Raw genomic sequence first — 57671 nt, 5'->3', positions numbered from 1 at the left:
TGAATTCTTTACTCGTTCTTTGAAATCTTCATCCGTCATTTGTCCTCTTCCTAAACCAATAATGGAGAATGACTCAGGCAATTTTCCTTCGATGAACAGATTGTATAGCGCCGGGTATATTTTCCGCTTTGCTAAATCCCCTGTTCCCCCAAATAGCACGAAGGTCATCTTATCCATATTATTCCCCCCTAAATTTATCAAAAGCTGAAACCCTATATTCAAATTAAAACTCTAATAAAGAGACGATAAGATTAGTTTTAATTCATATATCTCTAATTAGAGACATATTGACAAAAAAACTCCTTTTAGCATTCTTCCTCAAATCTTAATTATGAAAGTTCCCACCTTCCATCTATTCATTAGCTCCATATTGTCACTAATTTAAGTATCCTTAATTCACTATAAATGTTAGACCTTGTTCACCAATTTGTCAATATATTAAACTCGGAATAGAATCACACTTACCTCGCTGGGGTGAGAGTAGGAATTTAGCTTGTTCCTACTCCTTGAGTTTGTCTATCCCCGATACCTCATACCTAATCCTTTCAAAAAATTCCTTGCATACCGATCACCGCATTTTCGGTAATTACTATGTCCTTCTTTCCTTAATAGTGCGCTTAATTCTCCTTTAGCGATAATAACTCCGGCATCTTTTAGGATGCTCATCATATCTTCGCTTGTTAACGCCAGTGCAATTTTTAACTTTTTCAGCAATACATTATTGACACTGGCATTACTTTTTATCATCATCGGTTGGTTTTCGTTTTGTCCTGGCTTTGGTTCCTGTTTCCCTCTTTTATAGATAATCAGGCCATTCAGATAGGATTCTAGCATGAAATTATCACAAGGTATATGGTCATGATCGATAGCATCCATCGTTCCAAAGCCTTCCTCATAACTGTCTTTTGTTTTAGTGAGAATCTTTTGCACTTCTTCCCTTGTTACGTCAATGCCACCTAGTTTAAAAATTTCTACCATCTCTATATCTTTTAGATCAAGAGCATATCGTAATCGAATTAAAATATCATTATTATTCATATCCATTTTTTTGCCTCCTATTATGAATTATTGCACGGTAGTATAGCGAACACTATTAGTAATCGCTGTAATATATTTCACTATTATAAGATAATGAGGGTTAATCTCACCTTTTGCAAATTATTCCAACTCCCATGTATTGATTATACTTTTTATCTCACATTTGCACTATCCGTTAGATAATACATTATCAAGTGAATTCAAAGTAAATGATTTTCCGCTGTATTGTATATGGAATAAATAAAATCTCGGCACAAGGAAATGATGATAAAGGAAGCGTACACCTACCAATCAATACTTTCGCGATTCGCTTCACGAATCTTAGGAAAGGAGTGGCTCAATTGGCCAATCAGATTCTCACAGTACTCCGTGGTGGCTGGACTTTACTACGTTCTATCGCAGTTATCTTTTCAAGTATTGCAACGATTATTTCAAGTCTTCTCCCTTTATTTATAGATGCTACTATGACATTAGGGGACTTGCTTATGCTATTTGCTCTCCTTGCGATCGCTGCATTTATCATTCACGGAATACTGACACATGCTTTAAATGATTATACAGACTTCCAAACAGGTACAGATGCACATAGTCCAGCTATTTTATCAGGTGGAAGCAGGGTTGTTCAAAAGGGAATGATTTCCTTAAAAGGCCTTCGCCAATTGGGTAAATGGCTAACTATTTTTCTGCTGATCATTGCTGTATTACTCACATTATTCTCTCAGTACAAACTTGCCATACTATTGTTGATTGGCATTTGGTCTGCCACATCTTATTCGCTTCCCCCTTTACGATTAAGCTACCATCCGTTTTTGGGGGAGTGGCTCAGTTTATTTCCTGCTATTCTCTTTCTTGGTTTTGCTGGTCCGTGGATTGTCTTAGATTCCATTCCTTTATGGGCTTTACAAAATGCTGTCATTAACGCCCTCTTTTGTATGGCGTGGGTGATGGTCCATCATATCCCTGATTTGGAGGCAGATAAACGGGCTATACCGATGAAACGAACAAGTGTAGTATGGTTCGTTGATACATTTGGTCTTTATTATGCACGATTTCCTGCGTTAATTTACCTTTTAGTAACTGGACTTTGGGGGCTATGGATAGGATTTGATCGCTTCTGGGCTGCTGCATGCTTATTCCTGACTATCTCAATCGGGGGATTTTTTGTGATGAAAATGAATGTCACGAATTACGAGCAAGTCACCGTTTGTGAAAAAATCTTACTTTTTCTCGCTATGATTACTGCAATCTGCTTGGGGATTTTTGTATGAGACGAAGGGACAGGCATGAAGTGCACCCCAAAATTTAGAGTCAAAAACTAACTTTTGGGGGTCACATCACTTCAGAAATGTTATTTTTTATTACTGCACGGCTTCTAGTACATGCAATAATCGTATAATCCAAACTTATTTCCTCAAGCACACGGATTATTTCCAGCCCTAATTTATTGCTTAGCAGCGATTCATAAACAAATTCCCCATTATGCTTGATTCTTGTTGCACTATCACCCAAAATCCATAAATCCTCAGAGTCAGCACCAAATAGTTCTTCCACACGTTCACACTGCTTCCCTGTAACAGGAGCAAAAACAACATCATTTTCCTTCATTAGCTTTTTTACATCTTAATACTGTTCCCTGTTAAAATCGCCCCTATTATTTAAGAATGTTCCATCCATATCTGTTAACACTAATTTAATCATTTCAATTCCTCCTAAGCTTCTATTTTTTAATTCTAGTAAATACAATCCTTACATTACTGTCGAATTTGACTTCAGCGAAACTTTCTTTTTCAATAAATCATTTAATTTCTCTGAGCTAAGGAGCATTGCAGCTACAAAAACTACAATACAAACTGGGAAAATACCTAACGTTAAATGGGACGCCATAAACCCAAGAAGAGGCGGTATAAACGTAGTGCCAGTGTAAGCAATCGCCATTTGGTAGCCCATGATTGTCTGTGAATGTGTCTTTCCAAAACGTGCTGGTGTTTCATGCAACATACAAGGGAATATTGGTGCTAATCCTAATCCAACAATAATAAAACCTGCGAGTGAGAAAGCCGATGGTAATGGCAAAAATAAAATAACAGCACCCGTTAATGCGATGATTTGCCCTGCCCGGATGAGCGTTTGATTAGTAGTTTTAAAGGTAATAAAGCCGGTTATTAACCTACCAACTGTGATACCGACATAATAAAATGAAACCCAGCCGGCAGCAGTTGCTGCACTTATCCCTTTGACATTAACCAAGAAGCTGCTTCCCCAGAGCCCCACTGTTGCTTCAACACCGCAATAAAATAGGAAAGCCACAAGCGCAAGTTTGACTCCTCTAATTTTTAAAGGCTTGATATCTTTTATATCTTCATCTGGAGTGACTCCTTCTGAATCAGCAATACCTTCACTTACAGACAAATTGCTGTTATTCTTTACTCTCCCCCATAAAGGCAATGTGAGCAGAAGGATAATTACTAACGCAAACTGAATGCATGAAATAACAAGATATCCATTTCTCCACGTATTTTCTCCAGAAATAAAGGAAGCCATAATAATCGGACCAAGACTAGCTCCAACACCCCAAAAACAATGGAGCCAGCTCATATGATGTGCCTTATAATTTGTAGCAACATAATTATTTAATCCGGCATCAACCGCACCCGCCCCTAAACCAAGTGGAATCGCACATACAACTAACCAAAAAATCGATGGGGCAAAATAAAATCCTAATAAAGCACAAGCAGTCATGAGAACGCTAACAAATGTAACATTACCAGTTCCAAACCGTTTAAGTAACCGACCGCTAAGTAAACTGGAGACGATCGTACCGCCAGCAATTGTCATAAACAGGAATCCAGCAGTCTCAAGTGGTGCACCATAGTCTAATTGCATCACTGGCCACGCTGCCCCCAGCAATGAATCAGGTAAACCTAAACTGATAAAAGCTAAATAAATGATAACTAAAAGGAATATTGTCATAGTTTATTAACCTCACCCTACATTTTTTCTATATAATTTTTATATCTACTTATACACCATCATTCATAATCATGAGATCTAGACAGAGCCTTTGTAATCCATACAAATAATCTTGCTTCCATTCACTTACTGTAAGCTCCGGCAGATGTTCTGCTGGAATATATTTTGAACTTTCTATTGCAACTTTACTTAACATCTCTGTTTCTATTTCATCGTTACTAAAAATGACGGTATGAGGATTAATTATTGCTGTACAAGTGGCAACAAACCTGCTAATTGAGTCGATTTGATATTCCACGGACCCTTCCTTAGTACTACTTCTGTTTTCTAATGCCTGCCCAAAATTCTGCTCCTTATATTGAGGGACGAACGAAACCTCTCCAGCGAAAAATGTCTTTCCCCGCACAACATCTCCATTGATCATTAATCCTGCACCAGGTCCATTTTGACCAAAATACATATATATCAGTGATTGATTATCCTTCATTCTATTATGATGGCTAAACCCAAGAACAGCAGCATTGATATCATTTTCTACTACGACAGGGATAGAAAAATAATCCTCATAATACCCTTCTAAATCCAAATCATGAAAATCTTCATATCCAGGTACATAGAAAATTTTACCGTTATCAACCGAACCCGGGACGCCAATTGCGATAGAACAGATTTTTGAAGGAGTCTCAGCCACTATTTCCTCAATAAACTTTGTTAGTAAATTTACTCCACCATCTACTAGTACACTTGGTGTCTCCCCTTGTTCCTTCACTTCTCCTACACAGTTAAAAATTGTATAATTGGTTTCTGTTTTCTCTAAGAAAACAGCAAGACCAAGCATATACTCAGGATTATAGGCATATCTTTTTGCTCTTCTCCCGCCGCTGGATTCATCTAAGCCAACAGAAAAAATTTCTCCCCCCTTCTCCATCTGTGACAGAAACTTACTTATTGTTGGAAAGCTAATGTCTAATTTCTCACTTAGCTCCGCTTTTGTTGCACTTCCAAGTTCCAAAAGAGATTTACGAATGCTGGAAATAATCGCCTTATGCAATGTTTTTGGAGTAGTATCCACAAAGATTATCTCCTTTCAACTAACTTATTAAAGATCTTTAATAAGTTATTACATTGGTAATATACCATACAAAATTACTGAAAACAATTTAGAGGATAAAGTGTTTTCTCTTATTTTGATTAGCCTCGAAAGGAAATCATTAGAAAACTTGGTTGTCACTTATGTAGGTAAGAAAGTCGTGGATTTTAGTTCAGAGGTTCTAGTGAGGGGTATATATTCAGAACTGGTTGTTGTTCTTATTGAACCGGGGCAAAAGGTGAAAAATGATGACCGTTTAGGATAATCTAAGTTCTAGAATTAATTAAAGGACACAAATGCCATCATCCATTTGTGTCCTTGTTGTTCTTATTAACATGTGTTTTTTACTTTATCTTTGCAAAGTTTAAACCCTTAGCGAACCACGGAATCCTCTTGCACCATAGTAAGAGTCCGCACCGTTGTGATACAGGAATACCTGCCCATAGCGATAATCGCAAAAAACAGCTCCGCCGAGTTTTCGAATATTTGCGGGTGTTTGCACCCAGCTCGACGATTTCATATCGAAATCCCCAAGTTTCTGCAGTGCTCGATATTGTTCTTCCGTTAAAAGTTCAATGCCCATGTCAGTTGCCATATCAATCACATTATTATCCGGTTTATGCTTTTTCCTTGACTCGAGCGCTTCCCAATCGTAGCAAACACTTCTGCGGCCTTTAGGGCTTTCCGCTGAGCAATCATAAAAGATGTACTCATCCTTCTCTTTATCATAACCTACAACATCCGGTTCGCCGGCCGTTCTTTCCATTTCATGGAGCGACCACAGCTTTTCAGTATTAATCTCTAGCTTCGCCTGGACTTTAGCCCATTCAAGGTCCTCATGACGGTTCATGTTTATCTCAAAACGGGTTTTCAACGCTTCGAATAATTCTTCTCGTTGATCTAGTGTCAACTCCTTTTTATTGCCCTTTGTCATGTTAATTTCCTCCTTACTGTTTTACTCATCATGGTTTTAGTATGTATAAATATATATTTATTACTATTCATTTAATGGAATGCTCCAGCCAACAATTCAATAGCCTTTTTGCGAATTCCGAGACCTGGCATAAGGAGTACTAACAGGACTTCATCAGCCTTAAATTGATTGATCAACGCATTTAATTGTTCTGTGACACTTTCAATATCGCCTACTATCATTCGAGATCGATTCGCTTCGATGATCTCCTTCTCTGCTTTCGTATATGGATATTGCCTAGCAGTTTCCACTGATGGAAACTCCCTCAAATCGCTGAAATTATTCTTCGCGCCGAGTAGCCACAGGTCTAATGCTTCAGCGTAAGCTTCTGCCTGCTCATTCGTTTCAGCAGCAACAACAAACGGGGCAATTGACACTTTAGGCGCTGCCATGAAAGGTGAAGGCTGAAATTCATTACGATACGTCTTTGCAGCCTGGATGCCAATGGTTAATTTATCAGCTCCTGCATGCGGGAATAATCCAAATGTATAGCCAATCCCAAATTTAGCAGCCATTTTAGCATTTCTGACACTCGTTGATAACACCCACATCTGTGGGAAGGTTGAAATAACGGGGTTAGCAGTTATCCCGGAGAAACGATGGGTTTCATCTGCCTGGTCGCTCAAATACCTTGTTAAATCATCAATACTCTGCTCGTAATTGATTTTACCCTTTTTCAATTCATTCAGCGTCCGATTCACAATCGCCGTTCCTACTGTATTGCCTATTCCTAAATCAATTCGATTTGGATGAAATGCTTCGAGAATCCGGAAATTTTCAGCTACTTTATACGGACTGTAATGTGGAAGCATCACCCCACCAGAACCGAGGCGAATCCGCTCCGTTGCATCTGCTAAACGCATCATAATCAGTTCTGGTGAACTGCTCGCAAAAGCAGGCACGTTATGGTGTTCAGTCATCCAAAACCGTTCATAGCCTAATGCTTCTGCTAATTGCGCCAGCTGAACTGTATTCTGCAAAGCTTGCTGAGCACTTCCGCCTTCATCAATTTGGGCGTAATCTAATATCCCTAATTTAACCAATCTAATCCTTCTTTCTACATCTCTCGGTGCTTATGCCTTTTCGCTTAAAATAAAGCGAATGAATTCTTCTTTCGTCAGATTTCCGAAATAGTTCGTTAAATCGAGCAGCTCTAATGCGTTTATCAGATCTGATTTTCTTAATCGCACTCCGACTAAAGCTTTTTCAATATCTTTTACATCTTTTGTTCCGAAGAAGTCACCAGTAATCTGGATGACAGCAATCTTAGCATGCTCAATCGATAAGCCGACACTGACCGTTCCAATTGGGAAGCGTTCTGTTAAATGGTATTCGAACTGATGAAAACGACCATAGTTCCAGTCCCAATTATTGTATTTTTCAGTGGCAATTTTATCTACGCCTGCCCAATCTTCTGGCGTCAATTCATAATGCTTCGCTTCACGACTGTCTTCAATTTCAAGTAACTGGCAAATCATATAATCCGAAAATTCCCAGACTGTCATGTCTTGGTATTTTGGCGCTAAATGTGGACGGATGGCTCCTACTCGACTGCGGACAGACCTGATCCCATGTGATTTAATTTTCTTCTGATTTGGATTCAAAACGGCCACCATTGCTTCATAATTTGGATCTAATAATAACGAATACCCAGCATAAACGCGACCCTTCTGTAAAGTCATCGCTGCACCGGAAACTTTCTTTCCATCTAAAACTAGATCATTCCGCCCTTTTTGTTCCAGGTTTTTTACACCTAATTTTTCAAGTGCTTTGATGGCTGGTTCATACAAACGTGCATAATTCCCATAGATGTCATTATTGCCATCGAATAAGAAGCAGAAACTCATATTGCGATCATCGAGATAGATTGCACCGCCACCTGTTTCCCTGCGAATGATTTTAATATCATGTTCATCCATATACGGCTGATTGACTTCCTCATATGCATTTTGGAATTTTCCAATTTGAACAGCCGGCTGCATCATGTACGCGAATAAGACATCGTCATCTAAAAAGATATTGTCTTTCACATATACTTGTAAAGCCATCGCCATTCCTGGATCATAAATCCATTCTCCATCACGCTTCGATTCAATTAAATACAATTTGCAACCCCCATTATTTACTTGGTAGTCAAGAAAGTATAAAATATTTCTTACTACATAAGTGCAACTAAGGCTGTCACCGAAAGGCTTAGGATTTACCTTAGTTTTCTAATTACTTGCATCATGTAATACTTCAGCAATATCCTCATCAATCCTTACTGTTTGCGGACGAACGGCATGTGGGATGAAGTAATCTTTTTGATTCATCGTTACATACAACGCTTTCTCGTTTCCATCCGTCATTTGCTGGAATGGCTGTTTAATAAATTGTGGGGTTGTATGTCCCACACCTATTTCCAGAAACAGCACTTTTTTATCTTTATTATCTTTTAGGAAGCTTTCATAACGGTCTTTCTGTTCATGGAAATGACCATCCTCGACCATTCCTTTTTCTTCATTACGTTTGTTGACTTCCAAACTGGCTCCACATTTCGGACAATGAGGAACTAAACTTGCAGGTACCTTCATATCCGATTGTTCATTGACCATTTGGCGAATTAAGGCTTCATCATGATATGTCTGTTGGTGACAGTGCTCGGAGCATTGCCATAACCCGTATTCTCCTTGGATGCGGAACACTTTATCCATATCGAACTCCGCTGCATAAAACGCATTATCGGCATTTGTTGTAATAACATGATAATTTTTACCTATCACCAGACGTCGCAAATCAACATATGCCTCTCCTACTGGCTGGTCAAAGAAATTCAGCAAACTGAATCGACTTTGAAAAGCCCAATATTCTTGCTCATCTTCAAAATCAAATAGACTTGCTTGTAACATATCAAATAAACGATACTTCGCAACAAAATCAGGAAAGGCGTCCGTAAATCGTTTTCCTACATATGTAAAGCCAGTTGCTGCAGACATCCCTGCACCAATACCGATAACAATTGCCTCAGCTTCCTCTATTAGTTGGTTTAATAAATCGGCTTGTGACAAGGATGCTCCGACTGTTAGTGTTTTCCAATGATTTTCAAGCTGCTGCATAATAATCTCCTATTCTTTCCCCGCTAATAAGGGCTGATAAATTTGTAAATCCTCATCCTTAAACACATTAAAGATAACTTGAAGCGTCGACCCAGTATCTCTTATATATTTTTTCACCGTTTGAATCGCAATCTCAGCTGCACGTTGATTAGGAAAATTAAATTCGCCTGTTGAAATGCAGCAAAAAGCAATCGTGTTTAATTGATATTGATTCGCCAAGGCTAGACAAGAATTATAGGACGAAGCAAGCATTTGCTCTTTTAAAGGTGAGACACCACGTTCCTCGATAAATGGTCCAACCGTATGTATTACATAATTTGCCGGTAAATTATATGCATTGGTAATTTTCGCTTTCCCAACCGGCTCCTTGCGACCTTGAGCTTTTATTAGCGCATCACATTCTAAGCGCAACTGTACACCTGCACGGGTATGAATAATATTGTCGATACATTGATGATTTGCCAGCGTGCAGCCCAGCATCTTGCTATTGGCCGCATTAACTATTGCATCCACTGCCAGACTTGTAATATCACCTTGCCATAAATATAGCTGAGGATGAACAGCTTCTAATTCCTGTAAGGTGGTTATATGTCGTTCATTATTCCACTGTGTTAAGAAGGCATCTTGAACCTTAATAAACTGTTCTGAGACAGGTTCAGGCTGCCGGATATTACATAGTCCTCGAAACAGCGCTATTTTACCTTCCGCGGTATTTGTTTTATCCAGCCTTATTTCTTTGTTAGCATGTGGATTCTCGCTCAATAAATATTCAATTAGATAATCCAATTTAGCTTCTTGATCCATATGCTGCTCCTTCAAAATTATTTTTTAGAAAAGACCAGTCGCACTTATGTATTAAGAAATAGACCTATTATTACTGCTAATCAGCACACTGATTATAATAAAGAATAGGTCTATCAAGGGATTTATCCCAAATCAACTGGCTGTAAGACCCTTAGCGAAAAGAATTCGAGAAAAAGCAAGAATTGTAAGTGTGGGATTAACAGAAAGTCAAAATCCCGATTCTGTTCAACTAACATTAAGCTTCTTCGAGTTGATTAAATGCTGCTTCATCGACGTCCGTTAATTTAACTACCCAATTTTCTTCAGCTTTAGCTGAGTTTAGCAATGTTGGTTCACTTACTGCTGCTGTGTTGCGCTCAACAATTTTACCAGCTAATGGAGAATCCAGTTCAAAAACAGTTTTTGATGCTTCTAAGCTTAAAATCGCATCATCCGCTTTAAGTGTTTCTCCATCTGTGTATTCTACAAATCCAACTGTACCAATATCATCTTGCAATTCTGGTGTCATACTTAGCGTATAAACATCATCATTTTTTTCTATAAATAAGAAATTCGCTCTTTTTTTCATTATTATTCCTTCTTTCCAATATAAATTTCATCATATGATATACTTAGTATATCATGTATTAGCAAGCCCTCAAGTAGAGTGCCTTAAATTTTAAAAAATTATTTGAATAATGATGCTATTTAAATGAGCAAACTATTGGTACAGGGAGAAAAACTGTACTTATTTGATACTCCATGTTCGAGGTGACAGTTTTATTCATTTGCAAATATTACGCGACGGAGGGAATTGAAAACAACACATATGAATATAACAAAGCAATATAAACCGATGTTTGAGACAATCACTCTTCCAAATGGAACTGAATTGGATAATCGCTTTGTCCTGTCCCCTATGATTACCAATTCTTCAACAAGTGAAGGGTATGTTACTGGGGAAGATTTGGCCTATGCAGCACGACGCGCTTGTTCTGCACCGCTGCAAATTACAGGCGCTGCCTATATTGAGGAATATGGGCAACTGTTTGAATATGGCTTTAGTATCGATGATGATCGCAGCATTGAAGGACTCAAACAGCTTGCACAAGCGATGAAAAAAGATGGTGCCAAAGCAATTATTCAATTAACGCACGCAGGTCGTTTCTCCAAAATATCACTCAAGGATTTTGGTGTCGTGTATGGTCCGAGTAAAATGAACTTGAAAACTCCGGTTGAACATACCGTATTACCGATGTCTAAGCGTAAAATTCAGCATGTCATCACACAATATGCTGATGCAACTCGCCGGGCGATTAAAGCCGGCTTTGATGGGGTTGAAATTTCAAGTGCCCAGCGCTTATTAATTCAAACATTCTTATCCACCTTTTCAAACGAACGTAACGATGAATATGGCGCCGGGAATATTGAAAATCGCTCACGCTTCGGTATTGAAGTAATGGAAGCTGTCCAGAAAGTGATTGATGAAGAAGCACCAGACGACTTTATCCTAGGGTTTAGGGGTACACCCGAAGAAACCCGCGGTGAGAAAATCGGCTACAGTGCAGAAGACTTCTTTTATTTCATGGACCGGATCATAGAAGTAGCAAATATCCAATATTTAGCTACTGCTAGTTGGGGAAAGAATATATACAAACAAACGATTCGCCAAGGTAAATATAAAGGTGAATTCATGAACCAAGTCGTATACGAACATATCGCTGGCCGTATTCCCGTAATGGCTACTGGCGGCATCAACTCGCCAGAAAAAGTACTGGAAGCTTTCCAATTCTCTGATATGGTCGGCATGTCAACACCGTTTGTTACGGAACCTGACTTTGTTATCAAATTAAAAGACGGCCGGGAAGATGAGATTAACTTGGGCTTCTCTTCAGAGGAGCTAGCCGATTTAGCAATTCCCGAAAGAGCTTTTAAAGACATTGTTGAATTAATGGATATCGGCGGTTCGCTTTCAGACGAATCCCGTCGTGAATTTCGTAAATTATATAAATAGTGTTTGATGATCATTGGAAAACACTAATCCTTAGTAAAAGTAGGGATTAGTGTTTTTTCAATATGTTACGGAGTCAACCCAGCGGAATTTATAATTGGTATATTCCTATGAAAACTATTAGATCTCTTCCCTTATCCGTTCTTAGGCATTGATTTTTCCAAGGATAATTTTAGAAAATCAATAAATACGAGAAGTTCTTCAGGTAAAAATACATCGTTCCGCTTCACCAATCCCAATTGAATCTGATCACTTTCTTCCAATAGAACAGCGATAATACTGGATATTCATGTAATTTTCACGATACAGCCTGTCCCCAGATTATATCTATTTGTATTAGATGGAAGATTATTCATAGTTTAATTTTACGTTTTGGATAAATCGTTCTAAAATAAGTAGAGTAAGCAACTGATGATGAGAGGAAGAACAACATGATAAGGGAAGCAACACCGAAAGACTTAATGGACATTTTGAAAATATATAATGATGCGATTATCAATACAACTGCTGTTTATTCATATAAACCGCAAACACTTGAAAATAGACAATCATGGTATGAACAAAAGATGGCGGAAGATAATCCAATATTAGTATGTGAACTTGATAATAAAGTCGTTGGATTTGCTACATACGGTCCATTTAGACCATGGCCGGCTTATAAATATTCAATTGAACATTCTGTTTATGTAGATAGGGAGTACAGAAAAAGAGGAATTGCGTCCTCTTTAATAAAAGAATTGATTACTGTTGCTAAGGAAAGAGAGTATAAGACCTTTATTGCTGGAATTGATGCAGCAAACGAAAAAAGCATTGCCCTGCATAAAAGTTTGGGTTTTGTTCATGCAGGCACAATAGAGAAGGCTGGTTTTAAGTTCAACCGATGGCTGGACTTAGCATTTTATCAATTAGAGCTTAATGGGCCGAAGAACCCTACGGAAGAATAGAAATCATCGTAAGGTTAGTGAAAGAAGCTAAGATAATCGAAAATAAGAGCAGCCCCACTGCTCTTACCACTATTCTGTTATTAAGTTATTTCCTAAAATCTCCGCTTTCCCCTCATTGTTACGTTCAGAATCGTATCAAGTTTGCTTTAAAACACAAACCTGACAGCAGCCATACTCACTATTCCTACAATCACCGTAATGGACAAGCTTCTTGTAAATAAAGCTATAATCAGTGTTGGTATAATTGCAATAAGAACGCGCCAATCAATGGATAACAATGATTCATCCTGGATAATAAAACTATCAACGATAAGCGCAGTAAAAATGCAAATTGGGATAAATGAGAGCCATTTGATCACAATAGCTGGGAGTTTAATATTTCTTATAACGATAAATGGGATAACCCTCGGAATAAACGTGACAAGAGCACAGCCTGAAATGATAAATAACATTGATAAATTAAGACTCATTTGTCTTTCACAACCCCAATCGTTGCAACTATCATGGTTGATAATAGAATTGCTATGTAAGAAGGCAGAAACATACAAAGGATTAACATCAAAATAACTACATAAACAATCAATGTTAGATAAAATTTTAATTTACTATGCGCTATATTCTCTAATTGCAACACAAGCAATGCCAAAAACATTGCGGTTAAAGAAAAATCTAGTCCAAGTACTTCCGGGTTTGAAATCCATTTGCCAAAGATTGCACCCAATATACAAGATAAATTCCAAAAAATATATGCTGTTACATTCAACCCATTCATCCAACTGGCATTAAATGTTTCCTTTTTGGCAATTTTATTTGCAGTAACACCAAATGACTCATCTGTTACAAGCGCCCCTATCCCAATATTTTTCATTAAAGGATATTTTGTGAAGTACGGAGCCAATGTCATGCTTAATAAAAAATTCCGTAAATTTACAATAAAAGTTGTAAATATAATAACGGAAATAGGACTTCCGGCTACCAGCAATGCACAAATAATAAATTGAGCCGCACCAGCATAGACTAATGCCGATAATAGCGCAATTTCTAATATGCTTAGATTGGATGATGCCCCAACAATCCCCATGGCAATTCCAATACTGATGTAGCCAATTAAAGTAGGTACACAATCTTTTGCTCCTTGAGAGAATGTCGTAAGATCTTCTTCCCTATTTATTTCTTTTGCTAATCCATACATAATTGCACCACCTTCTGTATGTTATATTGTATAAACATATGTTATAATGAACACAAAAAAGAGTCAAGGAGATTTATTATGGAATTTATTCAAGAAGTAATCGCGAATAATCTTGCCAAAATGAGAAAAAACCGAGGATTGAGTCTAGATAGCGTTTCAGAGCTGACAGGGGTTAGTAAAGCAATGCTGGCACAAATTGAAAATGGCAAATCAAATCCAACAGTCACCACTCTTTGGAAAATCGCAAATGGGCTGCAAGTATCTTTTTCGGCTTTTTTAAGGGAACCGGAGAGGCCAAAAATTAAAAAGATCAAGATGAATGAGCTTAACCCAGTAGTTGATAATGATGGAAATTATCTTGTATATTCGCTCTTCCCGTTTCATCCCGAAAAAAAGTTTGAAGTTTTTACTGTAGATCTAAAGCCAGGTTTTAATCATATATCCGAAAAGCATACCGGTGTGGAATATGTACTAATGAAACAAGGCACACTTACCCTTTTTATCCAAGAGGAAAAGTTTGAATTAAATACTGACGAAACGATTAAATTCCATGCAAATACGGAACATATTTATATAAACGATTCAAACGAACTTGTTAGATTTTATATTATTATCTTTTATCCTGATGAAAAATAAGGCAAAACTTGATACAAATAATTAAGATTCCTTTACTAATTATGGCATAATTAAAAACGTAATAAAAAACTACGATCACAAGATGGAGTGAAATAATTGCTAGCAGCTCTTTTAGGTATTGGAATCGGGTTCGGATTAGCTGTACAAACAGCTATCAATTCACAACTGAGAAAATTCGTTGTTTCACCTTTTTTAGCTTCAATGGTTTCATTTTTAGTTGGAACAATCTTTTTAGCTATTATCATTATTACTAGTGGTTCCTCATTTGCAGTTCCCGTAAGCCTGTTCACTAGTCAACCGATTTGGATATGGTTTGGTGGTTTTTGTGGTGTGATTGCGCTAACCACTAATATATTGCTTTTTCCTAAAATCGGAAGTGTACAGACAACGGTTATGCCAATTTTGGGAATGATTGTAATGGGGATGCTAATTGATAACTTTGGCTGGTTTAACTCGATAAAGCAAACTTTCGGAATATACCGGATGATCGGAGTATTGCTGGTCTTAATCGGTGTCTTATTAGCTGTCGTAGTACAGGAAATCATATCTAAACGCAAGCTCCCCTCAGTACCAAGGGAAAATCAATCAATTCAATGGGTATGGCGTTTAATCGGGATTGGTGCTGGAATGTTAATGTCCATTCAAGCAGCTGTCAATGGGCAATTAGGGGTCGTCCTTCATTCCCCATTCCAAGCGGCCTTCGTCTCGTTCTTTATTGGCTCTGTGACACTAATTATTGTAGTCGGTCTAAAGGATCGAAATTATACTAATATCAAGGAGCCTATTAAGCAATCAGCTCCTTGGTGGGTGTGGCTTGGAGGTATAATAGGCGGACTATATGTGCTAATTAATGTTTTCCTTGTTGGACAAATTGGAACCGGACAAACAATAATTCTTGCCCTATTCGGTCAGATTGTCGGCAGTCTCCTAGTAGAACAGTTCGGGCTGTTAAAATCAGTGAAGAATCGAATTACGCCAATTCAAATATTAGGTCTCGTATTAATGTTCGTCGGTGTGATTTTAATTAAGATAATTTAAAAGGCACTTATAATATTAAAAAATGAAATTAGGCAATTCCTCCTTTGGATTAAGGTAACCACAGGGGGAATTGCCTAAACATCTTTCTAGCACAAATTAAGTTAGTATTTTACTTCTCTTCAATCGGAGATAGTTTTGCTTCAATTTCTGCTCGTCTATCCTCTAAAAATGGCGGCAAATCAAGTTTTTCTCCTAAATGTTCCACATCCCCATCAACTATAAATCCTGGTCCATCTGTTGCAATTTCAAAAAGTATCCCGTTTGATTCTCGGAAATATATACTCTTAAAGTAGAAACGATCGACAATACCCGAAGATTGGAAGCCTCTTTTTTTCACTTGTTCATCCCAAAACCTAAGTTCTTCATCATCTTTTACACGAATCGCTAAATGATGAATACTGCCGCGTCCTGGTTTCTCAGAAGGGCTGTCCAAATATTTCACTACAATTTCTCCAAAGGCCTCTCCATTGACAGACTGATAAATCGCTTCTCTATCATTTCTGCTTACCTCTGTATACCCAAACAGTTCTGTAAGAGTGTTCGCCATTTTCTCAAGTCTCTTCACCGTCATTTCCACAGAACCCATTCCTTGAATCTGATGTTCGGCGGGTACCTCAGATTTCTCCCATGTTTCCCAGTGCTCTATCTTTTCTCCGTTTGAAACGAGCAGCACTAAACGAAGTCCGTCTGGATCCTCAAATTTCAAGGCAGATCGATTTGCATAGGTAGTGATTTCCCCATGGTACACACCATGTTCCTCAAATCGTGCTTTCCAATACCCGAGACTATCCTCAGAAGGAACGAGTAACCCGATTCTAGTGATCGCATTTGTACCATGATATGTGGTTCCTACTAAAGGAATTTCAAAAAAGGTTAGTTCTGTACCTGGGCTACCTGTTTTGTCGCCATAAAATAAGTGATACATCGACGGATCGTCCTGGTTCACTGTTACTTTTACACGACGTAAACCAAGTACTTGTTTGTAAAAATGATTATTTTGACTTGCGTTTTTTGTAATCATCGAAATGTGATGATGTCCTGGAATTTTATACATAGTATGCTCTCCCTTTTTCAGTTTACTAGTCAAGTGATAATGAAAAAATAATATACCATTTACACTAGGATAGCTATTCTTCTAATTTATATTCGGTATGTTTTTGTAGTTTTGTCATGAGTTTATATAAGGTTTTCTGCTCATTTTCTGTTAAGCATTCATTTAGAATAGACGTTTGAAAGGCAAGCTGGTGTTCAAATACTTCTTGGATTTTTCTTTCCCCTTTTGACGTTAGGCTAATCCATTTGGTTTTCCAATCTTGCTTCCGCTGTATATACCCCTCTTGCTCAAGTCGAGTGAGCATACGCGATATTCCACCCTCTGAGACGGTCGCTTTTGCAGCAAGTTCACTTTGCATTACCGGCTGATAAATAGAAACCTGATTTAATATATCAAATTGAGCTGTTGTAATACCAAATTGCTTTAAGAATTCATTCGATAATAGATTACTTTGATGCGTAAATCGAGCAATACGCAACCAGATTAGTGAACCAAGTGTACTTTTTCTCAATACGCCTCACTTCCCTTCGTTACTATCACTTTACTACTCAATTGATAAAAATATAAGGATATTATCTTGAATTCAGTATATTTTTGCATATACATATCCTAATCATCTTCTTTTTCCTTATTGCTCCTGCAATTCTCTCTATTTTTCCTTTTCCATCAGACAGGCCCTGGAACAAAACTATTGGAGATCGCAAGTAAATAAAATAAAGAATGAAAAACGAGAAGCAAAATCCCATTAAAAAACCTGACGCTTAATAATTTACGTCAGGTTTTAGTCTTAGGATATTTTTCTTTCTTTTCCGCATCTAACACATTTATCTGTATAGTAGTTATATTTATGTTTCTTAAGTATTTTACAAAGGATTGCTTTTATATTCATTTGGTAGCCCCTTAGATGTTTTAATGCACAGCTTCAAGATTAACATCTACTGATTACAACCAGATTACTAATCAATTAATATAATATGTGTATTTCATTACAGAAAGGCTAGAAAGTAGAATTACAATAGAATCGGCTTTGAAAAATTATTCAAAGCGGATTCTTCATCTCTTTATTTATTTTCTTGTATTCTGCTGAACCGCATTTCACTAACAAAAGTGGAACCTAATAATAGTATTCCGCCTATAGTTTGTAACAGTGTGGATTGCTCTTCTAAAATTAATCCAGAGATTATCTGGATGGTTGTTAGTCCAATTGCACTGCCTGTCTTCTGGTTGACCCAGTCCAGTTTATTGATAAGTGCTATATTATTTGGAGCAACTTTTATTAAAATTTGATTAAATCATGATATTGCTTGCCTGCTCTTCTTTCTCCATGCTCTTTCCTCAAATATACCAACTATTTAGCATAGGGAAGTGGAAGGTAACAGCTAGGAAACCTTACTTTTATTCTTTTATTTTTAACAAACGTAAGCTGTTTAATGTCACAAGCAACGTTGCCCCCATATCAGCAAATATCGCTATCCACAGCGTTAACCAACCAGGGATCACTAACAATAATGCAACTAATTTAATTGCTAAAGAGAAGGTAATGTTTTGTTTGATAATGACTAACGCCTTCTGACTTAATTTGATGGTATATGGCAACTTGCTTAAATCATCAGACATTAAGGCAATATCAGCCGTTTCTAAGGCTGTATCAGTTCCAGCACCACCCATTGCTACACCAACATTCGAAGCCGCAAGTGCTGGTGCATCGTTCACGCCATCCCCAACCATCGCTACAATTTGATGTTTTTCACGAAGTTCTTTAATGAAGTTCAGCTTATCTTCTGGAAGTAAGTCAGCTTTAATATTAGAAACCCTTACTTGTTTTCCAATGGCAGTTGCGGTTCTTTGATTATCACCTGTAAGCATGACTGTTTCGATGCCAATATTGTTCAATTTACTAATGACCTCTTTGGATGATTCCCTCATTTCATCAGCTACGGCAATAATCGCAAGCATCTCTTTTTCCGTTCCCAACAGCATAACGGTTTTTCCTTGAGTCTGCATCTCTGCAATCGTTTGTTTTTTATCACTTTCAATGCTTCCGTGCAATTCTTCAAAAAGATTTGGGCTCCCAACATAATACATTTGGTTATTTACTTTCGCTTTAACGCCTTTACCCGTAATCGATTGGAAATCCTCAACTGAAACATCATTGGATTTTAATCCAGTTTCTTCTGCTTTTCGCATAATCGCTGAAGCAAGTGGATGCTGTGATCCCTTTTCAATAGCTGCTGTGATTAGCAACAACTCATTTTGATTTCTGCCAATAGCTAGGATGTCGGTTACAGCAGAAACACCTTTTGTTAATGTTCCTGTTTTATCAAAGGCAATCGCCTTCAAGTGTCCTGTTTCTTCTAAATAGATACCACCTTTAATTAAAACGCCATTTTTCGCAGCATTTCCTATAGCTGTAACAACCGCAACAGGTGTTGAAACAACCAAGGCACAAGGACAACCAACCACTAATACAGCTAATCCTTGATAAATCCATTCACTCCAAGCACCGCCAAATAGTGATGGAATAACAGCAATTAAAAGAGCTAAAATCACAATCGCTGGTGTATAGTATTTTACAAATTTATCGACAAACGCTTGAGAAGGAGCACGTTCTGCTTGCGCTTCTTCGACTAAATGAATAATTTTCGAAAGAGTTGTATCCTCCATTCTTTTTGTTACTTTAACTTCAAGCAATCCTTCTTCATTCAAGGTTCCTGCAAACACCTCATCATCAAATGTCTTTGCTACTGGAACACTTTCACCTGTAATGGCAGCCTGATTTAGCGTAGAAGTCCCTTTAATGACCATTCCATCCATCGCTAATTTTTGACCAGGCTTTACGATCATAATATCGCCAACTTGAATATCTTCAACTTGGATCATCATTTCTTCATTTTCACGACGAATGAATGCTTCTTTTGGGGCTATATCCATCAATGATTCAATGGTACTGCGAGCTTTATCCATTGAATAACGTTCTAATGCTTCACTGATTGCAAAAAGGATAACAACGGTTGCTCCTTCACCCCATTCACCAATCAGTGCGGCACCAATAATAGCAATAGTCATTAGGGTATTCATATCAAACTTTAATCTACTTAGATTTTTAAATCCTTTAATAAATAACGAATATCCGCCAATTAAAATGGAAGCTGCATAACCAATTGTCGGAAGAATATGCTCTTTCCCATATTGCTCCCCTAAAAACCAGCTAATAACAAGTAAAATGGCCGATATATATACCTTAATATTCTCTTTTTGCTTCCAGAAAGGTTCATGTTCTGCTCTATGTTCTTTTTCATTTCGAATCTTTAAATTCTCAAAAGCTCCGGCCTTCTCTAATTCTTCAATCGTTGTGGAACCTGTCACATAAATTTTAGCTGCTCCAAAATTTACTTTCGCATCCTGAACACCAGGTAACTCCTTCACATTATTTTCAAAAATACCTGCACAATTCGTGCAAGTAAATCCTTGAACACGGTAGGTTTTCAATTCTTGATCAGATAGCTTAGCTTGTTGATCAGACATTGGCGTTCGCCTCTTTTTTTGGCGCTAACGCAACCATCATTATCTGCTTGATATGTTCATCATTTAACGAATAAAAGGCGAGTTTTCCCTCTTTTCTAAACTTCACAACACCTTGCTTATGTAGTGTTCGCAAGTGATGAGAAGTATTGGCAACCGTAATACCAACGATATTTGCAATATCACACACACATAGTTCCACATCTTGACATAAAGCATAAGTAATTTTCGCCCTATTTTCATCAGCCATAGCTTTTAGCATTTGAGCAACACTAGAAATATCTACAGTCTGTAAATCCCTTTGTATTCGATTGACCTTTTCTTCGTCATAACAATAAATTTCACAGGTATCTTTATTCTTCATATTATCACTCCATCCTCATTCAAGTATTCGCTTGAATATATAATAACCTTATTCCACTACCTCATTCAAGTGATTATTTGAATGGAAAAATAAAAAGACCCTGCCAGTATGAATTACCGACAGGAGTCATTAGCCAAATCGCGTTTAAAGGCGAACCTATTCACCTATTATTAGCTATTACTATTTGTTACTTTTCCAATGTTTCCTTAAAAGAAGAATTATTAAAAATCAATGTATTGGCTCGATATCTATTTTCCTCAGTAATCTAAATATTTCCAGAAAAAGAATATTTAAACCCAACCAGACTCCCCCGAAGACGTAGCCAGCAGCTATATCACTTGGAAGTTCAACTTCAAAAAACAATCGACTGATGGCAATAAGCATCAACACCAATAATCCCGCAATTGGAATAATGGTATGGATCCAAGCCTTTCTTATAAAGCGTACCCCAATAAATACCGTATAACCATAAATGATGAAATTCATTAACGATTGCTCACTTGGAAAGTGGTAGAAAAAATGATCTTTAAACGAATAAGAATCAGGAGAAAGAAAATGAAAAAATCTCCTTAAACCTTCTTCAAAGAATTCTCCACCTACAATCACGATTGCAAAAGAGAATAATACAATTAACTTATTTTCACCTTTCAATAGAATCCAAATAAGGGTAAAGCTGAGAAGAATAAATTGGACTTGCTTTGAACCTAGAAATGAGAGTGTTCCCATCGTGTCTGTCCAGTTGTTATTAAAGATGGAAGAGATCAGTAAACTCACGATATAATTGAAATTCGTAAATTCGTTTCTGAGAAAATCCTCTATCATTCCAAACATTAGAATCATAAGACCCAGCGTTAGAATAAAAGTTATTGCTATTAGAAAACCAACTCGTCTTCTTGTATGAAAAATAGTCAAAGTTTGATTCAACATTCTTATTACGGTATCTTTTATCTCTTCATTGAATTTTTTATAAATGAAGACAGCAATTGAAATGACTAAAGCTACTATCCCTCCAATAATAAGGTACTTTTTTATGGAACTGTGAAATGCCTCCCACTGAGGACCTAATAGTTTGCCGAGTGTAATAAATATTGTCACCCAAATGAACGCTCCGCTGTATGCAAAAATGGCGTATATTCGAAACGGAAGTCGGGTAGTTCCAGAAAAGTACCCAGTAAAATGTCTAATTCCCGGGATAAAATATGCAATAAGCAACAACTTATTCCCATACTTACTAAACCAAAGGGAGAATTTTTCCAATCGTTCGGGACCCATATGAAAGCGAGAACCGTATTTTTCGAAGAATGGTTTTCCTAACCTAAAACCTATCCAGTAAGAAATAGTCATTCCTATACAAGCTCCGATACCAGCAATCAAAATGCTAACTATCCAATTTAAACGTCCTTGGAAAACAAGAAATCCCGTATAGCTCATTAAAACTTCACCTGGCAATGGAAAAGCAATCAATTCCAGTAAAAGTGAAACAAATAGCACAATATATCCAAATTTATCAATAAATACAGTAATATCACCCATTGAAATCATCCTTTATTATCCTTTAAAATTGTAAGGAAAGATGATAAACATCTTTATCCAGGTTCATATTCTTTCCTTACTATTAAACCTCTCCCTTTTGTTGTATTATTATCCTTTATGCTGACCTCTATAGCTCATCATTTGAATGTATAATGAAAACTCAGCTTAAAGTCATCCCCCGTTATCCTCAATTATCCCTTCATTTTTATATACTTTTATTACTCATATCCTGACTCTTAATGAAGAAGGCTTCTAAGGTATATAATAAGCAAAAACAATCCACCCTTTGGTTTTCATTCGTTTTCTAGTTCTTTACATTTTTTGTTTATATCATAAAAATAGCAACGAAACAGATGTTGTTTTTCAATAACACGTTTGTTACTTTATTAATATGAAATAATTTATGATTAGTGGAGGAAAAAATGGGGGAAATACTTACTGATATAAAGACCAGAGCAAAAAATATAAAAAGAGATATTTTCATTCTAATTGAAGCATATAAACATCCTAATACGCCTCTATATGTAAAATTGTTAGCACTCATATTTGTAGCATATGCATTTAGTCCCATTGATTTAATTCCAGATTTTATTCCTATATTAGGATACTTAGATGATATAATCCTTATCCCGTTAGGAATTCTTTTAGTGCTGAAACTAATACCAAAAGACGTACTTAAAGTATGTCGTGAAAAAGCAGAGAGATCGGAAAAGGTAAAGCGGAAAAATTGGATTGCTGGAGCAGTTATCGTACTTCTTTGGGTTGGAGTTTTAATTTGGGTTGTATCCTTATTTTTGTAATTAAGGCTGTGAAAAATGGAATTCATTTTAATATTAAGGCTGTTCTCGTAAATTTCGTTGCTTTTGGGCAGTTTTTTCAGAAAGGAAAACGCTAATTTGGTAAATTCATTTACCTATCCGCGTTTTCCTTTCTGAAAATGTCACGCTAATGCGTGACAAGGCAAGCATCCGCTTGCCTAACTGCCCGAAAGCAAAGAGCAACAATCCTTAAGAAAAGAGCCAATATTAATGAGCTTTTAGCTTCATTTCATATTATCGGTTGACATACCAAACTTCATTTATGAGTCGTTTATTCAGCCATATACGATTAAAAATCTAACATTAAAAAATCGGATTGTAATGGCTCCGATGTGTCAGTATTCAGTCACTAAAGAAGACGGCACTCCATACGAATGGCATTTTGTTCACCATGTCTCAAGAGCCGTTGGAGGAACCGGTCTAATTATTATGGAAATGACTAGTGTTACTCCTGAAGGACGTATTACAAACGGCGACCTCGGTCTATGGTCAGATGAACAAGTTGCCCATTACCAACGAATTATTAATCAAATTAAAAAATATGACGCCAAGGTTGGAATTCAAATTGCCCATGCAGGTAGAAAAGCAGAAGATGCCAACCAACCTGTAGGGGCTTCTGATATTCCTGTAGAAGTGCTATCAGAGGAAACAATAAATGGCGAACTTAAACCCCCAAGAGCTTTAACAAACCAAGAAGTGGAAGAAACCATTCAGCAATTTAAAAAAGCTGGTGCAGCTGTTTTCCATGTTTCAAGTGGCGGGGAAGGTCCTCCAGGAGAACATAAACCAAAAAACACAGTTGGATAACAAGTACCCTTTGCACGTGAGTTTAAAAGGCAATTAGACGTACCCGTTATCGCTGTTGGCAAATTAAGCAGTCCAGAACTAGCTGAAGCAACCATTTCAAATGGAGATGCAGAACTAGTAGCCGTTGCAAGAGGGATGCTTAATGATCCTTATTGGAGTTTACACTTAGAAAAGAAATTGACGCATAAAGTAAACCCGCCAGTTCAATATTCAAGAGTGATAAGATAAGAAATAAGAAGGTTCCTTATAGGGAGCCTTCTCCAACATATCCCCTACACTGACAGAGATCCAGCCTTAATTTGAAAGTTATATTTAGTTAAAACAAACGTTTGTTTTACTCTGGAAAATTATTGACATATATAGTATGAGTGCCCCGTTTGCTTCGTTTTTTTCCCGCATTCTTTTATCCAATGCATCAGCTATTTAGCATTTAGTTCGTACTCTTAAGTATGGAACTGTAATTGTTCAAGCGAAATCGATTATAATAAAAAGGAATCCAGTAACCTAAAATGGAGAGAATGCATGAATCTGACTTCAGAGCAAAGAGCCGTGTTGCTAGCATTAACTACTGATTGGTGGAAGCCATTACAGATTGTTAATCAGATTACAGACAAATCAGATAATTAATCCGACATACAACAAGAACTCAAAGACCTTTTACTAAAAGGGTTGGTGCAGATTAATCCAGTTGTTTAGGGCCTATATCGACTAACCTCAGATGGCGTAAAGATAAAGGAGCTTGAATTGGATACTAACAAATAATTTAGTTAAACAGTTAGAAAAAGAAGACAGTTTTTAAAAAGCGATACTGTCTTCCTTCATCTTTTTTCCACTTATCCTTCTTATCAAACCAGAGTATTTCCAAACTCTGCTAAGTCTGTCTCCCAACTATAATTTAAACAGTCTTACCAGTTCATTTAATTCTTCTGCTAACTTCGCAAGCTGTTCAGAACTTCCCGTTACTTCTTCCATTGAGCTGCTGGCCTGTTGTGCTGATGCCGCTGTTTGTTCTACTCCTGCTGCAGATTCCTCAGAAACAGATGCTATTTCTTCGATAGAACTACTCATTTCTTGACTACCCGCCATAATTTCAGATAGATTCTCAGATACTAAACGAATGCTTTGTACCATCTCTGTAACTGCTGAACTAATTTCATTAAACGTTTCACTTGTGGTCTCAATTTGTACAGTTCCTTGTTCCACTTCGGAGTATCCATCTCTTAATGAGTTAGCTACAACACTAGATTCAGTTTGTATGATCGTTACGAATCCAGTAATATCATTAACGGACAATGCTACTTGCTCTGCCAGCTTCCTTACTTCATCCGCTACAACCGCAAAGCCTTTACCATGTTCTCCTGCTCTTGCAGCTTCAATAGCAGCATTCAAAGCCAGAAGATTGGTTTGATCAGCAACATCTTTTATTACAGAAACAAGTTTGGAAATTTCCTGTGATTGTTTATCCAGATTTTCCATCTTCTCAACTGCATCTTTAACAATATGATCAATTTTTACCATTTGTTCGGTTGACGAATTCATAAGTTTGCTTCCATTAGTTGTCATCTCTAAAACTTTACTTGAATTTCCTTGAATAAGTTCTCCATTTTCATTTGCCTTTTCAATTCTATTCGTAAATGTCCCCATTATATCTGCCAAATCACTGGCACTATTAGCCTGTGTTTCAGATCCTGAAGCCAATTCTTCCATTGTCGTTGCAATCTGCTCTGTACCAGTTTTTACTTCGCCAGCCGTCTGTGTTAATTCTTCACTCTGACTCGATACCGTCTCAGATACTGCGTTAATTTGATTTAGCAGATCACGCATATTTTGATTCATATCATTTGTTGCATTTATGAGTTGTCCTACTTCATCTCTCGCTTTTGTTACTAATTTCTCCTTACTAAAATCGCCACTTGCTATTAATTTCATTCTTTCCATTACATTTTTAATAGGTTTAGAAATCGAGTTAGCTGTAAATAAGGCTACAATCACACTGAATAACAAAGATGCTATAGCAATAATAACAACAAATATTAGTGTTGATGAACCACTTTTAATAATACTTTTTCCCTGTTCATTGACATTCATTTCCTTTTCTTGCGCTAACTCCGTATAACCAGCTCGAAGGTCATCAGCTTCTTGATTCAATTCCTGTAAATTTTGTTTCGCAAGCTCTACATTTCCTCTTTTATACTCATCAAATACCTTTTCCCCAATATTTGCCCTCCATTCAACTGTTTTTTTAATCAGTTCATCAAACCTTTCGGAGCCTCCTATGCTCCTGACTTTCTCTTCATAACTAATACCATCTTCTGTATATTGATTAAATTTATCGATAAATTCTTCATCACCAGATAAAACAAATGCTCGCGCAGTTGAAACTCTATCTGAAATAGAAGTGACTAATTGTTCATCAGCAATTAACATCTGAACTTGTTTATTAACAATATCGTCTGTAAGTTTATTGATCGAGCTAATTGCAAAGAAGCTATATATTCCTAGTATGAATATAAGAGCAACAACGATCATAAATCCAAATAATATCTTTGATTTAATACTTTTAAAATTTAATAGTTTATTCATATTGATTAATCTCCTGTTAGTTAATTTCATATAATGACATCATTTACTTCGCCGGTCTCATCGATGTCCAAAATAGATTCCTAATCTAGTTGAATTAGATCCCCCTTTACAAACTTTGCAATTACCTCTCTATTCAATCCTTCCTATATTACATTCGCCGCTACACAATACAATAATCCGTTTATATAATCATAGTGAACCGGATATAAAGACCTATATAATTTAATATCGGCGTCAGAAATAATTAATTAAGAGGAGATATAATATCAGCAATATTAAATGTTATTGATATAAATGAAATAGCATGAATTTTGATGGCTAGAGGTAATTTGTTAAGAGAATTGGTTGAATATTCGTTATGTAATAGTTACCTTGATTTTATTGAATTGGAAACAAAAGATACTGCAATACTTTACTTGGAGCCATACTTGGTAAAGGGCAAGCAATTAGATATCATGAAAACTCGCATTTTTTGATAAATAAAAAGAAACCAACCTATATGCTATACTAAAAAGAAAATAGGGTGATAAAGTATATGGTGCAAAAAAGGCTATCTGATAGTGTTGCAGACGATATCATGTCAATGATTGCGATAGAGAAAAGATTTCTTCCCGGTGATAAGCTGCCAAATGAAATTGAATTATCAGAGGAGCTAAATATTAGTAGAACAACACTTCGGGAAGCGATTCGGATATTGGTTACGAATGGCGTTTTAGAGATTAGACGAGGAAAGGGTACATATGTAAAAGAAGACATTGATGTAAATAATATAGAATCTTTAGGTTTTCTTGCAGATGCTAAAGTAAATGCGAAAGATATGTATGAAATACGCTTAATCATTGAACCGGAAGCAGCCTTTTATGCGACGATTCGAGCAAGTGATACTGAATTACAGCGCATTTTAGACTATGGAATACAAATAGAACAAAAAATTAAACTGGGTGAGGATCGAACGGATGTAGAACGAAAATTCCATAGATCCATCGTAAAGGCTACCCATAATGAATTCATGGAGAAACTTATGCCAGTTATCTATCAAGCGATTGATAAAGGAGTCATATTATCAAAGAAAAAAGAACTGGCAATCAAAGATACGATCAACGACCATAAAATGATTATGGAATTCATGAAAAATCGCAATCCTGAAGGCGCAAAGAGTGCGATGAAAATTCATATTTTGCATGCAATGAAAGAGTTAGGAATTGAATAATAGGTAATTTTATAATATCTCTGATTCATCAAATCTATCTAATTTGTCATACAACTCTATTGACAGCAGACAACACACAATATAAAATACATTATAATTAGAAAATTAGGGTTTAGCCACGCCTTTTCAGTGACAGCCTTAGTTGTACTTATTCGTTAAGAATGTTTTTATACTTTCTAACTACCAAATAACAAATCCGAGGATGTGTGTACAGATGAGAAGTGATACGATTAAAATAGGGGTAGACCGTGCTCCTCACCGTAGTCTTTTATATGCTACAGGAAAAGTAAAAGCAAAAGATTTAGGGAAACCATTTATTGGTGTTTGTAACTCTTATATTGATATTATTCCTGGACATGTACATTTACGTGAGTTTGCAGATGTCGTAAAAGAGGCAATCATTGAAGCTGGTGGTATCCCATTTGAATTTAATACGATTGGTGTTGATGATGGTATTGCAATGGGGCACATCGGAATGCGCTATTCATTACCAAGTCGTGAATTAATTGCTGACAGTGCTGAAACAGTTATAAATGCGCATTGGTTTGATGGAGTATTTTACATTCCAAACTGTGACAAAATCACCCCTGGTATGTTAATGGCTGCTGCTCGTACGAATGTACCTTCTGTCTTTGTTTCGGGAGGACCGATGGAAGCTGGTATAAGCTCGAGTGGAAAACCACTTTCACTGACATCTGTTTTTGAAGGTGTTGGTGCTTATAAATCAGGTAAGATGTCGGAAGAGGAATTTAACGATATTGAAAATAATGCTTGTCCTACATGTGGATCTTGTTCAGGAATGTTCACAGCAAATTCTATGAATTGTTTAATGGAAATGTTAGGTGTAGCCCTACCTGGAAATGGCTCCATTGTTGCCACAAGCGAGAAACGTAAAGAACTGATTTTTGAAGCGGCAAAGCATCTCGTTCGTATGATTGAAGAAGATGTTAAACCTCGCGATATCATTACAAAAGAAGCAATCGATGATGCATTTGCACTTGATATGGCAATGGGTGGATCTACGAATACCGTTCTGCATACATTAGCAATCGCGAATGAAGCTGGAATCGATTATAAGCTTGAAGATATTAACAAAATTGCAGCTCGTGTTCCATATCTTGCGAAGATTATGCCTGCATCTGATATCTCCATGGATGATATCAATAAAGCTGGCGGTGTAAGTGCCATTATTAATGAATTAACAAAGATTCCAGGTGCCATCCATCCAGACCGTTTAACGATAACAGGTCAAACAATGGGTGAACTTGTTAGTGAATATGAAATTAAGAATGAACAAGTAATCCGTCCAAAAGATAATCCATACAGCCCAGTCGGAGGATTATCCATTTTATACGGAAATATCGCTCCAGAAGGTGCCGTCATTAAAGTCGGTGCTGTTGATCCTTCTATTAAGGTATTTGAAGGGGAAGCCATCGTTTTTGAATCTCAAGAGGAAGCTCAAGAAGCAATTGACAGTGGCGCTGTAAAGGAAGGACATGTTGTTATTATCCGTTATGAAGGGCCTAAAGGCGGACCAGGGATGCCAGAAATGTTAGCTCCTACCTCTGCTATCATGGGTCGTGGTTTAGGCAGTTCAGTGGCACTTCTAACAGATGGACGTTTCTCAGGTGCATCTCGAGGTATCTCCATCGGACATATTTCTCCAGAAGCCGCAGAAGGTGGACCAATTGCATTAATTGAAAATGGAGACATCGTAGTTATTGATTTACCGAATAGAACACTAAATGTAAACGTATCGGAAGAAGTATTAGCTGAGCGTAAAAAATCTCTAAAACCATTTGAGCCTAAAATCAAACATGGTTGGTTAGCAAGGTATTCAAAACTTGTAACAAATGCTTCAAAAGGCGGCATAATGAGCATTTAATTGTTTTAATGTCATAAATGAGTTTAATAGAATAATAGTTTTACTGATTAAGTAATTTTCCACCTAGAAAATAAAGCAAATAGAAAAGCGTGTTTTGAAAAAAGGTTGATCAAAGCACGCTTTTCTATATTCCATTGAATCATTCTTTTATAAAAAAGTTTGATTATTTTTGTAATCCTTATACCATTAAAGCGCCTCATTGTTGAATATCCTAATTACAAATAGTTAAGATTATTATCTGTTCCGATTAACTTTATTTTAGAGAATTTTTATAGGATAAAAGCCTATTATATACAAGGATATTCTCTATTAATTGTCCTTCCTGACCCATTTTCTAAAAGTACTGGGATTCGAAAATAAAAGTGCTAAAAGAATGATTAATATGCCAATCTTATACTGCAAAAATAATGGATCTTTTAAAATAATATAGCCTAAAACCACACCAATAACCGGGTTAATATAGTTGCTAAAAGAGGCAAATAATGCTCCCTCTTCTTGAATTAAGAGATTATACAGCATATAGACAATTCCTGCATGGAATATACCTAAAATGATAATATAGATTACTTGCGAATGATTGATACCGATTTGTAATGGCTTTTCAAAAAGGAATGCCATTGGCAATAAGACAATAGTTGCAATCCATAAAACGTTTCTCATATGGACCACAGGAGAACCGCCTTTCAATTTTTCCATTAGAATTAATGCCCCCGCAAAACTCATTGCAGCAAAAATAAGTAACACATTTCCAAATATATTCCCTGAAACATTCATCAATCCTTGTGTTGGCCACGATAAGATCACAATTCCTAAAAACCCTAATACAATGCTGACTATTTCAAATTTGCTCGCTTTCTTTTTGAAGAGCAAGACGAAAAATACTAATGTGAAGATTGGGACCATTGCTATGAGCATAGATGCAACGCTGCTTGATACATATTTTTGACCTTGCGCAATGAGAATAAAAGGAAGGACTACTTCAAAGAGTGCAATCCAAAAATATTTTTTAAAATGGTATATGTTGTTTCCTTTTGGTAGAAACAGACTAATAACTGTTAAACAAATTGCACCAATGAGTGATTTCAAAGCAGACAATGTAATCGAACCTACATCATTCGTTACTAATTCCACGAAGAAAAATTGAGATCCCCAAATGAGACTTATGATTAGCAAGAGACTATATTTTTTCATTTGATTTGCCTCTTGCACCAAAATAGTTTGTACCAACAACACCGATGATAATGATAATTGATCCTGCTAAGTGATATAAATGAAATTCTTCTTTTAAAAATATGATCCCTGCTAAAATGGTAATGAGCGTTGCAAAATTACTGAAAACACTCATTTTCGATGCGGCTATTTTTGATAAAGCATAGTTGGAAAGATAGGACGTTCCTAAAGACGATAGGATACCTAAATACAAAATGGCTAGTACAAAATCCCAGTGTCCAAAAGGTTGCATAAATTGCTGGAATGTTCCATTCATTACATGGTTTGTTAGTGCCAGTCCATTAAAAGCTATAAACCCAAACAAGGTCATGATATATGTGATAGTGAATAACGGATAGCGTTGTGTTAACTTTCTGGCAAATACGTTGTATAGTGAGGCGATAAGTGCTGAAAGTAAAATCAAAGCCGTCCCAATGAGACTTGTATTTGAGCCCCCTGTCCCATTCATGTACATAATATACATCACACCGAGTACAGACAAACCAATCGCTATTTTTTGACTACGTGTAGATGTTTCCTTTAAGATGATACTAGCAAAAATTAACGTAAAAATTGGTATTGTTGCTTGAATAATACCAGCTTCCGATGAGGATGTATGCACTAACCCAAATACTTGAAATGCAAAAAAGAGTGTCGGATATAAGACGGCTAACAAGGCAATTAATAGTACATCCTTTTTTGCTAACTTTATTGATTCTTTTTTAAACACCATTAACACTGTGGCAGCGATCCATGCAATCGTAAACCGATGAGCCAATGTATCTAACGGTGTTGCAACCGTTAATGTCACTTTAACAAACATAAATGACAATCCGATAATGATTGCATAGACCGTTGCTGCGATATATGCATTTCTGTTTTCAATCATTTCTATTTCCCCCTTATATTGATCCGGCCGGTACCATTATCGTAATGGATAATAATAACCTTTACGATGTAAAAAATATGCATCTGTACCGATACAGATGTGCAAGGAGGTTTACGATGCTTAAATATGAATCAATCTATCAATCACTTCTGATGCAAATTCAGTCTGGTACATTTTCGACAGGTGCAAAATTACCATCCATTCGAAATTTAACTGGGCAATATTCTTGTAGTAAAAGCACGGTATTGACCGCTTTAAAAAAATTGGAGGAGCAACATATTATTTATGCCGTACCGAAAAGTGGTTATTATGTTGTGGATAATAATCTCTTCAAAACCCCATCATCCACTGACATAATTGATTTTGCCAGCGCATCTCCCACTTGGCATGCATTTCCTTATAAGGAATTTCAACACTGCATAAATAAAGCAATTGATACCTATCAAGAAGAATTATTTCGCTATGGAACGCCAAAGGGTTGGCCGCCACTCATTGCAGAAGCTAAAAAGCTGTTAGAATCTTACCAAGTATTCACGCAAGACGAACAGATTTTCATCACTACAGGTGTTCAACAGGCTCTTTCTTTAGTAAGTATTATGCCATTTCCAAATAATCGTTCCACCATTCTAGTTGAACAACCTAGCTATCATTTATATATGGAACTGCTGAAGACCTTACAGCTGCCAGCAATAGGAATTCATCGTACCGCGAAAGGTATTGATTTAGATCGACTAGAACAAATATTTCATGAAGAAGATATTAAATTTTTTTATACAATGCCACGCTTTCATAATCCTTTAGGGACGTCATACAGCAAAAAAGAAAAAGAGGCTATTTTACAATTAGCAGACCAATATAATGTATACATTTTAGAAGATGATTATTTAGCAGATTTTGAATATAATCCAAAGAACGATCCTCTTTTTGCTGATGATTACCACGATAAAGTCATCTATTTAAAAAGTTTTTCAAAAATTATGTTTCCTGGGTTAAGAGTTGGATTGGCGGTTCTTCCTCCTTCGATTATTGACATTTTTCAAGGATACAAAATGACAACGGATATCGACAGCTCTATGATTTCACAAGCCGCATTATATCTCTATTTGAAAAATGGTATGTTTGAACATAATAAAACGAAAGTCAGTAACATCTATCATGCACGTGCGAAAATCCTGCATCAATCAATATTAGATTATCTACCTACCTACGAGTCATCATCAGAAATTGCAATGCATAGTCATATTAGGTTGCCAAAGCGTGTGAATTTAAAATCATTTGTTTATCATTTGCATGAAGAAGGCATATATTTGGATACAGTTGAAAGAAATTACTTAGCTGACTTTTATCACGAACGGATTTTGAAGTTGAATGTTTCCAATGTTGACGACTATCGAATTGAAGAAGGAATAAGGAAAATTGCAAATGCGTTAGAAAATTCCCAAAACTACTTTTTATAATCTTTCAGTAAGGCAAAACTACCCTTGTTGCGAAAGCATAAAGGGTGAGAGATATTAATCATGACTAACATCGCTCACCCATATACTCTTGTCTAATACACTCATCTTTATAGATTTTCACATGGTAAAAATCATTTACATTCGTTATATAATTCTAAACTCATCTTTCATTAAATGACCTCGTTTGTGGAATAGATATTATGGTTCCAATTTTCTTTGTTTTTGTCTTTTTTTTGGAAGGAATGCTTATCAAAGATATAACTCCATTAATCCTAACTTTCTTCCATTTATCTTATTAACGATAATATTAAAGTTACAGATTTATCTACGAATGATCGCTCTGGATGGGATTTCAATAAAACAGTAATTCCAATTAATGCAACAACTAATGTTTGAGCTAAGGCTTTAACATCTAGGTTGCCTTCTAACTCACCTGATTTAATACCTTTTAGAAGGGTTTCTTGAAAAATGACGGAAAGATACATTTCATGCTCCCTTGTAAGAATTTCAAATTTTTCATCGTGTGGGGCAAGCTCTACAATTGTATTAATACAAAAACAGCCCTTACTTACTTTGGTCTTATACTCTTTTTCTATCAATTCTTCAAATAGATTACGAAATGCTTCCTTCACAGATGAAGTGTTTTGTAGTTTTGTTCTAATGTGGGTGGCATGCAAATTTGTATATTTACGCAAAGCAGCTTCAAACAATTTCTCTTTATCTCCAAACGTTGCGTATAAACTGGGTCGTTGTATTCCCATAACGGCTGTTAAATCACTAATCGATGTGGCAGCATATCCCTTCTCCCAAAAAAGTCCCATAGCATCATCCAATGCCTTTTCCTTATCAAATTCACGTTGTCGAACCATGATAAATCCTCCTTCATTAGAAAACAAAATTTCCCTACTGATAGCAATCTTATTTTTGATTTCGCTTTATCTGCTCAATGACTCCAAGTCTGTCCACTTGAATCCAATATTCCACTATCTTTTGATTTTCTAGTTGGTATACGGCACTACCTATTTCAATAACTTCTTTATTTGTAGGTGGGTAGCCCTCATATCCCGCAATATGTTTTCCAATCTGTTTCCATCTAACATAAACCTTCTGATTTTGAGAAAGAAGTTCTTGAATTTCAATTTTAAAGTTCCCCCATACATCCAACATTTCTTTTATATGTTCTGCATAATTCATGGGTGATCTTATTATTGTCACCATCCTTTCTGAATTCATCTGATGGGCTTTTACCTCTTTCGCCATGAATTTTTCAGCTTGTTCAGGTTTGTTACCTGATCTAACAACTTCAAAAAACTTTTTTACAATCTGTTCGTTATCCTGTATTGATGAGGGCGATTTTGTTAAAGAAGTTTCACCTGTTAATTCTATTGATTGATTTCGTTCATCAATTGCTACGTCTCTATCAAACCTTCTTTTTCTATCCATATCGAAACCTCCTTATACCGTACCAATCAGTATAGTTCAATTTTATTCATTTATCGCCTTTTTGTCAATATCGGTTGGTTTTTTCATTTACTCTCTCTAATTGAAATAATGAAGAGCATGCTTATAATCTCAATGGTCAAATCCTTTTATTGCCAATAGATAATATTAATAACGAACTTGACACCTAAACAAGTCAGGATTATATTTAATAAGAATTATTTTGTACCAATCAGTATATTATACTCATCAGTAAAAATATTGATAAGAGGATGTAATAAAATGGATAGTAATGAAAAAAATATAAAATTTACTGAGGATTTCGCTAGCAAAACGGATGCGTCACAATTAGCACCCAATTCAACATTGTCTAGATATACAGAACTATTATTAGCAATAGCTTGTGGTATGGCTGTTGCAAACATCTATTTCGCCCATCCATTACTTGATTCACTAGCTACTGAATTCAATATTGATCCTTCAACCATTGGAATTGTAATTACAGTTAGTCAGATTTGTTATGCATTAGGACTGCTTTTATTGGTCCCACTGGGTGATTTATTAAATCAACGGCATTTGATTATTGGTCAAATGTTCATGTTAGTTGCTGCGTTAGTGGTTGTTGGCGTATCTCCTAACAGTATAGTGTTTTTCATAGGTATTGCGGTGGTAGGATTGCTCGCCTCTGTTACACAAACTCTAGTCGCATATGCATCAACGTCGGCTGTTCCTGCTGAGCGTGGACGAGTAGTTGGTTTCGTTACAAGTGGAGTTGTCATTGGCATCATACTAGCAAGGACGTTTGCTGGCATAATGGCTGATCTTGGAGGTTGGCGTTCTGTCTACCTCTCTTCAGCTGTATTAATTCTGATTTTGATTGGCTTATTACACAAAGGACTTCCGGGTACTGTTTATCAGCGTCCATCTCTATCCTACCCAAAGTTGTTACATTCAGTTCTAATGTTATTTGTTCAAGAAAGGATTCTACTGATTCGTGGGATATTAGCACTTTTGATTTTTATTGTTTTTAGTACTTTTTGGACTTCTTTGGTGTTACCATTGAGTTCTCCACCTTACTCATTTTCACATACGGCTATTGGAGCATTTGGTCTGGCTGGGGTTTCTGGAGCATTAGCTGCAGCACGGGCTGGGCGACTGGCTGATCGAGGATTAGGACAACTAACAACATTTGTAGCATTAGTGTTACTCATAGCATCATGGTTCTTTATTTACTTTATTAACGATTCCATTCTCGTATTAATTATTGGCATTATCCTTCTTGATCTCGCTGTACAAGCAGTTCATGTCACCAATCAGAGTTTGATTTTTACAGCCCGTCCTGGCGCAAGAAGTCGGCTTACTGCTGCATACATGGTTTTTTATTCTGTTGGTAGTGCCACGGGTTCCATACTTTCAACCAACATATACGCAAATTATGGTTGGAATGGGGTATGTTTATTCGGTGTCTCTGTCAGTGCCTTGGCTCTAATATTCTGGATAGCTACCTACCGTCCCACTAAGGAGATTATGCAGAAGTAATTTCGTAGTAGAGGATATATTTTAGAAATTAAGTAAAAGGGGATGAAAATTAATTCTATCTCCTTTTTATTTAATTTCAGAAAATTCACGTTTGCTTCTCCCCTTTATCTAACCTTTTTATATTTAAGAGAAGATTATCAATTTCCATATTCAATTAATGGCCCAATTCATTAAGAAGAGCACATTTCTTGCTCAAGAAATGCGCCCGATCGTGGAAGATCATGATTGATTTGTTATTACTTAATTTACTAAGACTATTTTTTTACCTTCCTTTGCAGATTCTCTAACTACATCTAATAGCTGATGTAGTTTAACAGCGTCATTAAAATTAGGAATTTGACACTTATGTTCAGATATGTCTTTCTCCAGAGTATTATAAGCATGTTCAACATATCTTCTTGGACTACTATCTTTTACTGAGGATACTTTTACTTCTTCAGAGTAAACATCATCTGTTTCAGTATTTAAGGATGCATAATTAGGATGTATAATCTTTTCGACATTGAGATTACCAAATTGAACATGACCTGAAGAATTATTTTGTGTTAAACGAAAAATACCCTTTTCCCCTCTAATTTCTAAATTAAAATTTGGATGTACTCCGGCTTGAATATGAACAGATGCTGAAGCACCATCGACGAGTGTTCCATGTATTAATATTTGATCAGCTGTATTTTTAGATGTTTTAGTTCCAGTCTCTTTTATAATCGCTTCTGTATAATTTATATTCATAGTAGCTGTTAATTCTTTAAAATCACCTAAAATATAGCAAAGAACATCGAGAGAATGCCCTCCATGAATGGTGAGTAAGTTAGCCCCATTCTCTTTTTTTAGTAGATACGCGCTTCTTTGGTCAGTTATTCTCCCCTTAGATTGAGTAGCTACTTGCATCGTGCAGGATAGTACTTTCCCTATTTCCCCCTTCTCTATCGCTTGCTTTAAATAATTAACTTCTGGGGATTGCCTAGCTTGTAAGCCAATAGCATGGTGAATATTCGCTTGATTAGCTAAATTTGCCAACTTTTTAGCTTGTACAGTATCTACACCTAAAGGCCATTCACAGTAGAGATGCTTATTTTCCTCAATGGCTGCTATACAAGCTTCGTAGTGGAAAGGAACTTTTATACTAACTACTACCAAGTCGACATCTTTAGATTTAGCTAATTCTTCATAATCTGTAAAAGCCCAGGTAGCATTAACCTTTATGGCACTTTTTTTTGCTGTTTCCATTCTAGAAGTTCCAATAGCTGTGATTCTATAAGAAGGATTTTCTATAAGTACTGGAATATGTGTTTTACTAGCCCACTGATTATTTAAAGATCCACCTATTATCCCTACATTAATTACTTTGTCCCTCATCAATTATCCCTCCAAAACTTTATTGTAGTGATTATCTCCAAACTTAGTATAATTAAAATATAATATCATTAATAATGTTAATTTATGATATTCATATCACTTTTTTTGATGGGAGAAGGAAATAAAGTGGATATAGAAAACATAAAAGCATTTGTTACAGTTGCGGAATTAAAAAGCATTTCAGCAGCTGCAATTGAACTAAATCACCTTCAATCCAATATGACTGCAAAAATAAAAAAGATTGAATCTCATTATAATCAAGAACTGTTTATCAGAAATTCAAAGGGAGTAAAATTAACAAGATATGGAGAAAAATTATATCTTCAATTTAAAAAAATACTTTTCCTTTGGGAAGAAACAGAAAATGAGATGAAAAAGCATGAGGAAAAACTCCGTATTGGCACGATGATATCAGTCGGTGGGATGCAATTCTCAAGCGCGTTAAATAAATTAATTAAAACATACCCTGATTTATCGGTAACCTTAAAAACTGGTTCAACAGAATATATTGAAAAACAAGTCCTTCTTGGAAATATTGATATTGCTTATACGATTGGCGCTCTAGACAATAAGCAAATAAACTATAAAAAAACAGGACTTGAAGAAATGGTTATAATAGGTAAAGCTATAGATCCAAACACAAACTTTGATGCGTATATAAGTGGCAAAAGCTTACTAGTATTATCTGATAAGTGTTTGTATCTCTCCATATTAAGTAATATTTTCACAGGCTTAGATATTGAACACGGTGAAATCATTGAAGTGGGCGAACTTGAAACTTTAGTGCAATTCGCATTGATGGGTATGGGAATATCCTTAGTACCAAAGCGCATAGCAAACTGCTATAAAATCAATAATTATTTAGAAGTCCCATCATTGTATAGATACATCGACTATTATCTAATTACTCGTCTAAACCATGAATTAACACCTTTAGAAAAACAGTTTATTGAGTTAAATAACTCACTTATGAACAATATTGAGTAATTCAACTTATTTGTTCAAATCCCTTATTCCATATACCACTAAAGGCCTTTTTGTAGAATAGCAAACGAACACCAGAAAACATCGTTTAAACGTAAAAGTAAATATTAACAATCTTTATTTTTTCAAGTTGGTTTGGCTTTAGATCTTGAAACAATTGGTACATAGCTTTATTAAAAGAATTTTTGAACTGATGAGAAACCATTGGAATTTTTAAATATGATTTGATCTACATGGATGGATAATTAATCGTCATATTTAATCGTGTCAATTCATTGCCTGGATTGTAGTACGCATGTTTACAGTTAGCTTTGAATCTGATCGAGTGATCTTTTTCGAGTAAATAGGTTTGCCCTACTATCGTTAATTCAAGCTGCCCATCAAATACAGTTATGTATTCCTCTGTGCCCTCATGATGAGGATCTGCTTCTAAATACCCGCCTGGCTCAATTTCTACCATGTATATTTCAAACTGCTTATCATTTTCGAACGGAAAATATGGATACACTTTATATTTCCCATCATTCCCTGGCAATTCCAATAAATCGTTTTTTGAAATTATCGTTACATCATTCGTTAATTCCTTAATTAGTGAAGTGAATGAAATCTTTAATCCATTCGCAATTTTCCACAAGGTCGTTATTGTTGGAATAGAGTCGCCACGTTCTATTTGGCCTAACATTGTTTTACTGACACCTGTTAATTCTGAAACTTTATCCAAACTTAATTTATTAGCCTTTCTGTATGCTTTCACATTTTCAGCTACCACCACATGTATTTCCTTCACATCGTATCCTCCATTTTTGTGCATTATAACATACAACGGAGTGCAATCATCATGTCAATGTTGTCACTATTGGTTTACGCTTTTGTCGCAAGTTTCACACCAGGTCCTAATAATATTATGTCGTTGTATTATGCCAATAAATTTGGTTTGAAACAGACTTTCAGATTTTGCGTAGGGGTTGGTTTTGGATTTTTCATATTATTATTATTCGCTAATTATTTTAGTGTTGCATTAAATACCATTTTTCCAGAAGTAGCGTTAATGATGAAATTATTTGGTTGTCTGTATTTACTTTATCTAGCTTATAAAATAATTACGAGCAAACCTGGTAAAGAACAACAATTTAATAATCGATATAACAATTTAAAGTCAGGCGCTATATTGCAATTCATCAATCCTAAAGCAACTATTTATGCCATTACAGTTACGGCTACATTCGTGACACCCTTTTATCAACATTATTTGACTCAGTTTCTATTTGTAATCTTGTTAGCTGTAATTGGATTCTCAGGAACATTCAGTTGGAGTTTGTTTGGGTCATTATTCAAGAAGTTTATTGCTAAGTATCAAACCGTTTTCAATACCATCATGGCTTTGTTACTTGTTTATACTGCGGTTACGATGTTATTTCAATAAAAATCCCTTCGAAAATGGGATTGAAGAAATAGAATAATATCGGTGTAATTGTAATTGGATCAGGGGATATTATTAGAAGTTTGAATGACTAACAATAAAAATGCAAAATGTTTGTTTGTTGAACATGAAGTAAAAGGGTGATACATATTATGTATGACTAATAGGCACCATCCTTTATTTTTTATCCCATCGGAAAATAACATTCCACCCGACCATTTTCACTCAATCTCTCAATCCCTTTTCTAAAGAATCCTGAGCTAGAAACCGAGAGATTTTTAGTCCATTATTATCCCTCCTAGTGGAAGTCATCAATAAATTCTACTTAAGAAGAAAGCATATCATGATTTAGTCATTGGATCTTTTGATGGAAACCCATAAACACTTGCACGAAACACTACAAGGAATCCAAGAAGAATGAGGATAAACATTACCCAAGGAAAAGAACCCACGTCAAATGATTCCATTAGGATTGCTCCAATTGCACTTCCTCCACCAATAGCGAGATTCCAAACAGTAACTAACATAGATTGGGCAAGTTCCGCACCTTTTCCAGCAGTATCTGCTATTGTCGTTTGCGTAAGTGTAGCTGCTCCTCCAAAGGTTAACCCCCATAAACCTACAGCAATATAAATGATGGTAGGATGACTAATTCCGATACCTAATGCTAATGACGCCAACCCAAACCCAAACAGACTAATTAAAACTAAAGTACGTAATAGTATACGCTCAATCAATACACCTATAACCCAGATTCCAACTAAAGATGCAGTACCGAAAACGAGTAAAACCAAATCAACTCGTTGGGCAAGACCTGCTTCGGAAAGGTATGGTCCGATATAAGTATAAAGTATGTTATGAGAAAGTATCCATGCCAATACAACAAACAAAATTGGGCGAACCCCAGGAGTAACGAAAACCTTGAGAAGGGTAATTCGCTTTTCAGATGTTTGCCCAGGAAAATCCGGAAGTTTCCAGATAATCCATATAATCAATAATGCTGCTAAGAGTGACATTATTCCGAAGACAGATCTCCAGCCAACAAGGTAACCGAGAAATGTCCCCACAGGAACACCAAAAGCTAATGCTAGAGGAGTACCAACCATGGCTACTGCCATTGCTCTTCCCCTGAGTGAATCTGGTGCCATAAGTCGTGCGTATCCCGCGGTCATCCCCCACAAGACTCCAGCGGTTACACCTGCAAAGAAACGAGCTATTAAAGTTAACGTCAAACTAGACGATAGGGCTGTAATAGTATTAAATACAAGGAATCCAATAATACATAAAAGGAGCAAGGGTTTCCTTTGCCACCCTTGTGTCGCAGTGGTTATAGGAATAGCCGCAATTAGTGAGCCAAGGGCATAAGCCGTCACAAGTTGACCTGCTAGGGATTCTGACACACCGAGTCCTTCACTTATCTGTATTAATAGGCCAGCTGGTATAGTTTCGGTAAGGATACATATGAATCCAGCCATAGCTAGTGCAATTAAACCAGCCCACGGAAGACGCTCCGAAGGTATTGTATAAGATTTTTCATTTTGTTTAGTTAAATCAATATTATTATCCATATATAAAAAGCCCCCTAATTAGTTGATAGGGTTAATAATACTAAATGTATTTTGGATTTCACATAGTACAATAAATGTATTATTACATGTTTAACTATAAAATCAATGTATTTCAATGACATTACATTTGAATTATAATATAATGATTTAGGGTTCATATTCGTCTTATTATATGAAGGGGTGCTGAAATGGATAGTATTGATGAAGACATACTAATGCGTTTACAATCAGATGCTCGATTGTCAATGACTTCCCTTGGAAAACTTGTAGGATTATCTCAACCAGCAGTGACTGAAAGGGTAAAAAGACTAGAAGAACAAGAAGTGATAAGCAGCTACAATGCTATAGTTTCGAATGAGAAAGTTGGAAAATCCACTGTGGCTTTTATCCTTTTCCGGACCACACAGTGCAATAATTTCGTTGAGTATTGTAAGAAGGCCTCACAAGTAATAGAGTGTCACCGAATTAGTGGGGAATACAATTATTTGATTAAAGTAGTAGTTGAATCAACAAAGGAACTTGAATTACTTGAAAATGAAATTATGAAGTATGGCAATTCCACTACATTGATTTCCTTATCATCTCCTATTGAAAACAAGCCATTGATACCTAATTTAAGTGTTGATTATTAATAATATAATTTTAATATATGGTTTAACCGTTTATAAGCTGGAACAATAGAGACAGGGAAAGGTTTTGTCTCGTCTTTGTTATCAAAATATAATCGACATAAATAGCCTTTTTCAATTATGTACACAATAAGAGCAAATACTACCCATCTGTTAAGATTGTGTAGTATTTGCGACATTCAGATTATAAAATTTAATCGTTCGAACGCTGTCCTGAATGCTAACCTGAATATGGATAACCACCCATTTGTGGATAGCCGCCCATTTGTGGATAGCCGCTCATTTGTGGGTAGCCGCCCATTTGTGGATAGCCGCTCATTTGCGGGTAGCCGCTCATTTGTGGATAGCCGCTCATTTGCGGGTAGCCGCCCATTTGTGGATAGCCGCTCATTTGTGGATAGCCGCTCATTTGCGGGTAGCCGCCCATTTGTGGGTAGCCGCCCCCAAATTGTCGATTATCTTGTTTCATTGTATCCTCTCCTTACATCATCGTACAAAATAGGGTATGTTCATTTGTACTAGGAGGATTAGACGTATGCCCATAATAATAACTTTTTCATTTAATTTTGTTCAATTTCTTAAAACTGCTCTTTTACTTGAATAAAAAAGTGCACTCCGTTTACTAAAGCACCTGTTCGCTTAAAAGTGCTTGCTATTAATAAGAACAAAGAGTTTGTCTCACAAGTCCAATTTATTGCTTAAAGATGTCCCCTCTTATGACCCCAATTGTTAGTATTGGTAATAAAATACGTTAACCTTGGATACATAAAATAATAGCGGTTATTACTACAGTAATTGACTTTATGATCAATAAATATTGGAGATTAGTTTCTCTAATTGAACAATCGCACCAAACTACTATTGACTATTCGTTAATTAAATCCGTACCATAAGAGTTGTCTATGGCACAAAGCCACTCACCTTGTCGACTTTTCTTAAACACGTATGTTGCTCGTCTATCCATTGAGTATTCACTGCCATTTTTATCAGAGACAAGCAAGGTTTGGGATATAACTAAGGCAGTGTCGCCAGCTTCTAAAATAATCATTTCACCTTGTGTTGGGATCAGACTGTTATTGAAATATTTCGCAATTTTAATAAAAGCTGATTTAATTTCCTCTTTTCCTCGTGCAATCATACCTGGCTTTATAACCAATATTGCATCATCAGTATAGTAATTCATTAGCGAATCGAAATCTTCTAGTCTTATTGCGATATCACATTTTTTAATAAATTCCTTTAGTTCGTGTTCCATAATTTCCCTCCTTATCTCCATTTATTACTGCTATCTTTCTTCGACAATTCTACTGCTTTAGATACGTAACTTTCTATTCGATATTAACATAATGTTCAATAGATATTTACTAGAAAAAATTGACGATCGTTTTGATGATCGCCTTGTTTTCACTCTTGCACCAGTTAATCATACATGTAGCGCTAACTGGACTATTATCCTGATTTTAACGATAAAAATGGCTCTAGTTTTTTTCTCAGGATATTGGTAATGTAATAGGGGATTAGGTAATATTTGAACATTAATCTGAATTATGAGAGGATGATGTACTATGATTATTCCTCATAAAAGAAGGAATTGTGCTTTCAAGTAGCTCAATCTTATATGGAAAGGTGCTGCAAACATGTTTAACATACTGGTTGTAGATGACAATGACAATATTAGAAATTTGATGATCACATATTTAGAACGTAAAGGTTACCGAACGATTGCGGCTACTGATGGCTTAGAAGCATTAGCAGTGCTCGAAAGAGAACCTATTGATCTGATGATCGTTGACATTATGATGCCTAATATGGATGGCCACACGTTGACGCAGGATCTGCGCTCGGCAAATTACGATTTTCCAATACTTATGATAACAGCAAAGGAACGTATGGAAGATAAGAGGAAAGGGTTTCTGGCCGGTACGGACGACTATATGGTTAAGCCCATAGAACTTGATGAGATGCTATTACGAGTGATTGCACTACTGCGGCGAGCAAAAGTGAATACGGAGAAGAGAATAGTTATCGGTGACGTTATTCTTGATTATAACACTCTAATTGTAAAGACCAAAAAGAAAGAAATCCTAATTCCTAAAAAGGAGTTTTACTTACTCTTTAAATTGCTTAGTTATCCCAAAAAGATCTTTACCCGGCGAGATCTTATGAATGATATTTGGGGTTATGATACTGACTCAGATGAGAGAACAGTTGATGTCCATATCAGAAGGCTTCGTGAGAAATTTAATGACTTAGCTGAGTTCAACATCGTAACGGTAAAGGGCTTGGGGTACAAGGCAGAGATAAATTTATGAAACTTAAAATAAAATTCAAACACTTCTTTCGTTTCAGATCTGTTTATGTGAAATTTGCTGTTACTTTTCTAGGGATTTGGTATTCTCTCAATGCTTTGACGTTCTTCATTGCAATGCATTTTATGTCTGGTGATAATATTGAACTTGAAGGAATCAGACGCGTGACGGGTCTTGTTTTTCTAAATAGTGCTATTTACGGTACAATTGTTATTCTAGCGGTTGTAAGAAGTATTTTGAAGCCATTGAAGAGGCTTTCTAATGCAGCCAGGGAGGTAGCTAAAGGTGATTTTGACGTTTTGGTTATGGAAGATAGCATAGATGAGGTTGGACGGCTCACTAGTGACTTTAATAAAATGGTCAAAGAGTTGCGCAGTATAGACAATCTTCGTCGCGAGTTTGTTTCGAATGTATCACATGAATTTAGAACACCGGTAGCATCAATTAAGGGGTATGCCAAGCTGATCTCTGAGGATGAGAAAGCAAGTCAATCCATCAAAGATTTTAGTAGTATTATCATGACTGAAAGTGATCGGCTTATCGATTTGTCCTCTAACTTATTACGTCTTTCTGAGCTTGACACCCAAATTATCCATAAGGAAACTGTATTTTCTCTGGACGAACAGATTAGACAAGCTATATTAATTTTAGAATCAGGATGGGGACAGAAGGGGATCGAGTATGAAGTAGACCTTGCAGAAGTACAATTTATTGGTGATGAGGAGTTATTGTTTCAAGTTTGGGTTAATCTAATACAGAATGCAATCAAATTTTCGCATCATGGCGGGACCATTTCTATTCTTCTTTCTGAAGAAGATGATAAGATACAATTTAAAATTACAGATAATGGGATTGGCATTTCCTATGAAGAAAAGTCACGAATTTTTGAGCGGTTTTATAAAGGAGAAATGTCTCGCAAAAAAAGTGGGAATGGACTTGGCTTGTCTATTGTGAAAAAGATAGTTGAGCAGGCCAGAGGCAAAATATTGATTGAAAGCGAACTTGATAAAGGTACAATCGTTATAGTGATTCTCCCTAAATAAGAAGCTACTGGTTTGTCCAAATAATATAACCAGTCACCGGCTTATATCGGCGACTAGTTAGGTAAAACTGCAAATATACTCCATGGATACTCGAAGTGTTCAAGTATCGTTAGACTTACAGTGGCAGGTCTCTTTTTGAAAAGATTTTAATTCCGCTAAAATAAGTGATCAACCCGATCCCAGCTAATACTGCAAACTGCCATATATAATCGGAAGAACCTGAAGCTATGGTATTAACATTGTACAAGGTAGTGATAGTGAAATTTTTTACAAAGTGAAAGTTCTCTCCAAACATGCTCATAATAGACAATAACAGAAATGCGCCAACTAACCCACCCCCAACGGCAATAGCATTTTTGGAGAGATTGAAAATGCTGGATGCCAGGAAGCAAATACCGCTATATGCTAGAGCAAGAAGAAACAATCCAAAACTAAATTTGATAATGTCTACCCATTCACTGGGACTGACGCTACCATTTAAAATGAAAGTAGGAATAATGAGAGCAGCTGCAGTGATCAAATTCATGATGAAGAGTGAACCTATAAAAAATACAGCCTGTGTCAGTGCTACTTTCGAACGTTTTACTGGTGTTGACAATATATAGGCCATCGATCCTTTATCTACTTGTGCCGCTAATAATTTATTGCCTGTAATGATAATATAAATAGAAGTGAGCATTCCTGGCAGCAAACTATAAAAAATCTGCCCGGTTATTTTTACTGGTTGTCCTGTGCTGGCGATGAGGACCAAACATAAAGCCTGTATAGCTGTTATAATCAGAGCAAGTGAAATATTTGCTTTAACCGTTTGTTTCATCAGTGTTATTGAAATCATTTATACTGCCTCCGCATCGTTATATTTATCTTTAAAATAAGCTTCCAGTGTACGTGGTTTTTGGGTAATAAATCTGACGTTCATATTCTGGAGAACATTGAAAAGTTCATTGATATCCTTGTCGGGGATAAGGATGGTCGCTTGGTTAAACTCTGTTTGTTCTCTGATAATATTGAAAGGACGTGACAGAAAGTTACTGAAGTCTGATTCTCCAATAAATTCAATCTTGATTTCTTTTACCGACTCGTTTCCACGGATCGTGTTCATATCAACGATATCAATAATACGACCGTTTTTGAGAAAAGCCACACGGTCACAAGAAGATTCTAATTCATTAAAAATATGACTGCTCATGAATATCGTTTTACCTTTTTGTTTTTCTTCTTTTACTAGATTAGTAAGCTCACTTTGCATTAAGGGATCAAGTCCAGTACTGCCTTCATCCAGTAATATAATATCTGAATTTGCCATGAAAGCATTGACAATAGCAGACTTTTGCTTCATTCCTTTGCTCATTCTTTTTAATTTTGCGTCTGCATCTAGATTAAATCTTTGAATTAATTCATTCGCACGCGAAAAATCACGAATGCCTAAATATTCAGCCTGTAGTTTAAAGAAGTCGATTCCTCTTTTAACCTCAGGAAATGCGATTTCCCCTGGAATATAGCCAACATGTTTCTTTAATTCGGAGGCGTATCTCCAGCTATCTTTATCCATAATGGAGGTGTAGCCTTTTTGAGGCTTTAAGAATCCCATAAGATGTCTAATTAAGGTGGTTTTCCCGCTTCCGTTGATACCAACAAGGCCGAATACTTCGCCCTTGTTGACAGTGAGATTAATGTCGAATATGCCCCTACCCTCTCCATAATCTTTGGTCAGATTGCTTATCCTAATGATTTCATTCATTTTTGTTCCTCCATCATTATGCGCCTTTTACATAGAAGTGCATGAAATAGTCTTCTAGCGAGAACTTCTTCTCTTTGAAATTCATAACTTGATAATTTGTTAGAACTTTTACCAACTGATTAATCTCCATGTCATTAATTACGACCTCAGCCATATGCTTATCTTGTTCTGTTAAAGAGATCGTAAGATGGGTCTCCTTTGTAAAGGCATCCAAGTCTTCACGAGTAGTAAAAGTGATCTGATATATTTTATTTATATTGTGGCGAATCTCATCTGTATTAACTGTGGAGATAATTTTCCCTTCCTTAATGATGGCGATTCTATCACAAATGGCATCAATTTCACCAAACATGTGACTGGATAAAAGAATTGTTTTCCCTCGCTTTTTTTCTTCTTTCATAAAATCAATAAAGGTTTGCTGCATTACGGGATCAAGTCCACTAGTGGGCTCATCCAGTAATAAAATATCGGGGTCTGCCATAAATGCAGTTACTACTGCTAGCTTTCTCTTGTCTCCGAGACTCATCCGTTTTGTTTTTCCGCTAGGATCTAGCTGAAATTTGTCTAATAAATATTGAAGTCTTTCCTCATTGTGGGAGTTCTTCAGGCCCTGCATCATTTTGATAAATTCCCATCCTGTCAAACCTTCTGGTAAGGCAATTTCACCAGGAAGATAACCTACATCCCTTAGAATTTCACTCGTCTGTTCGTTACATCTCATACCATTAATAGCCGCATGTCCTTGTTGAGGGTTTGTAAATCCCATCAAATGACGGATAGTTGTAGTTTTACCAGCACCATTAGGTCCAAGAAATCCGAACACCTCTCCCTTTTGGATTTGGAACGAAACAGAGTAAATTCCACGCCCATATCCGAAATCTTTCGTTAGGTTATCAACTTCAATTATTGCCATAGTGATTAAATCCCCTTTCGTTTTGTTAATTGATGTTAATGTGTACTACTTTTGTATCTTATAATTCGTGTATGAACTAAATGTTAACTTCTAGAAATAGAATTCAAAAAGATTGAGATATTTATATTTCTCTAATTCTCCGAGTCGAAAACATCACGACAGGGGATGTTGGTCCATGTATATTGAATGGAAAAAGAAATCACTATCATCAGACATTTCGAGTCGCGCTACATCGGCAATAATCCTATAAGCTGTCGAATGTCAGTATGAATGAAGAGACTCTCAAGCAACATTTCTAGAAGCCGGGCTCAAGCAGTATCTTATGCAAGATATACAGGTTCTTCTTTAGTAGCTGTAGAACTTTTCTACCTACTTTACCTCCGTAATTACGAATTTTTAGACGTAAAAATAGACCATCAAATTGATGGTCTTGCATAACTAAAGCACCAGTTTCTTGAAGAACTAAGTAAATGACTATTTGGACGCCTCGGACTAAAAACAGTGTTAGTAAAGTTGAGTCGAGTCTTTCTCTCCTTGAATCATATCCGTAATGGCAATATAAATATTTGGTGGATATTCAGCTATTCTATGACAGAGATACAGGTACCACTCAACACCATAAGTTAGATAAACACGAACGGCGAGCCCGTCGTCTTTCAGTTTTTTACTAAGGTCGGGACGAATTCCGTATAGCATCTCTGCCTCCACATTAGGGTTTTGCAAATAACCACGTTCTATGACTTGTTTATATATAACTTCATCATGTGAAGCAATTGAAACTTGATGATTAGCTTTCACACATAAATCCACCAATTGGATATAACGTTCATCCAACTTGTCTGAACGAGGAATACATATATCCGACGGCTCTTGGTATGCCCCTTTAACCAAACGAATTGCCCCAGAGTAGTTAAATAATTCATTAATGTCATCAAGTGTTCGATGCAGCTGGGCTTGAAGTGTAACCCCTACGTTGGAATATTCAGAAACAACTCTTTTATAAATAGAGAGTATCTGGTCAGTTTTAGCCGATTCTTCCATACTAATCATAAGAGAAAGACCATTGGACTGTGCTACTTTAGCCAATTCTAGTAATGATTCGTATGCAAGTTCAGGATTAACAGATAAACCTATATGCGATAAATCCAAAGATATGCGAGAACTTATTCCACGATTTCCACATTCTTTCATCAAAGCTATAAATTCTTCCTTGGCTCGAACGCATTCTTCTTTAGTTATAGTGTTCTCCCCGATAAATTCCAGTGAAATACGGTATCCCTTATGTATAAGTTGGTCTCCAATAGAAATTCCGTCTTCTTTTGATTCGCCTGTTACAAATCGTTTAACCGATTTTTGAAATAACGGATAAAGTTCAGGAGATTGTTGAATGTACTCCTTTATGTCTAGATTTCGTGCAATAGATTTTAACCCATCAGCAAATTGTTTTTCAATAACCAATTATAACCCTCATTTCATCTGAACTTTCTTAATAATTGTAACTTAAAATGCTGAAAGAAAAAGTCTGTAAGTTAACAGCAGCTATTTAAGTATCGCACTACTTATTGTTATTCAACTAAACTCCCTCTTTAGTAAAATATCTTCTACATAAAATAGCGTTAATCGTCCTTGAATTAACGCACCAGTTAAATAGCCTTATTTCTTTAAACTATCCAATAAGGTAAATCCAAAAACAGTACCAGCAATTATTAGAATAGTTGGATTTCCATTTATCATATATTCTGGTATTTTTATGGAGCCTCCTAATGGTAAGATCGACATTGATATTATATAGAGAGTCGGTAGTGCAATCGCAATAAATTTTATCCAGTCAAATGTCCATTGTTTATTCTGTTTAATTTCAATTATCAACTTGGGTAATCTTAGAAAGAGTCCTATAACGATTGGAAATATTGTTCCGAATAAGAAAATAGGAATTATTTCATAATTATTACGGGCTTCTTCTTCTACTCGAATCTGATATTTAGTTCCCAAGAAAATGATAAATCCAATAACGACTGTCCAACCGAAATAATATAAGAACCTTTTAATAAAGCAACCCCCCCTGAATTAATTTAACTTACTTATACATACGAATATAATCGCTAAAATATTTCAATATTCAGTAATATATCCTTATTACACTATCCTGCCCCGTTAGCATAATAGCTGCCATTCGATCTCATCTTCAACTAATGCACCAGTTAATTTAGTGAGTCATCCCTATTTTTCTTCATATAATAATTTATGATTCCATATAAATCAAAAGCAGTCATTCCAACCACTAAGATCCAAAACATTGGAGATATTGGGCCATCTACAAGTTTAAACAATGCAATAAATACAATTATCCAAAATCCAACCAATGATGTTATTCTATTTGCAATCTCGGATTTAAACACTTTATTTCCTCCCCCTTATTAAATTAACCTGCCCCGTTAAGTACATTTGTTCACAAACTCTCATATGTTATTTAAATTATTTCTTTAAATTCATTCTACACTAACTACTTAATTAAGTAAGTCCTTTTACAACGAAACACCCCTTTAGATAAAAATCCAAAGGGGTGATGCTTCGCAACTTTTTTATAAACGTCGCGACTTTATTTAATATCCACAATTCTTTCTTCAATTCTCTACATACATTGCGAACTACTTCATTTATTAGAGAGTTTCCAACATTAATGTCTAGTTACCAACAATAATGTTTGCGAACACAAGATTATTCCAACACTCCAAATCCTACTCAACAGTAACAGATTTTGCCAAATTACGTGGCTTATCAACGTCACGATCAAGTTGCAATGCAGCATAGTATGCCAATAATTGTAATGGCACAACACTTACTAACGGTGTTAGCATTTCATGCACATGTGGCAGAACAAATGCATCTGTATCCTGCTCTAGGCCCTTCATGCTGATCACCATGGCATTTGCACCACGGGAAACCACTTCCTGTACATTGCTACGGATAGCGTAGTTTACATTTTCTTGTGTTGCTAGTGCGATAATAGGTGTTCCTTCTTCAATTAAAGCAATTGTTCCATGCTTCAATTCTCCCCCAGCAAATCCTTCTGCTTGGATATAAGAAACCTCTTTTAATTTCAATGCACCTTCAACACAAACATTGTAGTCCGCGCTTCTGCCGATGAAGAATGCATTGCGTGCTGTTGCTAAATAATCTTTAGCTAATTCTTCCATTGTTTCCTTTTGATCGGTTAATACTTCCATTGCATTCGCAACAATGGCAAGCTCTTGAATCAAGTCAAATCCTAATTCCAGGCCTTTTGCCTTTGCAGTATCTACTGCCAGGATTGCCAATACTGCGATTTGTGCTGTATATGCTTTTGTTGATGCTACCGCAATTTCTGGTCCAGCAAATAAATGCAATGTGTAATCTGCTTCACGAGAAAGGGTTGATCCTGGTACATTTGTAATTGTTAATGCCGGATGTCCCAATTCTTTAATTTTTACTAAAACTGCACGGCTATCAGCTGTTTCTCCACTTTGTGAAAGGAAGATAAATAATGGTTTATCTGATAACAATGGCATATTATATGAAAATTCACTTGCAACATGCACTTCAGCTGGAATATTTGCTAATTTTTCAAGAAGTTCTTTTCCAACTAATCCTGCATGATAACTTGTGCCTGCAGCAATAATATAAATACGGTCGACTGCCTGCATTGCTTTACGAATATCTGCGTCAAGCTTCAATTGATTGTTTTCGTCTTGATATTCCTTGATGATATTACGCATCACGAAAGGCTGTTCATCAATTTCCTTCAACATATAGTGTGCATACGTACCTTTTTCAATGTCACCTGCATCAATTTTTGCTGTGTAAGGTTTACGGTCAACAACTGTTCCACTCAATGTTTGTACTTCAACAAAGCTGCGGTTTACAAGAACGATTTCCTGATCGTAAATTTCCAAATATTGATCAGTTTCTTTCAATGTTGCCATTGCGTCACTCGCTACCACATTAAACCCTTCACCTAGGCCTACTAATAACGGACTTTTATTCTTTGATACATATAATGTGTCATGATCTTCTGCATCAATCATTGCAATCGCATATGAGCCTTTTAGAAGACCCATTGTTTGGCGAAATGCCTCTGCAGTATCTTGGTATTTATCATAAAGTTTTTCAATTAATTGCACGATAACTTCTGTATCCGTTTCGCTAACGAAAGCAACATCGCTTAAGAATTCTTTTTTCAAATCTTGATAGTTTTCGATTACACCATTATGAACAAGTGTAAAACGACCAGATGCTGCTTGATGTGGATGTGCATTCATTACACTTGGCACACCATGCGTTGCCCAGCGTGTATGACCAATCCCCATTGTTGCATAAACAGATTCATCGACACTTTCGCGAAGTACTGCAATTCGTCCTTTAACCTTCGTTAGTTTCACACCATCTTCATTTAGCGTTGCGATTCCAGCTGAGTCATAGCCGCGATATTCTAATTTTTCAAGTCCATTTAATAAAATTCCTTTTGAATCCTTATTTCCAATATAACCTACAATTCCGCACATAGTTTTGTCCTCCTATAAGAGGGGCAGATTAGAAAACTAAGTTGTCACCACGTCTTGGGGGTGACAGCTTTAGTTGCACTTATGCTAGTTAAGAAAGTTCTAATACTTTCTTAACTGCCAAAACGAACCTATATTGAAATATACGAACTTACTTCATATGGGGCGTCTTGCTGCCCCTTTCTCGTGTTTGTTTTTTTTACATCTTGTTTTATTCCTTTGTCCAATAAGTCGCCTTATTGTTTTTAGAACAAAACCAATCAACTGAGATGTGCAGTTGGGAGGCATCCGCCGAATCTTTCGATAACCCCCACCTCGTCAACTATTTTCAAATTCCGGTCAGAAAATAGTCCTGGCGCTATATAATTTACTACCTTCTATGCTCCTTTCTATCTTTGAATAAAAGTACTTGCCACTTATTCCCCAATAAAACCAAGAGAGTTTCAGCAAGCACTATTCATTTTACACGAAAAAGGATATTTTGGTCAATAACTTTCGTGTACCCTACTATTTTATGAATCGAAGGCTATTCTTGATCATCAAAAGCGCCTATTATTTATTGGCTATCGATGTATTCCTGCTCCTCTCCCGGCGATAAAATACCTGTGGCCTTGCCAACGGTTCCGTTTTGGATTTGCCAAATTGCGTTGTGATCCTGATCTACTCTGGAAAAATCGCCCTTGTCCCATCGTTCTAGAATATCGCGATAAGTAGTTTCATTAGCAATTTCAACCACATCTAATCCCTCTAACAGCCATTTAACCCGGTCTGGATGAATTTCATAATAGCCCCATTTCTTTTCTGCCCTTACTTTCTGGTGCGACATTCCATGAATATATTCGTTATAGAAATCTGTAGTTAATTCAGTCATACCTGTCTTCTGTCCGAACGGATTTAGACCCTCATCTTTATATTGCTGTAATTGCTCCTCAGTAATCTTCCCTTGTATTTCTGTTCTCAATTCTTCTAGTGACGCATCGTTTTTACCTTGCGCATGCTTATCTGCCTTGTCCATAGCTGCCCCATTGTATATATCAGAAATTAACAGATATGCAAACAATCCAATGACGATCGTTCCAACTGAAGCGATAACAATCCATAAAGTTTTTCTCATGAAGATACCCCCCAAATTAACATTACCTTTATTAGTTGGAATTTTCAAGTTATAATGTTATTCGCTAAATGAATATGCTATGTAACACTAAGTGTATATTTTATAGATTGGGGAGCGAGGAAATGAAGATATTCCCTTCAAAGGATCCTAAGAAGTTAGCTAGGTTAAATCAAACGGTTCAGAATTTGCATGTGAAGATGTATCCTGAGTATTTCGTTCCTTATCATTCTGAGGCTATGGTAGAGGAGTTTAGGGATATTGTTTCCTATGAAGGATTCACTTTCTTAATTTTAGAAGATGGTGGGGAAAACAAAGGATTTATATTCTTTGAAATCCAGGATCGGTCAAGAACACCGTTTAAGAAGGCTTATAAATGCTTATATGTGCATCAAATCAGCATTATCGAAGCGGCGCAAGGAAAAGGATATGGCTATGCGCTCATGCAAAGAATTGAACAAATTGCAAAAGAAGAAAGAGCGGCTTGTATTGAGCTCGATTATTGGATTCGGAATGAACACGCACGGGATTTTTATAAGAGATTGGGATTTAAGCTGGAACGGGAGTTTGTAAGGAAGGGTATACGTTAGGTAATTGTCAAACAAACGCTTGTTTGATTTGCTAAGAACGTATAATATAGCTGTATTTCTTATGTTTACGTTAATTAAAAAGTCCGCATTGAATTCATATTATGATGCTTTCCGTGCGGTTTTTATCACTTGGCAAATCGTCCATCAAGCTTTTCGATAATAGTGATATTTGTTAGTAACGATTTCTGATTAGTAGATGCATGACCACCTACTAAAATCACCCTTCCTTTAGGATTCAATCATCTGCCTCGTTACAAAGTTATTTTTATGGATAACTATGCTAGTTATAAAAAATGCCCCTTTAGATAAAATTCCAAAGGGGAAAAATTTCGTATATTTATCCTTAGTGACTCTATTTATACTTACCCTTGATGCTTCTCCATAAATTCAAGCATTAGAGTGTATACTTTAATTTCATTCTCTTTCTTAGAGAATCCATGCCCTTCATCTTCCATGACGAAGTATTCTACATCTCTTCCTTTTTCCTTGAGCTTTGCGACAATTTGATCTGATTCTGCCTTCACAACTCGTGGATCCTTTGCCCCCTGGATAACAAGCATCGGCTTCGTCATACTATCCAAATAAGTAATTGGGGAGTCCTTAATAAACCGCTCTTTATCCCGTTCAGGATCTCCAATCCAACGATCCATAATCGGTTTCCAATGCGGTGGAACGGAATTAACGAAAGTGAATAAATCGGACGGGCCAAAAATATCAATCACAGCTTTAAAGTATTCCGGATGACGTCCATGCAACAATAATGCCATATAACCGCCATAGCTACCGCCAACTAAGAATAACTTATCTTTGTCCGTAATATTATTTTCAAATAGCCACTCGATTCCAGCAACATTATCTAATCTTGGTCCCTCCCCCCAGTCCTGCTCTACTAGTTTTACAAAGGATGAGCCATAGCCAGTACTCCCTCGGAAGTTAGGTGCAAAAATCGTATAGCCGCGATTGAGAAAACATTGAAACATGGAACGAAATTGTTTTCTTTCTGCTGCCTGTGGACCGCCATGCGGCCAAAAAATTGTGTACCCATTATCATTCTCTTGCTTTGCCCTAAATAATAATGCTTCAATTTCCATTCCATCATATGATGGATAGGAAACAACATCAGGCTCGACCATATCATCCCTGGTTAAGCCAAGTACCCGATTATCTGTAAGCTGCTTCCATCCCTTACCATCCGGAGATTGATAAATATTCGTTGGAACGGTTGTACTTCTTCCGAGAACATAGAGATTACCAGATTTTGTAATAGCTAGTTTATCAATTGTATCGATCGGTACTGATAACGCTTCAAAATCTCCCGTCTCTAATGAATAGCGATACAATACATCGGTTACGCCTTTTTCTGTGACTAAGTAGAATGCATTATGATACTTATCCCATTTCAATGTTTGTACACTTTCATTCTCAATCGTTACAACCGTAGTAAATACTTTAGCAGCTAGATCGAATTTTGCCACATAACTATATTCACTTTCGTAATCGGTAATAAAGTAGATTGTATTATCATCAGTAAAAATGGGATCGAATGTGACATGAACTACATCCGGTTTAGGTGTAAGGTTTAGTGTTTCCGCTCCTACTTTTACAAAACCTATCACATATGTATTTGCAAAAGAACGCAAATAAACAAAAGCCTTTTCATTATCAGATACTGCCGCTAATTCCGTTGGTGAGATCTCTCCCTGATTTAATAATGTATCCGAGTTATCTTCCAAGCCCCGTACATGTGTATTAAGAAATGATGGGTTTCCCTTAGAAGTCATATAATAAATGCGTTTTCCATCCTTACTTAGATGGGAGAAATAATATTTTTCTTCCGCTTCACCTGTTATTAGTGGCTGTGGCAAACCACCATCACTCGGAATCACATAAATTTGATCGTTTTCATCACCATCATTATCATAACCAGCTAAAACATACCGATTTTCCGGATCAAATTGAATAAAACTTGTTTGTTCATCATGGTGTGCGAATAAATATGGAAAATTGTTTTCACCTAAATTTATTGCCCACAAATTCATCTTGCCATTTAAATTTGAGCTAAATATTAGCCGCTTGTCATCACTACTTACAGCAAAATCAGATATAACATACGTACGAAAGAACTGCTCCACGGTTGGTTTCGGAAATTGTATCATCATCATTTCTCCCCTCATTAATCTGTCTATGGTCTAGATTTTTGTGTAATATTTGAATATTACCTGTTTTACAATTTTTAGTATAACATATTAACAGGGAGCAGATGGCAACGTTTGCTTGAAATTTGGTACAACCACTATAAAAGGTTTCGTAGGAGAGGGGCGCGTATCATGAGCTTTGTGATTCGATGTTTGTGAGGATTGATGATAGGAATGAAGTATGATGTATCCTTGTGCAACTGCGTATTTAAAGTCAAACAAACGTTTGTTTAACTTTGAAATTGATATAGGGGAAGGTTATTTTCACGCTTGATTTAAGTGGAGGGTCGCTCGTTTCGGATATTTTCCCGCTCGATTTCGCCGTGGGCCCGCTCGTTTCAGACATTTTCCCGCTCGATTTCGCCGTGGGCCCGCTCGTTTCAGACATTTTCCCGCTCGATTTCGCCGTGTGCTCGCTCGTTTCAGACATTTCCCCGCTCGATTTGACACTTTCTCGCTCGTTTTTGTTACTTTCTAACTCCTACATCTATAAATATAAATATAAATATTAAACCCGGGAAACAGTATCGTTCCCGGGTTCGTTCTTTAAGATCTATTCTTCCAGTTTTCCATCACGAATCGTAACAATTCGATCACATAAATCAAGGACACTTTCATCATGGGTTACCATGATTCCGGCTTTGACTTCCTTGGCGAGCAGTTCAACGACTTCACGCCCACTCGCCGTCAGAATTCACCCGAGCCTGAGCTCCCAATACACACAAAAGGCCACTCCCGTAACAGGAGTGGCCTTCGCTCTAGCTTCAATTATTATTTAAATCCCAGTAAATCCTCCGTAACCTTCACGATTCGGTCCACATATTTGTCGCATTCTTCTTTCGTTGATGCTTCCACCATTACGCGTACGAGTGGCTCGGTTCCAGAAGGGCGTACAAGTACGCGGCCGAGATCGCCTAGCTCACGTTCAACTGCTGCGATTTCGTCTAAAATAACAGGACTTGTTAATGCTTCGTTTTTATCTGTTACTCGAACATTCTTTAATACTTGCGGGAAGATGGTCATCTCTCCAGCCAATTCGGATAGAGATTTACCAGTTTCCTTCATAACATTCACAAGTTGGATTGCAGAAAGCATTCCATCACCAGTTGTAATGTGGTCTAAGAAAATAATATGCCCTGATTGTTCTCCACCAAGATTGTAGCCGCCTTTACGCATTTCTTCCATTACGTA

At 36.5% G+C, this 57671-nt stretch carries 52 protein-coding genes and 5 pseudogenes (1 of these 57 cut by a window edge); 17 read left to right on the top strand and 40 right to left on the bottom strand.

The window, feature by feature from the left end:
* Together zwf and CWR48_RS18040 are read right to left on the bottom strand one after the other, a co-directional pair.
* Positions 1–177: the start of a glucose-6-phosphate dehydrogenase gene (gene zwf / locus CWR48_RS18045; RefSeq protein ID WP_115774708.1), read on the bottom strand. 1311 nt of this gene lie to the left of the window's left edge; the window shows 177 of its 1488 coding nt (coding positions 1–177); the start codon lies at positions 175–177; the stop codon falls past the left edge of the window.
* Positions 178–516: 339 nt separating this feature from the next.
* Positions 517–1044: a YehS family protein gene (locus tag CWR48_RS18040; RefSeq protein WP_115774707.1), complete on the bottom strand. Its 528-nt coding sequence runs from the start codon at positions 1042–1044 to the stop codon at positions 517–519.
* 335 nt (positions 1045–1379) lie between these two features.
* Here CWR48_RS18040 and CWR48_RS18035 point away from each other — a divergent pair, with 335 nt between their 5' ends.
* A complete protein-coding gene (locus CWR48_RS18035) occupies positions 1380–2306 on the top strand; it encodes a prenyltransferase (RefSeq protein ID WP_245976858.1) in 927 nt (308 codons plus the stop codon).
* Between the two features lie 70 nt (positions 2307–2376).
* On the opposite strand, the pseudogene CWR48_RS18030 reads toward CWR48_RS18035, so the two are convergent.
* The 9 genes and pseudogenes from CWR48_RS18030 to CWR48_RS17985 form a co-directional block, all read right to left on the bottom strand.
* Positions 2377–2736, bottom strand: a pseudogene (locus tag CWR48_RS18030) (HAD family hydrolase); the annotation flags it as partial.
* A gap of 48 nt (positions 2737–2784) precedes the next feature.
* The gene (locus CWR48_RS18025) at positions 2785–4008 is read right to left on the bottom strand and encodes an MFS transporter (RefSeq protein WP_115774705.1); all 1224 of its coding nucleotides are present in this window, start codon (positions 4006–4008) and stop codon (positions 2785–2787) included.
* A gap of 49 nt (positions 4009–4057) precedes the next feature.
* Positions 4058–5080 (bottom strand): ROK family transcriptional regulator, encoded by a 1023-nt coding sequence (locus CWR48_RS18020; RefSeq protein ID WP_115774704.1) that lies wholly within the window; start codon positions 5078–5080, stop codon positions 4058–4060.
* A 382-nt stretch (positions 5081–5462) separates the two neighbouring features.
* Positions 5463–6032, bottom strand: a complete 570-nt coding sequence (locus CWR48_RS18010; protein ID WP_115774702.1) for a DUF4256 domain-containing protein — start codon at positions 6030–6032, stop codon at positions 5463–5465.
* A 71-nt stretch (positions 6033–6103) separates the two neighbouring features.
* Positions 6104–7114, bottom strand: coding sequence for an LLM class flavin-dependent oxidoreductase (locus CWR48_RS18005; RefSeq protein ID WP_115774701.1), 1011 nt, complete (start codon positions 7112–7114; stop codon positions 6104–6106).
* Positions 7115–7144: 30 nt separating this feature from the next.
* A complete protein-coding gene (lplA, locus tag CWR48_RS18000; RefSeq protein ID WP_115774700.1) occupies positions 7145–8176 on the bottom strand; it encodes a lipoate--protein ligase in 1032 nt (343 codons plus the stop codon).
* A 108-nt stretch (positions 8177–8284) separates the two neighbouring features.
* Positions 8285–9166: an SIR2 family NAD-dependent protein deacylase gene (locus CWR48_RS17995; RefSeq protein ID WP_115774699.1), complete on the bottom strand. Its 882-nt coding sequence runs from the start codon at positions 9164–9166 to the stop codon at positions 8285–8287.
* A gap of 9 nt (positions 9167–9175) precedes the next feature.
* The gene (locus tag CWR48_RS17990) at positions 9176–9970 is read right to left on the bottom strand and encodes a protein-ADP-ribose hydrolase (RefSeq protein WP_115774698.1); all 795 of its coding nucleotides are present in this window, start codon (positions 9968–9970) and stop codon (positions 9176–9178) included.
* A gap of 235 nt (positions 9971–10205) precedes the next feature.
* Positions 10206–10538 carry a glycine cleavage system H family protein gene (locus CWR48_RS17985; RefSeq protein WP_115774697.1) on the bottom strand — a complete coding sequence of 111 codons (333 nt, stop codon included), beginning with the start codon at positions 10536–10538 and terminating at the stop codon, positions 10206–10208.
* Between the two features lie 240 nt (positions 10539–10778).
* Here CWR48_RS17985 and CWR48_RS17980 point away from each other — a divergent pair, with 240 nt between their 5' ends.
* A complete protein-coding gene (locus CWR48_RS17980; protein ID WP_115774778.1) occupies positions 10779–11963 on the top strand; it encodes an NADH-dependent flavin oxidoreductase in 1185 nt (394 codons plus the stop codon).
* A 428-nt stretch (positions 11964–12391) separates the two neighbouring features.
* The gene (locus tag CWR48_RS17975) at positions 12392–12904 is read left to right on the top strand and encodes a GNAT family N-acetyltransferase (protein WP_115774696.1); all 513 of its coding nucleotides are present in this window, start codon (positions 12392–12394) and stop codon (positions 12902–12904) included.
* Positions 12905–13050: 146 nt separating this feature from the next.
* Here the strand turns inward: CWR48_RS17975 and CWR48_RS17970 are convergent, their stop codons facing one another.
* On the bottom strand, positions 13051–13374 hold the full coding sequence (locus CWR48_RS17970) for an AzlD domain-containing protein (protein ID WP_115774695.1): 324 nt from the start codon (positions 13372–13374) through the stop codon (positions 13051–13053).
* Positions 13371–14096: an AzlC family ABC transporter permease gene (locus CWR48_RS17965; protein ID WP_115774694.1), complete on the bottom strand. Its 726-nt coding sequence runs from the start codon at positions 14094–14096 to the stop codon at positions 13371–13373. The genes CWR48_RS17970 and CWR48_RS17965 overlap by 4 nt, the downstream gene beginning before the upstream one ends.
* A gap of 78 nt (positions 14097–14174) precedes the next feature.
* Here CWR48_RS17965 and CWR48_RS17960 point away from each other — a divergent pair, with 78 nt between their 5' ends.
* Positions 14175–14732, top strand: coding sequence for a helix-turn-helix domain-containing protein (locus tag CWR48_RS17960; RefSeq protein WP_115774693.1), 558 nt, complete (start codon positions 14175–14177; stop codon positions 14730–14732).
* Between the two features lie 96 nt (positions 14733–14828).
* Positions 14829–15770 (top strand): DMT family transporter, encoded by a 942-nt coding sequence (locus CWR48_RS17955; RefSeq protein ID WP_115774692.1) that lies wholly within the window; start codon positions 14829–14831, stop codon positions 15768–15770.
* A gap of 109 nt (positions 15771–15879) precedes the next feature.
* Here the strand turns inward: CWR48_RS17955 and CWR48_RS17950 are convergent, their stop codons facing one another.
* The 6 genes and pseudogenes from CWR48_RS17950 to CWR48_RS17930 all read right to left on the bottom strand — a co-directional run bounded on the left by CWR48_RS17950 (position 15880) and on the right by CWR48_RS17930 (position 22243).
* Positions 15880–16824, bottom strand: coding sequence for a ring-cleaving dioxygenase (locus CWR48_RS17950; RefSeq protein WP_115774691.1), 945 nt, complete (start codon positions 16822–16824; stop codon positions 15880–15882).
* Positions 16825–16897: 73 nt separating this feature from the next.
* Positions 16898–17335 carry a MarR family winged helix-turn-helix transcriptional regulator gene (locus tag CWR48_RS17945; protein ID WP_115774690.1) on the bottom strand — a complete coding sequence of 146 codons (438 nt, stop codon included), beginning with the start codon at positions 17333–17335 and terminating at the stop codon, positions 16898–16900.
* A gap of 550 nt (positions 17336–17885) precedes the next feature.
* A pseudogene (locus CWR48_RS21105) lies at positions 17886–18008 on the bottom strand (DMT family transporter); the annotation flags it as partial.
* Positions 18009–18219: 211 nt separating this feature from the next.
* On the bottom strand, positions 18220–20349 hold the full coding sequence (locus CWR48_RS17940) for a heavy metal translocating P-type ATPase (protein WP_115774689.1): 2130 nt from the start codon (positions 20347–20349) through the stop codon (positions 18220–18222).
* Positions 20342–20710 carry an ArsR/SmtB family transcription factor gene (locus CWR48_RS17935; protein WP_115774688.1) on the bottom strand — a complete coding sequence of 123 codons (369 nt, stop codon included), beginning with the start codon at positions 20708–20710 and terminating at the stop codon, positions 20342–20344. The genes CWR48_RS17940 and CWR48_RS17935 overlap by 8 nt, the downstream gene beginning before the upstream one ends.
* A 228-nt stretch (positions 20711–20938) precedes the next feature.
* Positions 20939–22243, bottom strand: coding sequence for a VTT domain-containing protein (locus CWR48_RS17930; RefSeq protein ID WP_115774687.1), 1305 nt, complete (start codon positions 22241–22243; stop codon positions 20939–20941).
* 422 nt (positions 22244–22665) lie between these two features.
* Between CWR48_RS17930 and CWR48_RS17925 the strand changes: the two genes are divergently transcribed.
* Together CWR48_RS17925 and CWR48_RS17920 are read left to right on the top strand one after the other, a co-directional pair.
* Positions 22666–23043 (top strand): YkvA family protein, encoded by a 378-nt coding sequence (locus tag CWR48_RS17925; RefSeq protein ID WP_115774686.1) that lies wholly within the window; start codon positions 22666–22668, stop codon positions 23041–23043.
* Between the two features lie 276 nt (positions 23044–23319).
* Positions 23320–24096, top strand: a pseudogene (locus tag CWR48_RS17920) (oxidoreductase).
* 660 nt (positions 24097–24756) lie between these two features.
* Here CWR48_RS17920 and CWR48_RS17915 read toward each other — a convergent pair.
* Positions 24757–26451 carry a methyl-accepting chemotaxis protein gene (locus CWR48_RS17915; protein ID WP_115774685.1) on the bottom strand — a complete coding sequence of 565 codons (1695 nt, stop codon included), beginning with the start codon at positions 26449–26451 and terminating at the stop codon, positions 24757–24759.
* Between the two features lie 535 nt (positions 26452–26986).
* Here CWR48_RS17915 and CWR48_RS17910 point away from each other — a divergent pair.
* Together CWR48_RS17910 and ilvD are read left to right on the top strand one after the other, a co-directional pair.
* Positions 26987–27661 carry a FadR/GntR family transcriptional regulator gene (locus CWR48_RS17910; RefSeq protein ID WP_115774684.1) on the top strand — a complete coding sequence of 225 codons (675 nt, stop codon included), beginning with the start codon at positions 26987–26989 and terminating at the stop codon, positions 27659–27661.
* Positions 27662–27875: 214 nt separating this feature from the next.
* The gene (gene ilvD / locus CWR48_RS17905) at positions 27876–29546 is read left to right on the top strand and encodes a dihydroxy-acid dehydratase (RefSeq protein WP_115774683.1); all 1671 of its coding nucleotides are present in this window, start codon (positions 27876–27878) and stop codon (positions 29544–29546) included.
* A gap of 309 nt (positions 29547–29855) precedes the next feature.
* On the opposite strand, the gene CWR48_RS17900 is transcribed toward ilvD, so the two are convergent.
* Together CWR48_RS17900 and CWR48_RS17895 are read right to left on the bottom strand one after the other, a co-directional pair.
* Positions 29856–30737, bottom strand: coding sequence for a DMT family transporter (locus tag CWR48_RS17900; RefSeq protein ID WP_115774682.1), 882 nt, complete (start codon positions 30735–30737; stop codon positions 29856–29858).
* Entirely contained in the window at positions 30724–31644 is a 921-nt protein-coding gene (locus CWR48_RS17895; protein ID WP_115774681.1) for a DMT family transporter, read from the bottom strand. The genes CWR48_RS17900 and CWR48_RS17895 overlap by 14 nt, the downstream gene beginning before the upstream one ends.
* A gap of 116 nt (positions 31645–31760) precedes the next feature.
* Here CWR48_RS17895 and CWR48_RS17890 point away from each other — a divergent pair, with 116 nt between their 5' ends.
* A complete protein-coding gene (locus CWR48_RS17890; protein WP_115774680.1) occupies positions 31761–33101 on the top strand; it encodes an aminotransferase-like domain-containing protein in 1341 nt (446 codons plus the stop codon).
* Positions 33102–33388: 287 nt separating this feature from the next.
* On the opposite strand, the gene CWR48_RS17885 is transcribed toward CWR48_RS17890, so the two are convergent.
* Both CWR48_RS17885 and CWR48_RS17880 read right to left on the bottom strand, forming a co-directional pair.
* Positions 33389–33970, bottom strand: a complete 582-nt coding sequence (locus tag CWR48_RS17885; protein WP_115774679.1) for a TetR/AcrR family transcriptional regulator — start codon at positions 33968–33970, stop codon at positions 33389–33391.
* 49 nt (positions 33971–34019) lie between these two features.
* Positions 34020–34544 carry an ester cyclase gene (locus CWR48_RS17880; RefSeq protein WP_115774678.1) on the bottom strand — a complete coding sequence of 175 codons (525 nt, stop codon included), beginning with the start codon at positions 34542–34544 and terminating at the stop codon, positions 34020–34022.
* A gap of 279 nt (positions 34545–34823) precedes the next feature.
* On the opposite strand from CWR48_RS17880, the gene CWR48_RS17875 reads away from it, so the two are divergent.
* Positions 34824–36080, top strand: coding sequence for an MFS transporter (locus tag CWR48_RS17875; RefSeq protein ID WP_115774677.1), 1257 nt, complete (start codon positions 34824–34826; stop codon positions 36078–36080).
* Between the two features lie 240 nt (positions 36081–36320).
* On the opposite strand, the gene CWR48_RS17870 is transcribed toward CWR48_RS17875, so the two are convergent.
* Positions 36321–37439 carry a Gfo/Idh/MocA family protein gene (locus CWR48_RS17870; RefSeq protein WP_115774676.1) on the bottom strand — a complete coding sequence of 373 codons (1119 nt, stop codon included), beginning with the start codon at positions 37437–37439 and terminating at the stop codon, positions 36321–36323.
* Between the two features lie 126 nt (positions 37440–37565).
* Between CWR48_RS17870 and CWR48_RS17865 the strand changes: the two genes are divergently transcribed.
* A complete protein-coding gene (locus tag CWR48_RS17865; protein WP_115774675.1) occupies positions 37566–38426 on the top strand; it encodes a LysR family transcriptional regulator in 861 nt (286 codons plus the stop codon).
* A 226-nt stretch (positions 38427–38652) separates the two neighbouring features.
* Here the strand turns inward: CWR48_RS17865 and CWR48_RS17860 are convergent, their stop codons facing one another.
* Positions 38653–39210: a helix-turn-helix domain-containing protein gene (locus CWR48_RS17860; protein ID WP_115774674.1), complete on the bottom strand. Its 558-nt coding sequence runs from the start codon at positions 39208–39210 to the stop codon at positions 38653–38655.
* A gap of 51 nt (positions 39211–39261) precedes the next feature.
* On the opposite strand from CWR48_RS17860, the gene CWR48_RS17855 reads away from it, so the two are divergent.
* The gene (locus CWR48_RS17855; protein ID WP_115774673.1) at positions 39262–39846 is read left to right on the top strand and encodes a LysE family transporter; all 585 of its coding nucleotides are present in this window, start codon (positions 39262–39264) and stop codon (positions 39844–39846) included.
* Positions 39847–40184: 338 nt separating this feature from the next.
* Here the strand turns inward: CWR48_RS17855 and CWR48_RS17850 are convergent, their stop codons facing one another.
* Complete coding sequence (locus CWR48_RS17850; protein WP_115774672.1) at positions 40185–41411, bottom strand: MFS transporter; 1227 nt, start codon at positions 41409–41411, stop codon at positions 40185–40187.
* A gap of 188 nt (positions 41412–41599) precedes the next feature.
* Between CWR48_RS17850 and CWR48_RS17845 the strand changes: the two genes are divergently transcribed.
* On the top strand, positions 41600–42043 hold the full coding sequence (locus CWR48_RS17845) for an Lrp/AsnC family transcriptional regulator (protein WP_115774671.1): 444 nt from the start codon (positions 41600–41602) through the stop codon (positions 42041–42043).
* Positions 42044–42260: 217 nt separating this feature from the next.
* Here CWR48_RS17845 and CWR48_RS17840 read toward each other — a convergent pair whose 3' ends face one another.
* Entirely contained in the window at positions 42261–42467 is a 207-nt protein-coding gene (locus CWR48_RS17840; protein WP_211316777.1) for a hypothetical protein, read from the bottom strand.
* 438 nt (positions 42468–42905) lie between these two features.
* Positions 42906–43295 carry a YybH family protein gene (locus tag CWR48_RS17835; protein WP_115774670.1) on the bottom strand — a complete coding sequence of 130 codons (390 nt, stop codon included), beginning with the start codon at positions 43293–43295 and terminating at the stop codon, positions 42906–42908.
* 382 nt (positions 43296–43677) lie between these two features.
* Between CWR48_RS17835 and CWR48_RS17830 the strand changes: the two genes are divergently transcribed.
* Positions 43678–44352, top strand: coding sequence for a response regulator transcription factor (locus CWR48_RS17830; protein WP_115774669.1), 675 nt, complete (start codon positions 43678–43680; stop codon positions 44350–44352).
* The gene (locus tag CWR48_RS17825; RefSeq protein ID WP_115774668.1) at positions 44349–45392 is read left to right on the top strand and encodes a sensor histidine kinase; all 1044 of its coding nucleotides are present in this window, start codon (positions 44349–44351) and stop codon (positions 45390–45392) included. The genes CWR48_RS17830 and CWR48_RS17825 overlap by 4 nt, the downstream gene beginning before the upstream one ends.
* A gap of 115 nt (positions 45393–45507) precedes the next feature.
* Here CWR48_RS17825 and CWR48_RS17820 read toward each other — a convergent pair whose 3' ends face one another.
* From CWR48_RS17820 to CWR48_RS17785, 8 genes are all read right to left on the bottom strand, one after another.
* Entirely contained in the window at positions 45508–46227 is a 720-nt protein-coding gene (locus CWR48_RS17820) for an ABC transporter permease subunit (protein WP_115774667.1), read from the bottom strand.
* Positions 46228–47133, bottom strand: a complete 906-nt coding sequence (locus tag CWR48_RS17815; RefSeq protein WP_115774666.1) for an ABC transporter ATP-binding protein — start codon at positions 47131–47133, stop codon at positions 46228–46230.
* Positions 47134–47149: 16 nt separating this feature from the next.
* Positions 47150–48046: an ABC transporter ATP-binding protein gene (locus tag CWR48_RS17810; protein WP_115774665.1), complete on the bottom strand. Its 897-nt coding sequence runs from the start codon at positions 48044–48046 to the stop codon at positions 47150–47152.
* A 504-nt stretch (positions 48047–48550) separates the two neighbouring features.
* Positions 48551–49504 (bottom strand): proline dehydrogenase family protein, encoded by a 954-nt coding sequence (locus CWR48_RS17805; protein ID WP_115774664.1) that lies wholly within the window; start codon positions 49502–49504, stop codon positions 48551–48553.
* Between the two features lie 195 nt (positions 49505–49699).
* Positions 49700–50038, bottom strand: coding sequence for a hypothetical protein (locus CWR48_RS17800; protein WP_245976855.1), 339 nt, complete (start codon positions 50036–50038; stop codon positions 49700–49702).
* Between the two features lie 209 nt (positions 50039–50247).
* Positions 50248–50445, bottom strand: a complete 198-nt coding sequence (locus tag CWR48_RS17795; RefSeq protein WP_115774662.1) for a hypothetical protein — start codon at positions 50443–50445, stop codon at positions 50248–50250.
* Positions 50446–50784: 339 nt separating this feature from the next.
* Complete coding sequence (gene glmS, locus CWR48_RS17790) at positions 50785–52587, bottom strand: glutamine--fructose-6-phosphate transaminase (isomerizing) (protein WP_115774661.1); 1803 nt, start codon at positions 52585–52587, stop codon at positions 50785–50787.
* Between the two features lie 553 nt (positions 52588–53140).
* Positions 53141–53698, bottom strand: coding sequence for a DUF6241 domain-containing protein (locus tag CWR48_RS17785; RefSeq protein WP_115774660.1), 558 nt, complete (start codon positions 53696–53698; stop codon positions 53141–53143).
* A gap of 122 nt (positions 53699–53820) precedes the next feature.
* Here CWR48_RS17785 and CWR48_RS17780 point away from each other — a divergent pair, with 122 nt between their 5' ends.
* Positions 53821–54285: a GNAT family N-acetyltransferase gene (locus tag CWR48_RS17780; RefSeq protein ID WP_115774659.1), complete on the top strand. Its 465-nt coding sequence runs from the start codon at positions 53821–53823 to the stop codon at positions 54283–54285.
* 362 nt (positions 54286–54647) lie between these two features.
* On the opposite strand, the gene CWR48_RS17775 is transcribed toward CWR48_RS17780, so the two are convergent.
* From CWR48_RS17775 to CWR48_RS17765, 3 genes and pseudogenes are all read right to left on the bottom strand, one after another.
* On the bottom strand, positions 54648–56441 hold the full coding sequence (locus CWR48_RS17775; protein ID WP_115774777.1) for a S9 family peptidase: 1794 nt from the start codon (positions 56439–56441) through the stop codon (positions 54648–54650).
* Positions 56442–57033: 592 nt separating this feature from the next.
* Positions 57034–57156, bottom strand: a pseudogene (locus tag CWR48_RS17770) (hemin ABC transporter ATP-binding protein); the annotation flags it as partial.
* Positions 57157–57251: 95 nt separating this feature from the next.
* Positions 57252–57671: pseudogene (locus CWR48_RS17765) on the bottom strand (phosphoglucosamine mutase); the annotation flags it as partial.

The organism is Oceanobacillus arenosus, assembly GCF_003369575.1.
In the GTDB taxonomy this organism is placed as follows: Bacteria; Bacillota; Bacilli; order Bacillales; family Amphibacillaceae; genus Oceanobacillus; species Oceanobacillus arenosus.
The sequence above is the reverse complement of the archived record's forward strand: the minus strand, read 5'-3'. Positions and strand labels throughout refer to the sequence as shown.

Excerpts from the sequence above, each read along its gene's own strand:
- CWR48_RS18040 (WP_115774707.1), bottom strand. The coding sequence starts at position 1,044 with ATGGATATGAATAATAATGATATTTTAATTCGATTACGATATGCTCTT.
- CWR48_RS18025 (WP_115774705.1), bottom strand. The coding sequence starts at position 4,008 with ATGACAATATTCCTTTTAGTTATCATTTATTTAGCTTTTATCAGTTTA.
- CWR48_RS18010 (WP_115774702.1), bottom strand. The coding sequence starts at position 6,032 with ATGACAAAGGGCAATAAAAAGGAGTTGACACTAGATCAACGAGAAGAA.
- CWR48_RS17995 (WP_115774699.1), bottom strand. The coding sequence starts at position 9,166 with ATGCAGCAGCTTGAAAATCATTGGAAAACACTAACAGTCGGAGCATCC.
- CWR48_RS17990 (WP_115774698.1), bottom strand. The coding sequence starts at position 9,970 with ATGGATCAAGAAGCTAAATTGGATTATCTAATTGAATATTTATTGAGC.
- CWR48_RS17985 (WP_115774697.1), bottom strand. The coding sequence starts at position 10,538 with ATGAAAAAAAGAGCGAATTTCTTATTTATAGAAAAAAATGATGATGTT.
- CWR48_RS17980 (WP_115774778.1), top strand. The coding sequence starts at position 10,779 with ATGAATATAACAAAGCAATATAAACCGATGTTTGAGACAATCACTCTT.
- CWR48_RS17975 (WP_115774696.1), top strand. The coding sequence starts at position 12,392 with ATGATAAGGGAAGCAACACCGAAAGACTTAATGGACATTTTGAAAATA.
- CWR48_RS17970 (WP_115774695.1), bottom strand. The coding sequence starts at position 13,374 with ATGAGTCTTAATTTATCAATGTTATTTATCATTTCAGGCTGTGCTCTT.
- CWR48_RS17965 (WP_115774694.1), bottom strand. The coding sequence starts at position 14,096 with ATGTATGGATTAGCAAAAGAAATAAATAGGGAAGAAGATCTTACGACA.
- CWR48_RS17960 (WP_115774693.1), top strand. The coding sequence starts at position 14,175 with ATGGAATTTATTCAAGAAGTAATCGCGAATAATCTTGCCAAAATGAGA.
- CWR48_RS17950 (WP_115774691.1), bottom strand. The coding sequence starts at position 16,824 with ATGTATAAAATTCCAGGACATCATCACATTTCGATGATTACAAAAAAC.
- CWR48_RS17940 (WP_115774689.1), bottom strand. The coding sequence starts at position 20,349 with ATGTCTGATCAACAAGCTAAGCTATCTGATCAAGAATTGAAAACCTAC.
- CWR48_RS17935 (WP_115774688.1), bottom strand. The coding sequence starts at position 20,710 with ATGAAGAATAAAGATACCTGTGAAATTTATTGTTATGACGAAGAAAAG.
- CWR48_RS17930 (WP_115774687.1), bottom strand. The coding sequence starts at position 22,243 with ATGGGTGATATTACTGTATTTATTGATAAATTTGGATATATTGTGCTA.
- CWR48_RS17925 (WP_115774686.1), top strand. The coding sequence starts at position 22,666 with ATGGGGGAAATACTTACTGATATAAAGACCAGAGCAAAAAATATAAAA.
- CWR48_RS17915 (WP_115774685.1), bottom strand. The coding sequence starts at position 26,451 with ATGAATAAACTATTAAATTTTAAAAGTATTAAATCAAAGATATTATTT.
- CWR48_RS17910 (WP_115774684.1), top strand. The coding sequence starts at position 26,987 with ATGGTGCAAAAAAGGCTATCTGATAGTGTTGCAGACGATATCATGTCA.
- ilvD (WP_115774683.1), top strand. The coding sequence starts at position 27,876 with ATGAGAAGTGATACGATTAAAATAGGGGTAGACCGTGCTCCTCACCGT.
- CWR48_RS17900 (WP_115774682.1), bottom strand. The coding sequence starts at position 30,737 with ATGAAAAAATATAGTCTCTTGCTAATCATAAGTCTCATTTGGGGATCT.
- CWR48_RS17895 (WP_115774681.1), bottom strand. The coding sequence starts at position 31,644 with ATGATTGAAAACAGAAATGCATATATCGCAGCAACGGTCTATGCAATC.
- CWR48_RS17890 (WP_115774680.1), top strand. The coding sequence starts at position 31,761 with ATGCTTAAATATGAATCAATCTATCAATCACTTCTGATGCAAATTCAG.
- CWR48_RS17885 (WP_115774679.1), bottom strand. The coding sequence starts at position 33,970 with ATGGTTCGACAACGTGAATTTGATAAGGAAAAGGCATTGGATGATGCT.
- CWR48_RS17880 (WP_115774678.1), bottom strand. The coding sequence starts at position 34,544 with ATGGATAGAAAAAGAAGGTTTGATAGAGACGTAGCAATTGATGAACGA.
- CWR48_RS17875 (WP_115774677.1), top strand. The coding sequence starts at position 34,824 with ATGGATAGTAATGAAAAAAATATAAAATTTACTGAGGATTTCGCTAGC.
- CWR48_RS17870 (WP_115774676.1), bottom strand. The coding sequence starts at position 37,439 with ATGAGGGACAAAGTAATTAATGTAGGGATAATAGGTGGATCTTTAAAT.
- CWR48_RS17855 (WP_115774673.1), top strand. The coding sequence starts at position 39,262 with ATGTCAATGTTGTCACTATTGGTTTACGCTTTTGTCGCAAGTTTCACA.
- CWR48_RS17850 (WP_115774672.1), bottom strand. The coding sequence starts at position 41,411 with ATGGATAATAATATTGATTTAACTAAACAAAATGAAAAATCTTATACA.
- CWR48_RS17845 (WP_115774671.1), top strand. The coding sequence starts at position 41,600 with ATGGATAGTATTGATGAAGACATACTAATGCGTTTACAATCAGATGCT.
- CWR48_RS17840 (WP_211316777.1), bottom strand. The coding sequence starts at position 42,467 with ATGGGCGGCTACCCGCAAATGAGCGGCTATCCACAAATGAGCGGCTAT.
- CWR48_RS17835 (WP_115774670.1), bottom strand. The coding sequence starts at position 43,295 with ATGGAACACGAACTAAAGGAATTTATTAAAAAATGTGATATCGCAATA.
- CWR48_RS17830 (WP_115774669.1), top strand. The coding sequence starts at position 43,678 with ATGTTTAACATACTGGTTGTAGATGACAATGACAATATTAGAAATTTG.
- CWR48_RS17825 (WP_115774668.1), top strand. The coding sequence starts at position 44,349 with ATGAAACTTAAAATAAAATTCAAACACTTCTTTCGTTTCAGATCTGTT.
- CWR48_RS17820 (WP_115774667.1), bottom strand. The coding sequence starts at position 46,227 with ATGATTTCAATAACACTGATGAAACAAACGGTTAAAGCAAATATTTCA.
- CWR48_RS17815 (WP_115774666.1), bottom strand. The coding sequence starts at position 47,133 with ATGAATGAAATCATTAGGATAAGCAATCTGACCAAAGATTATGGAGAG.
- CWR48_RS17810 (WP_115774665.1), bottom strand. The coding sequence starts at position 48,046 with ATGGCAATAATTGAAGTTGATAACCTAACGAAAGATTTCGGATATGGG.
- glmS (WP_115774661.1), bottom strand. The coding sequence starts at position 52,587 with ATGTGCGGAATTGTAGGTTATATTGGAAATAAGGATTCAAAAGGAATT.
- CWR48_RS17785 (WP_115774660.1), bottom strand. The coding sequence starts at position 53,698 with ATGAGAAAAACTTTATGGATTGTTATCGCTTCAGTTGGAACGATCGTC.
- CWR48_RS17780 (WP_115774659.1), top strand. The coding sequence starts at position 53,821 with ATGAAGATATTCCCTTCAAAGGATCCTAAGAAGTTAGCTAGGTTAAAT.
- CWR48_RS17775 (WP_115774777.1), bottom strand. The coding sequence starts at position 56,441 with ATGATACAATTTCCGAAACCAACCGTGGAGCAGTTCTTTCGTACGTAT.